Below are 57,269 nucleotides of genomic sequence, written 5' to 3' on the forward strand. Positions count from 1 at the left end.
GGCCTCGTCTGGGCCGCGCTGATGGCCCTCCTGCCGGTGGGGTTCGCCGTCAACCGGCGCTTCGAGGCCAAGTACGCCGCCCTCCTGCGGGCCGCCGGGTTCACCCCGGTGACCGAACCGGAGGGCCGGCTGCGGTACCTGCCGCCGGGCGGCCGGCTTCCCGGGCACGCCAATCCCTTCGCCGGCTGAGCCACCGGCCCGGGCCGTTCAGCGGGAACCGGCCTCCTCCGTCTCGTACAGCTCGAACCAGATGCTCTTGCCCTCGCCGCGGGGGTCGACGCCCCAGGAGTGGGCGAGGAGTTCGAGCATGAGCAGGCCGCGCCCCGAGGACGCCAGCTCGCCCGGTCTGCGCAGGTGCGGCAGATCGTCGCCCGCGTCGGTGACCTCGATGCGCATCCGGCGCCCGTCCCCGCCGTCGGTGACCTCGGCGAGCAGCAGGGCGTCGGTGTCGGTGTGCACCAGGACGTTGGTGAGCATCTCGGACAGCAGCAGCACCGCCGAGTCCACCTGGTCCGTCGAGGACCAGTCGTGCAGCAGTTCGCGCAGCTGCTGCCGGGCCACCGCGATCCGCTCGGGCTCGGTTTGCGCCACCGTGAGCATCGTGCGGCGCACCGGCGGCCGTACCGTGTCCGTGTCCGCGCCGCAGCCGCATCCCTCGCCCTGCCGGCTCAGCAGCATCACGGCGATGTCGTCCTCGCGGCGGTCGGCCAGCGGGCCGGTGGTGTGGTGCGAGGAGGGGCCGTGCACCCCCTGCACCAGGGCGTCGGCCAGTTCCTCCTGGTTGCCCTTGTGCTCCTCGAGGATGCCGCGCAGGCGCTGCCAGCCGGTCTCCAGGTCGTGGCCGCCGGTCTCGATCAGCCCGTCCGTGCAGATCAGCAGGGTCTCACCGGGCTCCAGAAGGAGCCGGGTGGTGGGGTAGTCGGCGTCCGGGTCTATGCCCAGCGGCAGTCCGCCCGCCGTCGGACGGGTCAGCACCGTGGCGTCGGCCATCCGGATGACCGGATCCGGGTGCCCGGCGCGGGCTATCTCCAGCATCCCGCTCACCGGGTCGACCTCGACGTAGAGGCAGGTGGCGAAGCGCATCTCGGCGGGGTCCGCCTCGCTGATCCCGTGCAGGAAGCGGGAGGCGCGGGAGAGCACGGCGTCGGGGCGGTGGCCCTCGGAGGCGTACGCCCGCAACGCTATCCGCAGCTGGCCCATCAGCCCGGCGGCCCGCACGTCATGGCCCTGGACGTCCCCGATGACCAGCGCGAACCGGCCGCTCGGCAGCGGGATCACGTCGTACCAGTCGCCGCCGACCTGGAGGCCGCCGCCGGTGGGCACGTAGCGGGCGGCGACGCTCATACCCGGGATGCGCGGCCCGAGCTTCGGCATCATGGAGCGCTGCAGACCATCGGTCAGCGCCCGCTCGCTCTCGGCCGTGCCCGCGCGGGAGAGCGCCTGGGCCAGCATCCGGGCCACCGTGGTCAGCACGGAACGCTCGTCGGGGGTGAAGGCGACCGGGTAGGCGAAGGCCGCCAGCCAGGCGCCCATCGTGCGGCCGGACGCGGTCAGCGGCAGAAAGGCCCAGGACTGGCGCCCGAAGCGCTGGGCGAGCGGCCAGGTGAGGGGGTAACGGGCTCTGTACTGCTCCGGGGAGGAGAGGTAGACCGCGCGCCCCGTGCGCACCACCTCGGCGGCCGGGTAGTCCGTGTCCAGCGGCATGTAGGTGAAGGGGTTGTCCGCGCCGGGCTCGTGCCCGTGGTGGCCGATGATCGTCAGCCGGTCGCCCTCCACACCGAAGACGGCCAGTCCGTCCGGTGAGAAACCGGGCATCGACAGATTGGCCGCGACCCGCAGCACCTCCTGTGTCGACCGTGCCTCCGCCAGCGCCCGGCCCGCGTCCAGCAGGAACGCCTCCCGGGAGCGCCGCCAGTCGCCCGTGACCGCGCTGCGTCCGGCGGGCGTGCCCGGTGTCGGCTCGGTCACCTCCTGGATGCTGCCGGTCAGGACGTACGCCTTGCGTGCGCGGTCGAACGAGGGCTTCGAGCGGCTGCGCACCACCCGGACGACCCGGTTCTGGTCGTCCATGATCCGCATCCGCACTTCGGCGAGAGTGCCCTCGGCGACGGCGAGCTGGATCACTCCGGTGATCTCGTTCCAGTCGACGGGGTGCAGACGGGATCGGATCTGGGCCTCGGTGAGGGTGACCTGTGCGGCGGGCAGCCCGAGCAGCCGTGCCGCCACGGCATCGACCGTGACCAGCCCGGCGGCGGTGTCCCAGTGCCACAGCCCGGTGTCGAGGGCGGCGAGGACGTCCTCCAGGGCAGGCAGGAGCTCACCAGTGCGCATTGCACCACTTTATGAAGATGGTGTCGAAAAGTGCCACCGAGGCCGCGCGCGTGCTCGATGAGTAATGGCGGAGAAGCGATCTTGGGGTGGCCGGTAGGCTTGGGGGAGTTTCACGTGAAACAAAGACCCCGATCCACGAAGGCTGGATGAACGACGATGCATCGGTACAGGTCCCACACCTGCGGCGAGCTCCGCGCCTCTGACGTCGGCACCGACGTCCGGCTGAGCGGCTGGCTGCACAATCGGCGCGACCTGGGCGGCATCCTCTTCATCGATCTGCGCGATCACTACGGCATCACGCAGCTCGTGGCCCGTCCCGGCACGGAGGCCTACGAGGCGCTGGACAAGCTCTCCAAGGAGACGGTGGTCCGCGTCGACGGCAAGGTCGTCTCCCGCGGCGCCGAGAACGTCAACGCCGAACTGCCCACCGGCGAGGTCGAGGTCGAGGTCGGCGCGGTCGAGGTGCTGGGCGCCGCCGCCCCGCTCCCCTTCACGATCAACGCCGAGGACGGGGTCAACGAGGAGCGGCGCCTGGAGTACCGCTTCCTGGACCTGCGCCGCGAGCGCATGCACCGCAACATCCTGCTGCGTACGTCGGTCATCTCGGCGATCCGCCAGAAGATGACGGCGCTGGGCTTCAACGAGATGGCGACGCCGATCCTGAGCGCCACCTCCCCGGAGGGCGCCCGTGACTTCGTCGTCCCCTCGCGCCTGAACCCGGGCAAGTTCTACGCGCTGCCGCAGGCGCCGCAGCAGTTCAAGCAGCTGCTGATGATCTCCGGCTTCGACCGCTACTTCCAGATCGCGCCCTGCTTCCGTGACGAGGACGCCCGCGCGGACCGCTCGCCCGGCGAGTTCTACCAGCTCGACGTGGAGATGAGCTTCGTCGAGCAGGAGGACGTCTTCCAGCCGATCGAGAAGCTGATGACCGAGCTGTTCGAGGAGTTCGGCAACGGCCGCCATGTGACGTCCCCGTTCCCGCGGATCCCGTTCCGCGAGGCGATGCTGAAGTACGGCTCCGACAAGCCGGATCTGCGCGCCCAGCTGGAGCTCGTCGACATCACCGATGTCTTCGAGGGCTCGGAGTTCAAGGCGTTCGCCGGCAAGCACGTGCGTGCGCTGCCGGTGCCGGACGTCTCCGGTCAGCCCCGCAAGTTCTTCGACCAGCTCGGCGACTACGCGGTGACGCAGGGCGCGAAGGGCCTCGCGTGGGTGCGGGTGGCCGAGGACGGCTCCCTCTCCGGCCCGATCGCGAAGTTCCTCACCGAGAAGAACGTCACGGAGCTGACCAAGCGCCTCTCCCTGGCCCCCGGCCACGCGGTGTTCTTCGGCGCGGGCGAGTTCGACGAGGTATCGAAGATCATGGGCGCGGTGCGGGTCGAGGCCGCGAAGCGGTCCGGCCACTTCGAGGAGAACGTCTTCCGCTTCTGCTGGATCGTCGACTTCCCGATGTACGAGAAGGACGAGGAGACCGGCGCGATCGACTTCTCGCACAACCCCTTCTCGATGCCGCAGGGCGGCCTGGAGGCCCTGGAGACCCAGGACCCGCTGTCCATCCTGGGCTGGCAGTACGACATCGTCTGCAACGGCGTCGAGCTGTCCTCCGGCGCGATCCGGAACCACGAGCCGGAGATCATGCTCAAGGCGTTCGAGATCGCGGGCTACGACCGCGAGACGGTCGAGGAGAAGTTCGCCGGCATGCTCCGCGCGTTCCGCTTCGGCGCCCCGCCGCACGGCGGCATCGCCCCGGGCGTCGACCGCATCGTCATGCTCCTCGCCGACGAGCCCAACATCCGCGAGACCATCGCCTTCCCGCTCAACGGCAACGCCCAGGACCTGATGATGGGCGCCCCGACCGAGCTGGACGAGTCCCGCCTGAAGGAGCTCCACCTGACGGTGCGCAAGCCGCAGCCGAAGTAACCCCGGCACCCTGGCAGCAGCGAAGGGGCCCGGAACCGACATCGCGATGTCGGTTCCGGGCCCCTTCGGCGTGTGCGGGTCTAGGAAGCCGGGCCCTCTTCGGCGAAGAGGTCCTCGGCGCGCTGCACGGTGCCGGAGCGGTCGAGCCAGTCGTTGAGGCGGTCGAGGTCGGTGCAGGTGGTGATGCGCTGACGGACGTCGTCGGAGAGGGGGAGGCCGCGTACCTCCAGCACGCGCAGAATTCCCTTGGCTTCGCCCTTGGCTTCGCCTTCGGCCTTGCCCTCCAGGTACTTCTGCTCGAAGTACGTCTTGTGCCCCGGGAAGTGGGTGACGACGTTGTTCATCTGCTGTCTCCAGTTCTCCCTGTGCGGAGTGTTCATCAAGCCGACTTCCACCACCTCGAACCAGTACCCCGTGACTGGCGGCGCGAAGGCCACGAGTCCGCGGGCGACCGTTTCCAGTATGGCGGCCGCCCTCGGGCTTTCGCTGTGAACGATGGCCGAGAGTGCCGCCAGGGCCGGCTGCTGGACCACGACCGTCTCGTCGGTGACTTCCGGGACGGTCTGCGGGCCCAGGACGAACGGGCGGGTGACCTGGGTCGTCCAGGGGCCCACGGTGCACTCGAAGGGGCCCGTCGCCCAGGCCGCCGTGGAGCGGTCGCGGCAGACCACGACCAGGAGGACCGGCAGGTCGTACTTCGCGCGCAGGTACGCGACGTAGTACGACCAACTGTTCGCCTTGTCCGGGTCCTTCTTCGTCTGGGCCTCCACGGCCAGGACGAAGTGCTCCCCCATGTCGGGCTCGAACATCAGGACCGTGTCCGCGCGGCGTTCCATCGGACGGATTTCGGTGACGTCCGGGGAGAGCTCGTGGAAGTCCGTCTTCACGGGCGGCGGCAGACCCAGTGCTTCGAAGACGGGCGCGAGGGCTTCCGGGTGCTCCTGGAAGAGCCGGTGGGAGGCCTCGTGTGTTGCTGTGACCATGAACGCAAACTAGGCGTGGTCATGGGTGGTGCTCCCGGCATATGCGGGAGCATTCACCCGATCGAAGGTGGAAGAAACGTTCAGGCCGTTTCGGGGGTGACGGGTCAGCGGGCGACGAACTGGGTGAGGATGGCCTGGACCTCGTAGATGTCGACGCCCTTGGTGAAGGTCTTCTCGATGGGGGTCGGGGTGCCGGAGATCCAGATCTTCAGCTCGGCGTCGAGGTCGAAGGTGCCGGCGGTCTCCACCGCGAAGTGGGTGATGCTGCGGTAGGGGACGGAGTGGTACTCCACCTTCTTGCCGGTGATGCCCTGCTTGTCGACCAGGATCAGGCGGCGGTCGGTGAACAGGATGGTGTCGCGGATCAGCAGGTACGCGGCGTGCACCTGCTCGCCGTGGCCCAGCAGACGGGCGTAGTCCTGCTGTGCCTGCGCCGGGTCGACGGTGTGCGCGTTGCCGAAGAGTGCCATGGAAGGTCCCCCCACGTGAATGGCGGCGGCCGGACGGCCGCCTTCACGTGATCTTCGCAAAGCGAGGGGCCCAGGAGAAGGCTTCACCGTCTCCTGGGCCCCTGCTGTGGCGAGTGCGTTACGCGGTCGGCTTCTCCTCGAGACGCGGGAAGAGGACCGCGCCCTTGGTGACCGTCGAGCCGGCGGGCAGGATGCCCCAGGTGCCGGCCTCCTGGACCTTCTGGTCGGCGAGTGCGCCGAGGGAGGCCTCCGCGCCGAGGGAGTCCCAGAGCTTCTGGGAGGTCTCCGGCATGACCGGGTTGAGCAGGACCGCCACGGCGCGCAGGGACTCCGCCGCCGTGTAGAGGATCGTCGCCAGGCGGGCCTTGCCCTCCGGGGAATCGTCCTTGGCGACCTTCCAGGGCTCCTGCTCGGTGATGTAGCCGTTGACCTGCTTGACGAAGTCGAACACGGCCAGGATGCCGCCCTGGAAGTCCAGCTCGTCGCCGATCTTCCGGTCGGCCTCCGCGACCGCCTTCGCCAGGCCGTCGTGGATCGCCTTCTCCGCGTCACCGTCGGCCGTCGACGCCGGCAGCTCGCCGCCGAAGTACTTGCCGACCATCGCCGCCACGCGGGACGCGAGGTTGCCGTAGTCGTTCGCCAGCTCGCTGGTGTAGCGGGCCGAGAAGTCCTCCCACGAGAAGCTGCCGTCCTGGCCGAACGCGATCGCCCGCAGGAAGTACCAGCGGTAGGCGTCCACACCGAAGTGCGAGGTCAGGTCCTGCGGCTTAATGCCGGTCAGGTTCGACTTGCTCATCTTCTCGCCGCCGACCATCAGCCAGCCGTTGGCGGCGACCTTCCCGGGAAGGGGGAGACCCTGCGCCATCAGCATGGCCGGCCAGATGATCGCGTGGAAGCGGAGGATGTCCTTGCCGACCAGGTGGACGTCGGCGGGGAACGTCGACTCGAACTTCTCCGGGTTCTCGTTGTAGCCGACCGCCGTCGCGTAGTTCAGCAGCGCGTCGACCCACACGTAGATCACGTGCTTCTCGTCCCACGGGACCGGCACGCCCCAGTCGAACGTCGAGCGGGAGATGGACAGGTCCTGAAGGCCCTGGCGGACGAAGTTCACGACCTCGTTGCGCGCGGACTCGGGCTGGATGAAGCCCGGGTTGGCCTCGTAGTGGGCGAGCAGCTTCTCGCCGTACTCGCTCAGCTTGAAGAAGTAGTTCTCCTCGCTGAGGATCTCCACCGGCTTCTTGTGGATCGGGCACAGCTTCTGCCCCGCGTACTCGCCCTCGCCGTCGAGCAGCTCGCCGGGGAGCTTGTACTCCTCGCAGCCCACGCAGTACGGGCCCTCGTAGCCGCCCTTGTAGATCTCGCCCTTGTCGTAGAGATCCTGGACGAACTCCTGGACGCGGTCGGTGTGCCGCTTCTGCGTGGTGCGGATGAAGTCGTCGTTCGCGATGTCGAGGTGCTCCCACAGGGGCTTCCAGGCCTCGGTGACGAGCTTGTCGGCCCAGGCCTGGGGGGTGACCCCGTTCGCCTCGGCCGTGCGCATGATCTTCTGACCGTGCTCGTCCGTGCCGGTGAGGTACCACACCTTCTCGCCGCGCTGACGGTGCCAGCGCGTGAGCACGTCCCCTGCGACGGTCGTGTAGGCGTGGCCCAGGTGAGGAGCGTCGTTGACGTAGTAAATGGGGGTCGAGACGTAGTACGCCTTCGCCCCCTGCTTCTCGGATCCAGTGGCCGCCATGGGCGAAATCCTACTGGCCCCGTGGAGATCGACTCACATGCGTTTCGGGGCGGGCGGGTGCGGTGCCGTACGGGTGTCGTGCCGTACGCGGCCGCCCGCCCCGGTGTCGTTACGGGCGCCAGGTCGCCAGTACGCCCTCGTACAGCTCCTTGTCCGTGAGCTCGCGGGGGGTGGGGCCCGCGTGGAAGAACGACGTGTTGCCGGTCTTCAGCTTGCGGAGGTAGTCGAAGGCCTTGTTGTCGTGCTCGCCGAAGGCCACGAAGGAGAAGAAGACGGCGGGGTGGCTCTTCGCCGCGCCGGTGAGGGACTGGGTGGCGGGGGTCTTGGCGTCGGGGGCGCCGTCCGTCTGGAAGACCACCAGGGCGGGGGTGCCGGCGGCTTCCTTGTCGTGCTGGGCGAGGACGGCCTCGACGGCCGCGTGGTAGCTGGTACGGCCCATGCGGCCGAGGCCGGCGTGCAGCTCGTCGATTCTGTTCTCGTGGTCGGTGAGGGTCAGCTCGCCGGTGCCGTCCAGTTCGGTGGAGAAGAACACGACGTGGACGGTCGCGTCGGTGTCGAGGTGGGCGGCGAGGGCGAGGGTTTGCTCGCCGAGGGCCTGGGCGGAGCCGTCCTTGTAGTACGGGCGCATGGAGGCGGAGCGGTCGAGTACGAGGTAGACCTTGGCGCGGGTGCCGGTGAGGTTGTGCTGCGCGAGGGCGGTGGCGGCGGCGTTGTAGGCGGTGGTGAGGGTGGTGGGCAGGGTGGGTTCGGCGGCGGCCTCGGCTTCGCCTTCGGCCGGGGTTTCGTTCCCACCCGCACCACCCGTGCGGCTCTCGTCGTCGGGTGCGGGTGGCCCCTGAGGGGCGTTCTCGCCGTCGGCGACCTCGGGTTCGGGCTCGGTCGCAGTTCCGGCCTCGGGTTCGGCCTCGGCCGCAGTTCCGGCCTCAGCGGCTGCCTCGGGCTTCTTCTCGGGCTCGGGCGTGAGCTCGGGCGCGGCCTCGGGCGTGGGCTGGACCTCGGCCTCGGCCGCTGTTTCGGCGCCAGCGGCTGCCTCGGGCTTCTTCTCGGCTTCGGGCTCGATCTCGTGCGTGGGCTCGACCTCGGGCTCGGGCTTCTCTTCGGCCTTCGGGGCCGCCTCCGGTTCGGGAACGGGCTCGGGGTCCGGAGTGGCCTCGGGCTCAGAAGTCGCCTCGGCCTCGGGAGTGGCCTTGGCCTCCGGGGCTACCTCGGCCTCCGCACCGGCCGCGGCTTCCGGTGCCGGAGCGGGCTCCGTCACCGTCACCGTCTCCACCTCGGGCGTCACCGTCTCCACCTCGGGCGTCACCGTCTCCGCCTCATCAGGCGTCGACTCCGCTTCCGTGGCCGGTTCCGTGCTGGTGGCCGGGGTTTTCTCGGCGGGGGCCTTCTCGGAGGTCGGCTCGGTGGTGGTCGGCGCGGGCTCTTCGGCGGCGGAAGCCTTCGAAGTCGGCTCCGGGGTGGTGGCCGGGGTTTCCTCGGCCGCCGTCTCCTGGGCCGGTTCCGTCGTGGTGGCCGGAGTGTTCTCCGCCGGGGCCGTCGGGGTCGGCTCCGGGGTGGTGGCCGGGGTTTCCTCGACCGCCGTCTCCTGGGCCGGTTCCGTCGTGGTGGCCGGGGTGTTCTCCGCCGGGGCCGTCGGGGTCGGCTCGGGGGTGGTGGCCGGGGTTTTATCGGCCGCCGTCTCCTCGGTCGGGTCCGTGGTGGTGGCCGGTGCCTCCGGGGTCGGGGCCGGGGTGGTGGTCTGGGTTTCCTCGGCCGCCGTCTCCTGGGCCGGTTCCGTCGTGGTGGCCGGGGTGTTCTCCGCCGGGGCCGTCGGGGTCGGCTCGGGGGTGGTGGCCGGGGTTTTATCGGCCGCCGTCTCCGAGATCGTCTCCGAGGTCGTCTCCCCCGTGGTGGCAGGGGTTTCCCCGGTGGGGGTTTTCGGGGTGAGGGGGTCGTCCGAGCGGGTGGGGCCGGGGACCGAGATGTTGTCGAAGGCCGCGGCGACGAGGTCGTGTTCCTCGCGGGGCTCCGGGACGGAGGCCGTGCGGGACGGCGGGGTGGGCTCGGGGGACGGGGACGGAACCTTCGGGGCCGCGGGGGTTTCCGCGGCGGGCTCCGGGGCCGGCGGCTCGGGCGACGGCGAGGTGGCCGGGGCGGGCGACGCCGGGGACGTACCCGTCGTCTCGGCGGCCGGCGCCGCACCCTCCGCTTCGGCGGACTTCGCTTTGCGTGACCGTCCGAACGCGTTCCGCAGGAGAGTGAGAATGCCCATGTGCGCAACCCTTCGCGTGAGTTGATGCCCGTCAATCCCTGGCCAGGACGGACACGTAAGGTTAACGGCCCGCAAGGGCGATCTTGGGCAGGGTTGGGTTTGCCGGATCGTACATGTCAAGAGGGCGATCCGGCCCGCGGGCGCCGGTCCCCGGTGACCGAGCGCAACTTCCTTCATGCTGCCGCAGGTTCACTCTCCGTTCACCCGGGCGCCCGGCTACCGCACAAATGTGCACCTACGGTCACGCTGACACCACGGGCACCCAAGGAGAGAAAACGTGCGAAAGCTGTTGCCGTTGATCGGAACGCCGTCCGGTTCCCACCCCGGCGGCCGGTCCGCCATGACCTGTCGTTTCCGGTGTGGTGACGCCTGCTTCCACGAGGTGCCCAACACCAGCTCCAACGAGTACGTCGGTGACGTCATCGCCGGCGCCCTCAGCCGCCGTTCCATGATGCGCGCCGCCGCGGTCGTGACCGTCGCCGCGGCCGGCGCCGGAGCGGTCGGCGTCGCGTCCGCGCCCGAGGCGCAGGCCGCCGCGGCCACCAAGGGCGGCCACCACGACAAGCCCAAGGGCGCCCGCGGCCTGCGGTTCACGCCCGTCGCGCCCAACACCGCCGACGCCGTCACCGTGCCGGAGGGCTACCGGCAGAACGTCGTCATCCGCTGGGGCGAGCCCATCCTGCGCGGCGCACCCGCCTTCGACCCGGAGAAGCAGAGCGCCAAGGCGCAGGCCGGGCAGTTCGGGTACAACTGCGACTTCCTCTCCCTGCTGCCGCTGCGCGGCGAGCGCGGCCGGCAGCTGCTCGTCGCCAACCACGAGTACACCGACGAGATCCTCATGTTCCGGGACTACGACCCCGCGAACCCCACGCGTGAGCAGGTGGAGATCGCCTGGGCCGCGCACGGCCTCGCGGTCGTCGCGGTGGAGGAGGACGGCAGGAGCGGCAAGCTGACGCCCGTCACACGGCACCGGCTCAACCGGCGCCTGACCGCCACCTCCGAGTTCCGGCTCACCGGGCCCGTCGCCGGGTCCGACCTGGTGAAGACCTCCGCCGACCCGAGCGGCACCACGGTCCTCGGCACCCTCAACAACTGCTCCGGCGGCACCACCCCGTGGGGCACCACGCTGCACGGCGAGGAGAACTTCAACCAGTACTTCGCCAACGGCTCCAGCGCCACCGACAAGCGGTACGGGATCGGCACCGGCGCCACCGAGCGCAAGTGGGAGCGTTTCGACAAGCGGTTCGACCTCGCCCAGGAGCCCAACGAGGCGCACCGCTTCGGGTACGTCGTCGAGCTCGACCCGTACGACCCCGACTCCGTGCCGCGCAAGCACACCGCGCTCGGCCGGTTCAAGCACGAGGCCGCGACCGTGCGGCTGACGCGGGACGGGCGCCCGGTGGTGTACTCCGGTGACGACGAGCGCTTCGACTACTTCTACAAGTTCGTCGGCAGCAAGCGGATGCGGCACGGCAACAGCCGCTCGGCGCGCGAGCACAACCTGTCGCTGCTCGACGAGGGCACGCTGTACGTCGCCAAGCTCACCGGTGACTCCCCGGCCATCGAGATCGACGGCACCGGCAAGCTGCCGAAGGACGGCGAGTTCGACGGCGGCGGCCAGTGGATCCCGCTGGCCACCGCCACCGCCGACGGTGCCGTCTCGCACGTCGAGGGCATGACCGCCGAGGAGGTCTTCGTCTTCACGCGTCTCGCCGGCGACAAGGTGGGCGCCACGAAGATGGACCGGCCCGAGGACATCGAGCCCAACCCGGTCACCGGCAAGGTCTACGTCGCCCTCACCAACAACTCCAACCGCGGCAAGGCGGGTTACGCCGCCGCCGACGAGGCCAACCCGCGCAACGCCAACAAGCACGGTCACGTGCTGGAGCTGACCGAGCGCTGGAACCGGCCGGAGAGCACCACGTTCGCCTGGTCGCTGTTCCTGGTCGCGGGCGACCCGGAGGACCCGGCGACCTACTTCGCCGGGTTCCCGAAGGACTCCGTCAGCCCGATCTCCTGCCCGGACAACGTCGCCTTCGACGACCACGGCAACCTGTGGATCTCCACCGACGGCAGCGCCCTCGGCTCCCACGACGGCCTCTTCGGTGTCGCCACGCGCGGGGACCGGCGCGGCGAGCTGAAGCAGTTCCTGACCGTGCCGAACGGTGCGGAGACCTGCGGTCCGGTCATCCAGGACCGGCGGGTGCTGGTCGCCGTGCAGCACCCGGGCGAGGTGGACGGGGCGTCGGTGGACCGCCCGGCCAGCACCTGGCCCGACGGGCCGGGCACGTACGTCCGTCCGGCCGTCGTCGCGGTGTGGCGCGCGGACGGCCGGGACATCGGCGTCTGAGCCGTCCCCGGCGGCCGTGTCACGGGAGGGCTGGGACGGGTGATCCCGATCCGCCGCGTTCCAGCCACTCCCGGTAGGCCGGTGCCTGACGTGCCACCTCCTGGTACGCCTCGGCCAGGTCGGGAAAGACGCCCGCCAGCTCGGTGTCCGTCCGGGCCGCCAGCAGCAGCCGTACGCCGAGCGGGTCGCCGTGCAGCCGGCGGACCGCCGTCTCGGGGCGGGAGGGCGAGGTCGGCTGGCAGACGGTGACGACCTCGCCGATGGCGACCAGGGACGCGGCGGTGTGGTAATCGCCGTGCAGGACACGCGGGTTGATACCGGCGGCGCGCAGCACCCGGCGTACGGCGTCCCACTCGCCGTCGACCGCCGGGTCGATCATCCAGCGGTCACCGGCCAGGTCGGACAGGTGGACGACCGGGTGCGCGGCGGCCGGATGGTCGGCCGGCAGGGAGACGAACTGCGGCTCGCGCTCGACGAGGACCCGGGTGCGCAGGCCCTCGGGGACGCGCAGGGGGAAGCCCTCGACCTCGTGCACGAAGGCGACGTCGAGCTGGCCGTCGGCGACCATGCGGAGCAGGGCGTTGGCGGAGACGTCCATGTGCAGGGTGGGCTCCTGCCAGTGCCGGCGCAGCCGGCGCAGCCAGCCCGCCAGGGCCCGGCTGGCGGTGGAGCCGATGCGCAGGTGCCGGTCGCCGACCGCGGCGGCGCGGGCCTCGGTGACCAGGGAGCGCAGTTCGGCCACCAGCGGGCGGGCACGGCTGAGCACCAGCCGGCCCAGCGGGGTGGGACGGCAGCCGGTGCGCGCACGGACGAACAGCGCGCCGCCCAGCTCCTCCTCGATGCGCCGCAGCTGCGTGCTCAACGAGGGCTGGGCCACGCCGAGGTGACGTGCGGCCCGGTGCAGGCTGCCGGTGTCGGCGATCGCGCACAGCGCCCTGAGGTGCCTGACCTCAAGCTCCATGCCCTGGGAGCGTAAAGCGGATGTTCGGGTTTCACCAGACACACAAATCCCGCCCGTTCAGGCGGAGTCGGGTGGTTGGGGACGGGCCGGTCGAGGGCGGGTGGTGGGGGACGGGGGTGGGGACGGTGGCCGGAGCCGGGGATAGGCCGGTCCTATCACCGGTTGCCATCATCACAGCGGCCTCGTGGGCGCGGACACTCACCGATGACATGACTCACCCCCACCCCTAGGAGTCATCGATGCGTATGCGCATGCCTCTGTCCGTTCTCACCGCCGCCGGTCTGGGCCTCACGGCGCTCGGCCTCGGCACGGTCCCCGCCTCGGCGGCGTCCGCCGTCAACGCCCCCGCCTCGTACGCCGCGTACAACGGTTCGTCGGAGGAGGCAGCGGCCAACCGCGCCTTCTTCGAGGCGGTACTGAAGTCGGCGGCCGAGAAGCGGGCCGCCAACCCGACGAGCGCGGCGGCCGTCACCGTCGTCTACGACGCCTCCAGGGCGCCCACGTTCGCCACGCAGATAGCCCGCAGCACCCAGATATGGAACAGCTCGGTGTCGAACGTGAGACTCCAGGCGGGCACCTCGGGAGCCGACTTCGCGTACTACGAGGGCAACGACTCGCGCGGCTCGTACGCCTCCACCGACGGTCACGGCGGCGGCTACATCTTCCTGGACTACCGGCAGAACCAGACCTACAACTCCACGCGCGTGACCGCGCACGAGACCGGCCATGTGCTCGGTCTGCCGGACCACTACACGGGTCCGTGCAGTGAGCTGATGTCCGGTGGCGGTCCCGGCCCGTCCTGCACCAACGCCTACCCCAACTCCACGGAGCGGTCGCGGGTGAACCAGCTGTGGGCGAACGGCTTCGCCGCCGCGCTGGACAAGGCGGAGAAGGCGCTGCAGAAGTCCGCGCGATAGCGGCCGAGCACGCCGGCGGGCCGTCCCGTTCCGGGGCGGCCCGCACGTGTGTCACCCGGCCGTCGTGCGGCGTGGGGTCACCCGGCCCGTCGTGCGGCGTCGGGTCACCGGCCGGCGTGCAGCGTGAGGTCGACGACCAGCGCGCGGTGGTCGGAGTCGGCGAGGTCGAGGAAGCGGGCCCGGCGCGCGGCGAACTCCTCGGACACCAGGACGTGGTCGATCTGCACGCCGAACGCCGGAGTGGTCCGCGCCGGCCAGGTCGGCGTCCGGACCGCACCGTCCAGGCGGGCCGCGTCGCGCAGACCGGTGTCGAGGACGCGCCGGAAGGCGGCGTGGTCCTGGGAGGCGTTGAAGTCCCCGGCGAGCACGGTCGGGGTGTCCCGGGCGGCGGCGGCCGCGTCGCGCAGCCTGCCGAGCTCCCGCTGCCAGAGGCCCACCTGGTCGGGGAGCGGCGGCATGGGGTGGGCGAGCTGGAGCCGTACGGCGTGTCCGTCGACGTCGGCGACGGCGCCGGGCATGCCCATGGTGCCGGGCACGCCGTCCCGGGCGTCGAGCGGGAAGCGGCTGAGGATGACGGAACCCTCGGATCCGCCGCCCTCGACGGCCTGCCGGTGCGGATAGGTGCCCGACAGCTCCCGCTTCAGCGCGGTGTCGCAGGTGTACTCGCACTCCTGGACGAACACGACGTCCGGTTTCTCGCGGCGCACGGCCTCGATCAGCGCGCCGGTGGCCTGTCCGAACTCCACGTTGGAGGTCAGCACCCGCAGCTCGGCGACGGGCGGCCCCGTGGGCTCACCCGTCTTGCCGTACGGCTCGATGAACCAGGCCAGCAGACCGAGCAGGGCCACGCCCCATACGGCGCCGGTCCACCACCGGGCGAGCAGGGTGAACAGCAGTCCGGCGGCGGTGGGCACCAGCAGCCAGGGCAGGAAGGCGAGGAGCTGGGGCACGGGGGTGACGCCGTCGGTGTCGGCGACCCGGCAGCCGACGACCGCGCTCACCCCGGCGAACAGCAGCGCCGCGCACCAGGCACCGAACCGCCGCATTCCCCCGGGCCGCGCGGCCCCGTCCCCGGTGACCGTCGGATCGGCAGTGGCAGTGTCCAACGTTGCGGCCCTCCGCTCGCGGGTTGCGATGCCCGAATCCTCCCTCGACAACGTTCCCGAAGACGAGCGAGGACGCCGGCGGGTTGCGGTGACGGCCGCCGGGCGGTGTGTCAGGTGCGGGCCCGGGGCGGGGACGGCGTGGGGGCACGGACGGCTGTGGGGGCGGCGGCCGGTGCGCGGCGGGGGCGGAGGGTGGTCAGCCAGGAGGCCAGGGCCACGGTCAGGCCCAGCGCGAGAAGCAGCCAGGACGCCGTGCGCAGCGTGGCGGTGAGGGCGTCGTAGACCGCGCCCGCCGCCGGGCGGTGGAGGCGGTCGGGCAGGTCGGCCAGGGTGAGGCGGCGGCCGATGGTGATCGCGAGGGCGAGCAGCGCGCCGCCCAGGGCGGTGCCCAGACCGGTGGCGGTGAGCGCACGGCGGCGGCACGCGGCGACGGCGATCCCGGTGACGGCGAGGACGACGGCCGCGAGCGGCAGCCAGAAGGCGGCGGCGTCCAGCACGTGATACCCCTTCCGGAGTCCGGCCACCTCCCCGGCCGGCACGACCGCGACCTCGGTGTGCTCGACGGGGATGCGGTGGGCGAAGGGCATGTGGTCGGCGGCGAGCCGCTGTCTCACCCGCGCGGTGACCGGGGCGAGGTCGACGGTGACCGGGCCCCGGGTGGCGGCGTCGTCGCGCAGGGCGTGCAGGACCGCGTCGTGGACGGCCCTGTTGCCCGCCTCCCACGCCACGCGGAACGCCTCGGTACGGGTGAACGAGCGCACCGCGTCCCGTACGAACGGTCCGACCGCGCTGTCCGCCGCGCTGTCCGCCGCGCCCGCGTCCAGTTCCCGTACGACTTCGTCCCCGACGGCGTCGGCGACCGCGTCGCGTACGTCCGGGTCGGCGGCCAGCGGCGCCATGGTGCCGACGTACCGGCCGGTGTCGGCGAGTCCGAACGCCGCCCAGGCCGCGAGCGTGCCGCAGGGGGCGAGCAGGCAGGCGAGGGCGACCAGCGTCGCCGACAGGGCGTTGCGCAGGCGCGTGCGGTGGGGGTCGATCCGGTGGAGGGGCACCTCTCCAGGCAAGGCGCCGGGGGCGGGGTGCGCGAGCGCTGGGCGCGCGTACGGGTGCAGTGGGGGGCCGAACGGGCGGTTGGGTGGAGGGCCGTGCCGGTGCGGGGCGGGGGTGGGTCGCGCGGCCCGGCGCCGACGGGGCGCCGCCGCGCCCACCCGTGCCGTCCCGGCGGCGCGACTGCCCGCGGTGGGTGGGGGCGGTTGCCGTGGCTGTGCGTGCTGCCCCGGCTGCGTCCGTCGGTAGGGGGTGGGAGCGGGCCCTGCCTGCCCGCGGTGGGCGGGGGCGCCGCCGCGCCCGCCCGTGCCGCCCCGGCGGCATGACTGCCCGCGGTGGGCGGGGCGGTTGCCGGCGCCGGACGTGCTGTCCTGAGCGGGGCCGCGCGTCAACCGGTGGGGTGGCCCGTCGCGTCCTCGTGTGTGTAGAAGCGGTAGAACATCACTCCGAACACGCCCGCCGCGACCGCCAGCCCCAGTGCCGTGGACCGCAGCACGCTTCCGGCGGCCTGGTTGAACAGGAAGCCGACCGCGATGCCGCTGAAGGCGGCCCAGAGCACCGCGTGCATCTCGCGCCGCAGTTTCGGGGCCAGGGCGAGGAGCGCCATGAAGGCCAGGGCGAACGCGAGGGCGGTGAGGAAGCCGAACAGGAGGTTGGAGCCGGTGACGGGCCCCGCGTCGCGCCGGTTGGCCGCCGCCCAGTAGCCGTACACGAGTCCGGTGAGGACGGGGACCGCCACCTTCGCCGCCCGGTGGGCCCGCCCGCTGAGGAGGTCGGTCGTGCCGGCCCGCCCGACCGGTCCCCGGGACCGGGGTGCCGCATGCGCCATGAGAGTGCTCCTCTCTCCCGCCCCCGCCTACCAGGGCACACCCCCCGCGAGCCGGTGGCAAGTCGGCTGCGCGAAGACCGCCGACGGGGACCGGATGCGGGCCGCACGGGCCCGTGTTTCGCTGGGGCCGTGAGTCCGGGCAGCGGGGGACACGGCTGGCACGACCGGTCCCCGTCGGCCGGCCGGCGGGACGTCGCGCACCCGCACGACCGGTATCCGTCGGCCGGCCGGCGGGATGTCGCGCACCGGCACGAGATGCTCCTGGTAGGGGGCCGCAGCGTCGCCTGGGTGCCGCCGTTCCTGCTGCTCACCGCCATCGCGGTGGCCGACTACAACACCACCGGCGAGTTCCGGATCATCTCCTGGATCGTGCTGGTGCCGGGCATCGCCGCAGCGATCTGCGGGGTGTGGGGCACGGCCGTGTTCGCCGTGCTCGCGATCGCCGCCTACGTCACCGTGGACAACGCCTGGCCGCACCAGTTCCAGACGGGGCTGCCCGACTTCATCCTCGTCAGCACCGGCGGCATCCTCGCCACCCTGGCCTGCGTGGTGCGGGTGCGCGGGGAGCGCCGCGCCCTGCACCTGCGGGACGTCGCCGACACCGTGCGGCGCACCGTGCTGCGCCCCCTGCCGCCGGGCTGGGGCGGCCTGGACCACGCCGGTGTCTATCTCACCGCGGACGCCCAGGCCCGGGTCGGCGGTGACTTCTACGACATCCAGCCGGGCCCGCACGGCACCCGCGTCCTCGTCGGCGACGTCCAGGGCAAGGGACTGGGCGCGGTGGAGACGGCGTCGGTGCTGCTCGGCACCTTCCGCGAGGCCGGCTACCACGAGGCGGAGCTGACGGTCGTCGCGGAGCGGCTGGAGGCCCGGATGACGCGGCACCGCGAGTACACCAGGGCGCTCGGCCGGGACGACGGCGACCGGTTCGCCACCGCCGTGCTGCTCGGCTTCCCCGCGGGCCGGACCGGCGTGGTGGACGCCGTCGTCTTCGGGCACGAACCGCCGCTGGCCGTCGGCCGCGACGGGGTACGGATGCTGCCGGTCGGCGGGGGGCTCCCGCTCGGCTACCGCGACCTGGCCCCCGGCCCGCCGCGGGTGCGCCGGGTGCCGCTGGCCGCCGACGAGACGCTGCTGCTGGTCACCGACGGGGTGACCGAGGCCCGGGACGGCGACGGACGCTTCTACCGGCTCGCCGACGAGGTGACCCGCGCGGTGTCGGCGGACCCGCGGGTCGTCGCACCGGCCCTGCTGGTCGCCGTCGTACGGGACGGGACGCTGCGGCACAGCGCGGGGCGTCTGGCCGACGACACCACCGCCTTCGCGGTGCGGCGGTCCCGCGCGGCGGGAGGCGAAGGCCCCGAAGGGGGACATTCACCCTCCTGACGCCCCCCGTCGCAGCCGCAGCGGTTACCGTGCTGACGTAGATGATCGACAGGGGAGGGGACCATGCCCGGAACCGTGCTGCTGCTGGCGGCCTCGCCGTTGGGCCGCGGGCGGCTGGTGGACGCGGCGTCCGTACTCCCGGTCCTCGCGGCGGTCCCGCCCGCCGTGCTGTCCGGCACCGACACCGCGAACGTCGTCGAACTCGCCGACCCGCTGGAGCCGCAGGCCGTGCTGACCCGGCTGCGCGCGGCGGCCGCCGCGCCGGGACCGCTGACCGTGTACGTCACCGGCCAGCTCCAGCTCGACCGCCGCCAGCGCCTGCCGCATCTGGCGCTGGCCCGCACCACCGCGTCCACCGTGCGGTACACCGCGCTGCCCTGGCACTGGTTCCGTGAGGAGCTGCGGCTGCGGCCGGCGGGCGCCACGACGCTGATCCTCGATCTGCACGCCGACGCGGAGACCTGGCAGGCGCTGAGCGCGCCGCGGCCGCCGGGCCCGTCCCCGCTCGACTGCGGCCGGGACAACGCCGTCTACGGTCGCGTCGCGCCCCCGCCGTCCCGTCGCGGCGTCGCGGCACCGTCGTACATGAAGGCGGTCGCGACGATCCTGCGCAGCGGGTGGCGTCCGCCGGAGGAGGACCTGCACCAGCAGGCGCTGGCGCGGATCGCCCCGGAGAGCGGGGGCACCGACCTGGTGCTGGCCCAGCACGGGCCCGTCCCGGGCGACCCGCACGCGGCCGTGACCGCCGCCGTGCGTTCCGGCCGGCACGCGGACGCCGACGCGCTCGCCGCGCGGCTGGAGCAGGCGGCCGGTCTCGCGCACGGGCCCGCGTCGGAGGAGGCGCTGCACTGGACCGAGGTCCGGGCGGATCTGGCGATGCTGGCCGGGGACGCGGCCCGCAGCTGCGGGGCGTGGATGGCGGTGGCCGGCGCGCGGCTGGCGGCCGGTCAGGCACCGGACGCGCCCGCCGTCGAGGCGGCCGTGGACCGGGCGCACCACCAGTGGGGGCGGATCGGCGACCCGGCCCGGGCCCGTGAACTGGGCGCGGCGCTCGCGGAGTTGCGCGGCCGGGTACCGGGCCGGCGCGAGGGCGCGCTGGACCATGTGCGGCAGCAGCTGAGGCAGTTGCAGACACAGAGCTGAGTGGCGACGGACCCTCCCCAGCGCGCTGCGGCGGTGCCATGATGGTGAGTTATGGCTGAGGGGGATGGTGTGGCCAACCAGGTCATTCGGGTACGGCTGGACGGGACCGCGACCGAGAGCGACATCGGAGCGCTGCTCAACTGGCTGGAGCGGGAGAAACCGCTCGAGGAATGGGTGCGCGCGGAAGAGTTGCGGATCCGCCGGCGGCCCAGGACGGACGAGACGGGCGCCCCGATGGGCGTCGGTATGGACATCGTCGTCGTCATCATCGGCGCGGGTGCGGGCGCGGTCTTCACGGAGCTGCTGGACCAGGTCAGGCGGGCCGTCTCGGCCTGGCGGGCGAACCGGCGCGACGTCGAGGACGGCGAACCGCCGGAGGACAGAGTCGAACCGGTGAACCTCGACGACAGGTAGGCCGGTGATTTCTCTCGATCCGCGCGGGCTGGTGAACCGGGCGCTGCTGGTCGGCGTGTCCGAGTACGATTTCACGGAGCCGCCGCACGGTGTGCCCGGCGACCTTCCGTCGGTCAAACGCAACCTGAACCGGATGCGCGAGGCGCTGGCGGGCGGGCAGGTGTTCGGCGAGCGGGACGTCAAGGTGCTGCCCTCGCCGTCCCTGGCCGAATTCGGGCAGGCGCTGCAGCGGTCGGCCAGGGAGGCCGAGGGGCTGCTGCTGGTCTACTTCGCGGGGCACGGTGCCATCCCCAGCGGGGGCGACGAACTGTTCCTGCAGATGCGCGACGCCAAGGTGATCGCCGGCAGGCACACGGTGTTCCACGGCGCGGAGAAGTTCAGCGACCTGCTGGCGACGATGCTGGCCACCAGCCCGGCGCAGCGGATCGTGGTCGTCCTCGACTGCTGTTTCGCGGGGAACGCGGCGCCGGTCTGGGAGCACTTCGACGACAAGCGGCGCGTGCTGCTGCTGATGAGCGTGCAGGCCAACCACCGTATCGACGCGGGCGACGCGAGGACGCCGACGCCGTTCACCGCCGCACTCGCGGCACTCCTCGACGAGGACCGGGACACGACGCTGTCGGACCTCGCCGACCGGTTGCGGGGACGGATGACCGCGCTCGGCCTCCGTACCCTGCGCGACGACCCGTGGGAGCCGCAGCTGCGCACGGACCTCGGCGTGGACGTGCTGCTGAGGTCGAAGGCGACGGAGGACGGCGGCGGGAACCCGGTTCTGCCGGTCCCGGTTCCCGTCCCCCCGCCTCCGGGGCCCGGCCCGGTTCTGCGGTCCTTCCGCGCCCTGCTGTCCGCACCGCTCGCCCCCTTGCGCGGCGTGTGCGCCACTCTGATCGGCCGCTTCCGCACGATCGTCGTGCCGCACCCGCCCCGGCGGGCCGTGGTCCGGGTCGTCCTGCCGGCCGTCCTCGCCGCGGGTCTCCTCGGCCTGGGCGTCTACGGCCTGCTCAGGCATGCCGGCTATGTCGGCGACGCCCCGGCCTGCGACCCGCCGCTGGAGCTGAGGGTGCTGACCGACCCGGACCTGGAGCCGACGATCCGGGCCGCCGCCGACGCCTATCTCACCTCGGACGAGAACACCACGGGCGACGGCTGCCGGCGCACCGGCGCCACCGTCTACAGCGCGGGCTCCTCCGACGTGGTCGGCGCGCTGCGCGGGCAGACCGGTGCCTGGCAGGAGCCCCCGGACGAGGACGTCAACCCGCAGCGGGACATCGGCCCGCAGCCGGACATCTGGATCCCCGCCTCCCGCGCCGAGGTCGACCGGGTCGAGGACGGACAGGACACCGACGCCGTCGCCGGCCTGGAGGCGGACGAGGAGCCCCTCGCCTACTCCCCCGTCGTGCTCGCCGTCCCGCAGAACATCGCCTCCGAGGCCCTGGAGGACCGTACCGGCCTCTCCCTGGGCGAGATGGTCGGCGACCTGACCGCGCGGGACGAGAACGCGGCGGTGCGCCGCCCCGACCCGGAGTTCACGGACATGGGACTGCTCGCCACGGTCGGCCTGTACGGCGAGGACGGGCGGGCCGTCGCCCGCGGGGAACGCCTGGTCGCCCAGCCGGGGTCACCCTCCCCCACGGCCGCCGAACTGCTGTGCACGCTGCCCGACGACGACGCCGTCGACAACTCCACCGCCGCCCTGGTCCCGGAGTTCCTGCTGCGCAGCGGCGTCGGCTGCGACCTCACCACGCGCAGTCCGCGCCTCGCCCAGTACCCCGATGACGTCCCCGGTGTGGAGCCCACGTTCGTGCGCGTCATGTGGCGGGGCGGTCACCGTGACGCGCCGGCCCGGGACGCGTCCGCCGAACGGTTCCGCGACTGGCTGGCCGGGGAGCGGGGAGGCGGCCAGGTGTTCGCCCGGTACGGCTTCCGCTCCGCCGACGACCAGAAACTGCTGGACGAGGAGCACGTCGCCGAGGGCGTGCTGCGCGAGCCCACTCCGCTCGACGAGTCGGCCGGCCGGGACGCGATGGCGCGGACGCTGGACGCGTACCAGGAGGCGGGCGGTCCGGGACGGGTGCTGTTCCTGCTGGACAGCTCCGGTTCGATGACCCGGCTGTGGAAGGGGCCGAGCGGCGGCCCCGGTCTGCTGCGGCAGTCGCTCGGGGGCCTGGGCGGACAGGACGAGTACGGCGTGTGGGCGGTGGCCGGCACCGGCGACGACCCGGCGTACGGAGCGCTCCTGCCGCTCGGCCCGCACACCCGGGCCGAGGCCGAGCGGGCCGTCGACACCGGCGCCCGGGTCCGGGACGCCGAGGCCGATCCGCACGCGGCCCTGCTCGCCGCGCTCGACGAGATGAGGGACCGCGGGGACGACCGGCGGCCCCAGCTGATCGTGCACCTCACCGACGGTGAGGACAACAACCGGCTGACCGGTGACCGTCTGGACGACGTGCTGACCGCGGCGCGGACGTCCGGCGTCCCGGTGACCGTGGTGTCCCTGCAGAGCGGCGGCTGCGACCGGGACCGGCCGGACCGCCGGATCGCCGACGCGAGCGACGGGCGCTGCCTGGACGCAGACGACGACCTCGGCGCGGCCCTGCATGACGAGGTCGCCCGCACCGGAACGGGGGAGGGCTGATGGTCCGACGGCTCGCCGTGCTGCTGGCGCTGCTGCTGCTCGCCGCCTGCACGGGCGGCGGGGACGGCGACGGCACACCGGCCGCGTCCGCCACGCAGGACGTGTCCGGTGTCATCGTCGTCGCCAGCGGCCGGGACGTCACCGGCAAGAACGGGGTCCGCCAGCAGCTCATCGACGCCTGGAACCTGCGCGAGCAGCGGGCCGGTTCCCAGTTCCGCGCCCGGCTGGTGGAGCTCCCGGGCAGCGCCGACGAGCAGCGCAGCCAGCTGCTCGGTGCCCTGCAGTCCCGCAGCGCCCGGTACGACGTGGTCAACCTGGACGTCACCTGGGTGCCGGAGTTCGCCTCGGCCGGGCTGATCGGCGAGCTGCCCGGGGACCTGGTCGACGGTGACGTCATCCCGTCCGTGGCCGAGACGGCCCGGTGGGACGGGAAGGTGTACGCGGCGCCGTTCAACAGCGATGTCGGCCTGCTGTACTACCGGCGCGACTATCTGGAGCGGGCGGACGTCGAGCGTCCCGATCTGCGCCCCGGCCTCACCTGGGACGGGTTGCGGGACCTCGTCGAGACCGTCGAGGCCCGTCCCGCCCAGGGCTCCTACAGCAAGGGCTGGACCACCCAGCTCGCCGCGTACGAGGGCCGTACGGTCAACGCGGTGGAGGCGTTCGCGTCGGTGGTGGAGGACTTCGCGCTGGTCGACGGGGACGGCCACTACACGGGGACGGTCGAGGAGCTGACCGACGGGATCGCGGAGCTGCGCCGGCGCACCGAGACGGCGTACACCCTCCAGAACGCCGTCCATTCCGACGAGGCCGCCTCGCTGAGCGACTTCGCCGAGGGCCGTACGGCCTTCCTGCGGCACTGGCCGTACGTCTACCCCACGCTGTACCGGACCTTCACCCAGGAACAGCTCGGGGTGGTCCCGATGCCCGGGCGGGCGGTGCTCGGCGGGCAGAACCTCGCGGTGAGCCGGGAGTCGACGCGGCCCGGGAAGGCGGCGGAGCTGATCCGGTTCCTGACCGGCCGGCAGAGCGAGCGCTGTCTGCTGGACGCGGGTTTCGCGGCCACCAGGGTCTCGGCGTACGGGGACGGTGTGCGCTGCCCCACGGCCGCCGACGCGCCGTCCCCCTCTCCCACCGGTGAGGGCGCCGACCGGGTCCCGCGGGACGAGGGCGGCCGGCCGGCCTACGCCCGCACCATCCTGCTGCCGGCCCTGCGCAACGCGGTGCACCGGCCGAGGACCCCGCTGTACGGGGCGTTCACCCAGACGTTCACCGCGCAGCTCGGTCCGCTCCTCGGTGACGATCCGCCCGGGAACGAGGCGCTGGCCGCACGGCTGGACGAGGCGCTGCGCAAGGCACTGCCCGACTGAGGCATGCGTTGCGCGGCGTCGAGCCACCGACCGGCGCGCAGCCTGTCCGACGGGGTCGCGTCACACGTCACCCGGTAGGCCCGCGGCGCGCAGGCCCGGCGCCACCCCTACCGCACCGCCGTCCTACCGCACCGCCGCTTCCACCGGTGCCGTGGGCTGCCGGTCGGGCTCGGGGTGGGCGGCTCTGGCCGGGCCCGCGTTGGCAGCCAGGACCAGTGCCGCGACCGCGGCGACGGCCGCGGCGAAGCCTCGGGCGTAACGCTCGGTGGAGCGTGGGCGTTCCAGCACGGCGACCTCGCAACAGCGATGGGTTAAGCACGTTTAATCCACGGTTTAACCTAGGGGCTGTCGGTCGCGAACGGCAAGGGGCACTGGGGGAGTTGGCATGGGGGAGCGGGACGAGCCGGGAACCATCGGACGCCGGGTGCAGCAGTTGCGCGTGGAGCGCGGGCTGACCCAGAAACAGCTGGCCGAGCCGGTGTACACGCCCGCGTACGTCTCCACCCTGGAGGCCGGCCGGGTGCGCCCCTCCGACGAGGCGCTACGGCATCTCGCCGACCGTCTCGGAGTCGCGTTCGACGAACTGGCCACCGGACGCTCCGCCCGGCTCGTGACCGAGCTGCACCTGCGGCTGACCGAGGCGCAGCGCACGCTCGCCGTCGGCGAGGCGGAGGCGGCGGTGGAGCAGTACGCCGGGCTGCTGGCCGAGGCGGAGGCGCACGGCCTGGCCGAGGAGCAGGCCGCCGCGCTGCTCGGGCTCGGTGAGTGCGCGCTGGAGACCGGCGAGCTGGTCGAGGGCCGCCAGTACTTCGAGCGGGCCGAGGCCCGGCTCGCCGAGGCCCCGCTGCCCGCCCGGGTTCCGGCGCTGCGCGGCCGGGCGGTCGCGCACTACCTCGCCGGGGAGCTGCGGTACGCGGTCTATCTGCTGGAGTCCGCGATCGACGAGCTGAACCGGGGCGGTCTGCACGACCCGGACGCGCTGCTGCTGCTCTACGCCAGCGCGATCGGGCCGTACATGGACATGGGCGCGCACGCGCGTGCCGCGCAGGCGGCGGAGTTCGCGCTGGCGCTCGCGCCGCAGTCGGGCGATCCGGCGCTGGTGGCGCGCATGCACCGGTCGGTGGCCCGCACCCTGCTCGCCGAGGGCCGCCTCGCCGAGGCGGACGCCTCGCTGGCCAAGGCCGCGGAGCTGTACCGCGGGCTGCACCTGCGCACCGAACTGGCCAACTGCCACTGGATGCGCGGCTACGTGTACGCGCAGAACGGCGAACTCGCAAGGGCCGAGCAGGAGTTGCGCGAGGCGCTGGAGATGCTGTCGGCCAAGCGGGCGTCCCTCTACAGCAGCCAGGTCACCGTCGAGCTGGCCGACGTACTGCACCGGCGCGGCAGCTCCCAGGAGGCGGCGGCACTGCTGGAGGACGTGCTCGGCGGACTCTCCCCCGAGCGGGGCGCGGTGCACGCCGCCGCCGCGCACCGGCTGCTCGGCATCATCGCCGAGGACGCCCGCCGCGCCGAGCAGGCCGAGGAGCACTACGTCCGCGCGATGAGCCTGCTGGAACGCGCGGGCGCCGCCGGAGACCTGGCCGACCTGTGCCGCCTCCTCGGCGACCTGCTGCGCCGCACCGGCCGTGTCGAGGCGGCCCTGGACGCCTACCGCACGGGCCTGGGCCACCGCACGGCCCCGGGTACGACGACCCTGGGCCCCGCGCCCGCACAGCCCCCGGTATGACGCACCGCACGGCCGCGGCGGGCACCCCGCCTGCCCTTCGCTGCCCTTGGCGCCCATGGACACAGCCGTGCTCTTCCTCACCTGCGTGGTGATCCTCGGTATCGCGGTTCTCCGGACCCGCCGCTCCCGGGCCGAGGGCCGCGCCGCCCGCGCCGAGCGCGGACTCGACCTGGTGCTGGGGCACCTGGGCCTGCGCGACGAGGTGCCGCGGCTGGACGAGATCGTCACCCTCGTGCGCCGGGGCGAGAAGATCCAGGCGATCAAGGTCTACCGGGAGGCCACCGGCGCGGACCTGGTCGAGGCCGAGGAGGCCGTGGACCGTCTGGTCCGACGGTGACGCCCACCGCGCCGGCCGTTCGTCAGATCCGGACCCGCCCCTGACGCGCGACCTCCGCCAGGCGGTCCGCGCCGAGCTGGGACATTGCCTGGGTGACCTCGGGCAGGACCGCGCCGAAGCCGCCGTTGGTGAGGGTGATCGTTTCCTCGCCGACGCGGACCGCCGCCACGTCCACGGTGAGATACGTCGGCATCCCGTCGGACGCCTCCCCGGTCATGGTCAGCCGCAGGGCCGCCCGCGCGTCGCCGGCCTCCGGCAGCGGCAGTTCCGTCACCTCGACCAGTTGTGCGCCGGCCCGGGTGGTCGTGGCCCTGAACCCCGCGCACTTCTCCGGCAGCGTGCTCAGCCAGGCCAGCACGCGGTCCACGCCGGCGGGCGGGTACGCGGCGACCTGGTAGCGCAGCTGGGTGTCGTTGTAGGCGTCGTCGAGCGTGGCCGTGGCGCGGGGGCCGGTCGGTGCGCCGAACAGTTCCTCGGTGTAGAGGGCGTCGAGCAGTCTGCGGCAGTCGGCGTCCTGGGTGTTCGCCTTGAGCATCCCGTCCCGCCAGGTCGCCGAGCCCCGGCTCGCCATCCACGGCTCGCCGAGGTCCGTCTCCGTGATCAGTGCCGCCTTCATCTGCGCCTCGTTCAGCGCGGGCGGGGCCGGTGAGGGCTGCCCGGTGGCGGAGGCGGCGGAGGACGCGGTGGCGGAGGCGGCGGAGGACGGGGGCGGGGACACGGGGACGGGGACCGCGCGGGGTGCCTCCCGCCCGCCGACGGAACAGGCCGCCGTGGTCAGCAGGGCGGTCATCGACAGCGCGGCGGCGAGGAGGGCGCGCGCGGCGGCCGGGGCATGGGTCATCGGGGTGCCTCCTGGGGTACCGGGCCGTCCACGGGCGGACGTGCTCCTACGGCACCACCGGGCCGACCGCCCCACCAGCGCGGCGAGCCGTCCGGGTGAGCCACCCGCCCGGAAAACCGGCTCGCGCGCCTGCCCGCCCCCTGGTACGGTCCCGGACATGCAGCGTGCCGACCTGTCGCTCACGACGACGCCGGAGAGTGTCCCGGCGCGCTGACAGCTGACCACTGACGAAGCCCCGGGGCGAGTGCCCCGGGGCTTCGTCGCGCGTGGTGCTCGCCTCACGACCACGAGGAGACCACCGTGCACGACCACCGACGTCTCGGCCGCGAGCTCGGCCTGTTCGACACCGATCCGCTGATGGGCGCGGGACTGCCGTACTGGCTCCCGGACGGCGCCCTCGTACGGCACACCCTGGAGGAGTACATCCGCGAGGCGGAGCGCGCGGCTGGCTACCGGCACGTGTACTCGCCCGTGCTCGGCAAACGCGAGCTGTACGAGATCTCCGGGCACTGGGCCCACTACAGCGACGACATGTTCCCGCCCATGGAGCTCGGCGCGGAGCAGGTCCTGCTGCGGCCCAGCCTCTGCCCCCACCACGCCCTCATCTACCGCTCCCGCTCCCACAGCTACCGGGAACTGCCGTACAGAATGGCCGAGCTGGGCGGCATGTACCGCTCCGAGCCGTCCGGTGTCCTCGGCGGACTGACCCGCGTACGCGCCATCCACCTCAACGACGCGCACATCTTCTGCACCCTGGAGCAGGCCGCCGAGGAGGCCCGCGCCGCCCTCGGACTCATCTCCCGCGCCTACGCCGACCTGGGCATCCGCGCCGCCCGTCACCGGCTGTCCCTGCCGGGCGCCGGCGGCAAGTACGTCGCCGACCCGGCCCTGTGGGAACGGGCCACCGCCCTGCTGCGCGAGGTCCTGGACTCCTCCGGCCTCGCGTACGACGCCGTCGAGGGCGAGGCCGCCTTCTACGGCCCGAAGATCGACGTGCAGATCGCCGACCCCGCGGGCCGTGAGTCCACCCTGTCCACCGTGCAGATCGACTTCCACCAGCCGGAACGCTTCGACCTGCACTACATCGGCCCCGACGGCGCCAGGCACCGCCCCGTCATGGTGCACCGCAGCATCATCGGCAGCGTCGAACGGGCGGTCGCGCACCTCCTGGAGGAACACGGAGGCGCCCTCCCGGTGTGGCTGGCGCCGGTGCAGCTGGTGGTGCTGCCGGTGGGCGAGGCACAGGAGGAACGGGCGTACGACGTCGTACGGCGGGCCGCCGCGCTCGGTCTGCGGGCGGAGGTGAGCGGGCCCGGGGAGGGCGGTCTGGGGGCCCGGATCCGCCGGGCCCGCCTGGTGCCGTACCAGGCGGTGCTCGGGGCGCGGGAGGCCGCGGACGGGCTGCTCGCCGTACGGCTCAGGGACGGACGGCGGCCCGGCGCGCTGCCCGCCCGGGAGGTGCTGCGGCGGGTCGCGGAGCGGTCGGCCGGGCGGGGCACCGCGCTCTGGGACGCCGCGTAGGGTCGACGGGCAGGCACCCCGCTCGGAAGGAACCCCCGCCGTGACGAACGGTCAGCCCATCCCGGTGATCATCGACTGCGACACCGGTGTCGACGACGCCCTGGCCCTGCTGTTCGCCGTACGCCACCCGGGGATCGACCTCCGCGCGGTGACCTGCGTGGCCGGGAACACGGATGTGGACGGCGTCGTCCGCAACACGCTGACCGTGCTGGAGCGGGCGGGCGCGCCGGACGTCCCGGTCGCGCGGGGTGCCGAGCGCCCGCTGATCGAGGCGCCGCGCTCCGCGCGTCACGTGCACGGCCACGACGGCATGGGCGACCTCGGCCTGCCCGCCCCGGGCCGCGCGCCGGTGGACGTGGACGCGGTGACCCTGCTGCGGCGCGAGATCCTCGCCTCCCCGCGCCCGGTCACGCTCGTGCCCACCGCCCCGCTCACCAACATCGCCCTGCTGCTGCGGACCCATCCCGAGGTCACCCGCAACATCGAGCGGATCGTGTTCATGGGCGGCGCGGCGGGCGCCGGGAACGCCACGCCGGTCGCCGAGTTCAACGTCTGGCACGATCCGGAGGCCGCCGCGATCCTGCTCACGGCCGGGGTGCCGATCACGATGTACGGCCTGGACGTGTTCACCCGGGTCGTCGTCCCGGGCGCGGACGTCCGCCGGCTGCGCGCGAGCACCGAACCGGGCACCCGGCTGGCCGGTGAGCTGCTCGCCCACCGCCCGGCCACCCCGGGCAGCCGTCCCGACGACCCCGCCGAGGACGCCGGCGGCCTCGGCGACGCGGGCGCGCTGTGCGCGGTCGCCGACCCGGACGGCCTGACGACCCACCGGCTCCCCGTCGAGGTCTCCCTGGCCCCGGGCCCGACCCGCGGCCAGACCGTGGTCGACCGCCGTCCCCGCGCCGGCGAGTCCGAGATCCACGAGGGCACGCGCGAGCAGCCCCTGGTGGACGTCGGCCTGGCCGTGGACGTGGAGCGCTACGTGAAGCTGTACCTGGCGACGGTCGAGAGGCCCGGGAGGTAGGCGGTCACAGGCCCCCTCACGGCGAAACGGGACGAAACGTGCGATGCGCCACACCCGTGGGAATGGCGCCGACTGCCCGGGTGTTCGCTTTTACGGTGTTGTGGACAGATTTACTTCTGTCGCCCGCACGCACCCAGAGGAGACCGCGTGACCGCTCGCACCACCACGCCCGACACCCGGCTGCCGCACCCCGCCCCCGACGCCACGCCCGACCTCTCCTCCAAGAACCCCGACTGGTGGCGCCAGGCCGTCGTCTACCAGGTCTACCCCCGCAGCTTCGCCGACGCCGACGGTGACGGACTCGGTGACCTGCGCGGCATCACCCGGCGTCTCACCCACCTCGCCGCCCTGGGGGTCGACGCCCTGTGGCTGAGCCCCTTCTACCCCTCCGAGCTCGCCGACGGCGGCTACGACGTCGCCGACCCGCGCGACGTCGACCCGCGCCTCGGCACCCTCGACGACTTCGACGCCCTGGTCCGCGAGGCCCACCGGCTCGGCCTCAAGGTGATCGTCGACATCGTCCCCAACCACACCTCCCACCAGCACGTCTGGTTTCAGGAGGCGCTGCGGGCCGGCCCCGGTTCCCCGGCCAGGGACCGCTATGTCTTCCGCGACGGCCGGGGTCCGGGCGGTGAGCTGCCGCCCACCGACTGGCAGTCCGTGTTCGGCGGCAGCGCCTGGCAGCGGGTGCCGGACGGGCAGTGGTACCTGCATCTGTTCGCCGCCGAGCAGCCCGACCTCAACTGGGGCCACCAGGACGTCCGCGACGACTTCCGCACCACCCTGCGGTTCTGGTCCGACCGCGGCGTGGACGGCTTCCGCGTCGATGTCGCGCACGCCCTCACCAAGGACCTCACCGAGCCCCTGCGCGACCTCGGCGCCCCGGAGCTGAGCGGCGAGGCCGCCCTCGCCGAGTTCGCGCCCGGCACCCACCCCTTGTACGACCGCGACGAGGTGCACGAGATCTACCGCGACTGGCGCAAGATCCTCGACGCCTACTCCCCGCCCCGGATGGCCGTCGCCGAGGCCTGGGTCCCCGGCGACCGGCGTGCCCTGTACGCCCGCCCGGACGAGTTGGGGCAGGCGTTCAACTTCGAGTATCTGCAGACCCCGTGGGACGCGGGGGAGCTGCGCCAGGTGATCACCGACTCGCTGGCGACCGCGCGCGCCGCCGGCGCCTCGGCGACCTGGGTGCTCTCCAACCACGACGTCGTCCGGCACGCCTCCCGCCTGATGCTGCCGCCGGGTACCGAGGAGAACGCCTGGCTGCTGTCCGGCGGTCACGCCCCCGCCGTCGACCCGGACGCCGGACTGCGCCGGGCGCGCGCCGCGACCCTGCTGATGCTGGCGCTCCCCGGTTCGGCGTACGTCTACCAGGGCGAGGAGCTCGGCCTGCCCGAGGTCGCCGACCTGCCCACCGAGGTCCTCCAGGACCCGATCTGGGAACAGACGGGACATGTCCGCAAGGGCCGCGACGGATGCCGGGTGCCGCTGCCGTGGACGACCACCGGGCCGTCATACGGCTTCGGGGCGGCCGGGGCCTGGCTGCCGCAGCCGCCCGGTTTCGCCGCGTACGCCGTCGAGGCGCAGGACGGTGTCGAGGGCTCGACCCTGGAGCTCTACCGCACGGCCCTGCGGCTGCGCCGCAAGCTGCTGGCCGGCGAGACGCTGACCTGGGCGGAGGAGACCCCGGCCGGGATCCTCCAGTTCGACCGCGGGGACGGCTGGCGCTGTGTGACCAACCTGTCCTCCGACCCGGTCTCCCTCCCGGCGGGCGAGGTCCTGCTGACCAGCGCACCCCTGGAGGACGGCCGGCTCGGCCCCGACACGACGGCGTGGCTCGGCCGCTGACCCGCACACCCCGCGCGTCCGCCCGCGTCCGCCCGGGGCCGGCCGGTCCGCCCGCGTCCGGCCGGTCCGCTGGGGCCGGCCGGGACAGGCGGCCGGCTCGGGACGGGCCCGTGGACCGCTGCCGGTCGGCCGAGGGCGGCGAGCGGTTTTGTGCGGGGGCCACCCGTACGGCCGCTCCGCGGGGGCGACCCGTGCGGACACCCCGCCAGAATCGGTGCCAGGTGTGTCCGTGACGGACGTGCGAGGAGCCGGCCGACGATGAACAGATCCAGCAGAACAGCGGCTGCCGCGGCACTGACCGCGGCCGGGGTGCTCGCGGGTGCGTGGCTGCCGGCCGCGGCGCCCGCAGCCGCCGTGGGCCCCCGCCCGGCGGCCCATGGCCGCATCCTGTGGGGCGCGGTGACGATCCCGCCCGGCCGGGACGGCATCGTCAGGGCCGCGGGCTTCACGGGGCCGGCCCTCGGCACCGGTTCGACGCTGACCCTGACCGCCCCCGCCGGGGCCAGGGTGACCGGCGTCCCCCTCGGCACTCCCGGTTACCGGGGCGAGGTGAACGCCGACGGCCGTACCGCCGTGTACACGGCGACCTCGGCGGAGCAGCCGTGGCGGGAAGCGGCCTTCCCCTTCGTACTGTCGGTGCCCGCCGACGCGGTGCCCGGGACCCGGCTGAGCGGCTGCGCCCTGCGGCTCGCCGACGCGCACGGCGTGGAGCGGGCGGCCGGCGGCTGTCAGGTGACCGTGGGACTGGCCGGGCCGACCCTGACCCGCCCGGAATCCGGGGTGCCGCTGGGCGCACGGCCGACGATCGCCGGTACGGCCCATCCGGGCGCGCGGATCACCGTCGTGGACAAGGACGGCGGCGAGGTGTGCACCGCCACCGCCGGGCCCGACGGCCACTGGACCTGCACCCCCGGCCCGGCCCTCCCCGACGGCCTGAACCGGCTCCAGGCCACCGCCACCCTGAACGGGGTGAGCGCCGCGAGCGAGCAGATCCAGATCACGGTGGGGGACGCCGCCCCGGGTCGGTGACACCCCGCCCGTGCCACTTCCGGGCGGGGCGTGGGCCGGACATGTCGCACGCGCGGTGTCCGTCCGTGCCGTGGTGTCACACGTGCCCCGGGCCTCCGCTGCCGAAGGCGCCGCTGGAGCCGGGCAGCCAGCGTTTGCGGTTCTGGTCCTTGCCCGTCCTGGTCGCGGCGTGATGGAGCTCGTAGGGCATGAGCCGGGAGCCGCTCTTCGACATGTCCGGCATCTCGTCCGGCTCCCGGATCTCCCGCATCTCGCGGACCGCGCCGCCGTCCGGCAGTCTCGGCTGCTCCTCGGACCTGGGGCGGGGTTCCTCCTGGTCCATGTACCGCATGCCGACACGTACGGCCCAGATCAGCGCGCCGGCCACGACCAGCCCGCCGATGAAGGCCGCGGTCACGTTCCATATGTGCTGACTTGCCGCCAGCAGTACATACGTCGCCGTGTTCATGCTTCTGATTATGGCTGACAAAGGGGGATAAAGCGCCTGGAATGTCCCTCCTCGTTCGGCCCGTCCCGGCGGGCGCCCGGGCTTCCGGCATGGCAGATTGCGGCCAGAGGAAGGCCGGGACGGGCCGTCGCGTCCCCACGTGTGCAGCTCGGGGCCCGGCCCCGGCCTTCCCGCCTCCGCCCGCCTTCCCGCCTCCGCCCGCCTTCCCGTCTCCGCCCGCCTTCCCGTCTCCGCCCGTGACCGCCACGCCACCGGCATCGGCCTCGACCGGCGCGGGCAGCGCCACGGCGGAAACGGCGGATGGGCGCGGGGCCGGACGGCGCACGGGACCGGACGGCGCACGGGACCGAACGGCGCGCGCGCCCTGCGGGCGGGGGACACCTCGGGTACGGCTCGGGGCCGCGGTGGTCAGCCGAGGTGTACCGGCAGTGCGGTGAGGCCCCGCAGCAGGGTGCTCGTCCGCCAGGTGAGGGACGCCGGGTCGGTGGCGAGGGTGAGGGTGGGGTGGCGCTCCAGGAGGAGGCGGAGGGCGACGGTGGCCTCCGCGCGGGCCAGCGGGGCGCCGAGGCAGTGGTGGGCGCCGTGTCCGAAGGCCAGATGGCCCTGGGGGCGGCGGGTGATGTCGAAGCGGTCCGGGTCCGGGAAGGCGAGCGGGTCACGGGAGGCCGCGGCCAGGGAGACGAGGACCGCGTCACCGGCGTCCACCCGGGTGCCGGCCAACTCCAGCGGCTCGGCCGCGAAGCGGAACGCGCCCGCGTGGACGGGGGAGTTGAAGCGCAGGGACTCCTCGATCGCGCCGCCGGTCAGGGTGGGGTCGGCGCGCAGCAGGGCGAGCTGGTCCGGGTGGGTCAGCAGGCTGTGGGCGGTCGCGGAGATCAGGTCGACCGTCGTCTCGTGTCCTGCCACGAGGAGCAGGAAGGCCATGCCGAGGAGCTCCTCCGGGGTGAGGCCGTCCCCGGCGCCCGGGGGGCCGGCGGCCGTGGTCAGGTCCGCGAGCAGGGAGCCGTCCGGCGTGCGCGCCTTCTCGGCGATCAGTTCGGTGAGGTAGTCGGTCAACGCGGCGGCCGAAGCGGCGGCGGCCTCCGCGCCGGTGGGCATGACCAGCTCGTTCGACCAGGTGTGGAAGGCCGCGCGGTCCGCCTCGGGCACGCCGAGGAGATCGCAGATCACCGTGACCGGAAGCGGCAGCGCGTAACCGCTCACCAGGTCGGCGGTGCCCGGCCGGGGCAGCCGCGCCAGCAGCTCGCGTGCCACCCGCTCGATGCCCGGCCGCAGCCCGGCGATCCGGCCCGGTGTGAAGTGGCCCGCGACCAGTCGCCGCAGGCGGGTGTGGTGCGGCGGGTCGCTCTGCAGCATGTTGCGGCCGACGGCGTGGCCGCCGTCGGTCTCCCAGGTCGCGGAGTGCCGGATGTCGTTGCGCAGCCGGGGGTCGGTCAGCGCGGCCCGCACCGCCTCACGGGTGACTACCAGCCAGGCGTCCCCGCTCCCCGGGACGTGGACGCGGTGCACCGGCCCTCCGGCCCGCAGCGCCGCGTGCACGGAGTGCGGATCGGCCGCCAGGTCGTGGCCCTCGGGGGCCAGCTCCTCCAGGGTGGGCGCGCGCACGACACCGTCCTCTCCGGTCCCCGGAAAAGTGGGGAGGACTCCCCACTTCATCGGCCGACGATAGCATCCCAGCGGGGAGCGCTCCCCAATTCGTACGGAGGAGGACGATGACCGTCGGTGAAGAGCCCGCCGCCCCTGCCCCCGCGCCCCGGCAGCGGCGTGACGCCCGGCGCAACCGGGACCGGCTGGTGGAGGCGGCCCACGCGGTCTTCACCGAGCAGGGCCTCGAAGCGCCCCTGGACGTGATCGCACGCCGGGCCGGTGTCGGCAACGCGACGCTCTACCGGCACTTCCCCACCCGCGCCGCCCTCGTCGACGCGGTCTTCCACGACCAGCTGACGGGCACCATGACGGCCGGCGAGCGCGCCCGGACCGCCCCGGACGCCTGGACGGGGCTGACCGACTACCTCCGCACCGTCTTCACCACCCTGGCCGCCGACCGCGGCACCAACGACCTCATGACCACCCGCCTGCCGGACGTCGAGGTCCTCCAGACCGTGCACGCCCACAACCGCAGGACGGTGGAGCTGCTGCTGGAGCGGGCCCGCGCGGAGGGCGCCGTGCGCCCGGACGTCACCACCGAGGACCTGCTGTTCGCCCTCGCCGCCCTCGGTCGTGCCGTCCCGCCCCTCACCACGGCCACCACCCCCGACGCCTGGCACCGGCCCCTCGCCCTCTTCCTCGACGGCCTTCGCGCCACCCCGGCCACTCCGCCGCGCCCCCTCCCCGGCAGTGCTCTCACCGAGGCCGAACTCGGGTCCGTACTCGGCGAGATGGGCCCGCATCGCGCACGGCCGGCCGAGGACGCGAGAGCGAAGGGCGGGGAGCGGTCGCCGTAGGGGTGTCCCGGGTGCTCCCGCGACACGCCGTCCTTACGTCGTCCGTGGGGCGCGGGGGGTGGCATGCCGCGGGGTGCGGCGGACGACATGGCCCGCCGTGTGCGGCCGACGTCCGGGCAGGACATCTTCCTCGGCCACGGCAGTTTTTCCGTCGAGGCGGCCGGAGTTTTCTGCGGGGAGCCGGTCCTCGCGGCGGACCGTGCCCGTGGTCCGCGGGAAGGTGCGTGCCGGGTCGGGCCGAACGGGCCGACGAGGAGCCGCGCCGACGGAGCGCCGGCCAGGTCCACGGGCGCCGATGAAAATCTGTCCTCGCCGGAACAGAAATTCCGCCCCCGTTGCGAAAATCTCTTTCCTTAAACACGCCGTCGGTGTTTTGCCCAGTGATTTTCCTCGCTTGCCGTGGAATCCATTCGTGCTAGGCTGACGTCAGTTGCAGTTGTGGTTGCCAGTTTGCTACCGGTTCTCCGGGCAGGTGATCATCGCGACGATGAAGGGATTCGTAAAGTGCGAGTCCCAGCACTGTCTCAGGAGATTTGATATGGCCACCGGTACCGTGAAGTGGTTCAACGCGGAAAAGGGCTTCGGCTTCATCGAGCAGGACGGCGGCGGCGCCGACGTGTTCGCTCACTACTCGAACATTGCCACCTCGGGCTTCCGCGAGCTCCAGGAAGGCCAGAAGGTGACCTTCGACGTCACCCAGGGCCAGAAGGGCCCGCAGGCGGAGAACATCGTCCCCGCCTGACCTGTACGCAGGGTTTGAGAGCAGGGGCCCGCACTTCGGTGCGGGCCCCTGCTCTTTGTTTTCCGGTACTTATCGGCTTGCTTTTCGCCTCGGATCAACGCGACCGCGACCCTTCCGCCCGCAGCGCGTCCACCGCGATCCGCGCCACCGTGCCGATCACCGCTTCGGCCGCCGGAAGGGTAGGCCGCCCTGCGGGCGACGACGCGAATGGTCAGACAGGCCCTGGTACGACGGCTCGGTGCCGGTCCCGCGAGTCCTGACCGAACAGTCCCCAAGGGAGCCCCCGTGCCCGCACACCCCGCACGCCGCGCACTGCTGCTCGCCGCGGCCCTCGCCCCCGTCGCCGGCTGCGCCACCGACACCCCGGCGCGCGAACGCGGCCCGGCCCCGACGGCACCGCCGCCCTCGCCCCCGGCTTCGCCGAGCCGCCGCGCCCCCGCCCCGGTGGACCCCCGCGACCTCGCCGACCTCGAACGCGAGTACGGCGCTCGCCTCGGGGTGTACGCCCTCGCGACCGGGACCGGCGCCACCGTCATCCACCGCGCCGACGAGCGCTTCGCGTTCTGCTCCACGTTCAAGACGCTCGCCGCGGCCGCCGTCCTGGACCGCGACCCGCTCGCCCGCCTCGACGAGCGCGTCACCTACACCCGGGCCGACCTCGCCGCCTACTCACCGGTGGCCGAGAAGCACGTCGACACGGGCATGACGGTCCGTGAACTCTGCGACGCCGCCGTCCGGCACAGCGACAACACGGCCGCCAACCTGCTGCTGCGCCGCCTCGGCGGCCCGCGCGCGCTCACCACCCGCCTGCGCGCACTCGGCGACCGCGTGAGCCGTCTGGACCACTACGAACCCGAGCTGAACCGGAACCCGCCGGGAGACCCGCGCGACACCACGACCCCCCGGGCCCTCGCCGCCGACTACCGCGCGCTCGTCCTCGGCGACGCCCTTCCCGCCGACCGGCGGGACCTGCTGACGGACTGGCTGGTCCGCAGCGCGACCGGCGGCCGGCGCATCCGGGCCGGTGTCCCCCGGGACTGGAAGGTGGGCGACAAGACCGGCACCGGCGACTGGGGCCGGGCCAACGACGTCGCCGTGCTGTGGCCCGACCGGGGCGCCCCGCTGGTGATGGCGGTCATGAGCGACCGCCCCGGCCGCGGGGCCGAGCCCAGCGATCCCCTGATCGCCGAGGCCGCCCGCCGTACGCTCGCCGCCCTCGGCTGAGGAGCGGCTCACGAGGGGCGTGCGTGCCGGTGGGGAGCTCCGTCACCTGCCGCCGAGGCAGATCACCAGCAGGCAGAGCTGCTGCGACGGGGCGTCCGGGGAGGACGTCGGCGGGGTGGAGGGGGCGGGCTGGGTACCGCCCTGGTCCGCGCCGCTGTCCGTGCCGCTGTCCGTGCCGGTCCCGTCGTTGTCGTCGGCGGCCGGGGGCGCCGGCCGGGTGACCGTGCCCGACCCGTCGGTGCCGGAACCGGTTGCCGAGCCGGTGTCCGTGCCCGCCGTGGGGTCGGAGCGCGTGCCGGAGCCGGTGTCCGGGGCCGCCGTCCGGGGCGGGGACGCCACCGCCGGCTGCGAGGCGACGGCGCCGTCGGTGCGGGTGCGGGACGGGGCGTTGGGTGCCGGAGCGTCCTCGGCCGGGCGGTGACGCCCGTCGTCGTCGGCCGAGGGCGACTGCGACGTGGGGTCCGCGGCAGGCGTCGCGGTATCCGGGTCGCCGTACCCGTCCGCGGGTCCCTTCGCGCCGCCCATGCCCTTGAGGTCCGGTGCCGCGGTGGCCTGGGTGCGGTCTCCGGTGCCCCGGTCCGTCGAGACGAGGGTCAGACCGCCGCCGACGAGGGCCACGGCCGTCGCGACCAGGGCACGCCGCTGGGTCTTCTTCCAGCGCACCCGCTGCCGCCGCCGCGCCGCCCGGCCCGTGCCCGAGGGCGCGGACATCGCGTGCGCCACCTCGTCGGACGGAACCGTGTCCGTACCGGCCGCCGCCATCGCCGTACCGTCACCGGGACGGACATCGGCGGCACCGGACGCGGTGTGACCGCCGGTGAAGACGGGCGCGATGTCGGGAGCGTAGGCACCGCACCCGGGGCAGACGAGGGCACCGTTCAGATGCCGGCGACACGTGGAGCAGTAGTCCATCCGCTGTCTTCCTGAGTTGACGTACCGACGCCCGCCGGGGCAACTGGTCCGGTACAGGGCACAGCAACGCTAACGAGGCCCACGACCCACTGTGTGCAGCCCGTGTGCCGCTCCTGCGCACATTTTCCGACCGCCACGCGTGGAGCTCGTGATCACGACGGCCGCACCACCGCACAATGGACACACTGCTCACGACAACGTTCGGGCCCGAGACGGAAGTTGGCCTTGACGCCGCACGAAGTGCCGCGTCGGCCGTCCGGTCACTTGGCCGCCCACGCTGCACGATCCCCCGGAAGGCACCTCACGTGATCTCCCGTACCACCCCCCACCCCCACCCCGTACGTCGCGCCGCCCTGCTCCTGACCGCCACCCTGTCGGCCCTCTCGCTCACCGCGTGCGGCGTCATCGGCGGGGACGGCGACGGCGGTGACGCGACGTCGAGCCGCAGGAGTTACGACATCACCGTGGGCCTGCTGCTGCCCGACAAGGACACGGCGCGCTTCGAGAAGTTCGACTATCCCCTCATCAAGGAGCGGATCTCCTCCCTCACCAACAAACAGGGCAAGGTCGTCTACGCCAACGCCGAGGGCAGCCAGGCCAAGCAGTCCGAGCAGTTCGGCAAGCTGGTCGCCGACGGCGTCGACGTGATCCTGGTCAACGCGGTGGACGCCAAGGCCATCGCACCGGACGTGGAGAAGGCGAAGGACGCGGACATACCCGTCATCGCCTACGACCGTCTCGCCGAGGGCCCGATCGACGCGTACGTCTCGCACGACAACGAACACGTCGGTCAGGTGCAGGGCCGCGCCCTGGTGAACGCGCTCGGCGGGGACGCCGAGACCAGCAAGGTCGTCATGATGAACGGCGAGCCCGCCGACCCGAACACGGCACTGTTCAAGAAGGGCGCGCTGAGCGAACTGAACGGCCAGGTGGACATCGCCAAGTCGTACGACACCAAGAAGTGGCTGCCCGAGGTCGCCGCGGAGAACATGCGCACGGCGATCAAGGAGGTCGGCCTTGGCAACGTCGCCGCCGTCTACTCGGCGAACGACGGCATGGCGGGCGCCGTCATCGAGGCGCTGGAGGACGCGGGTGTCACCGACCTTCCGCCGGTGACCGGGCAGGACGCGGAGCTGACGGCGGTGCAGCGGATCATCGCGGGCAAGCAGTACATGTCGGTGTACAAGTCCTTCCTGCTGGAGGCGACCGGCGCCGCGGACATGGCGGTGGCCAAGGTGCAGGACCGCTCGATCCAGTTCGACGCGCTGGCCCGGGAGCGGGTGGACAGCCCCACGCAGAAGGACATCCCGACGATGCTGGTCCCCGTGGTCGCGGTCACGAAGGAGAACATCGAGGACACGGTGGTCCAGGACGGCGTCTACACCGTCGAGGAGATCTGCACCCAGGCCTACGCGACGGACTGCGCGCGGATCGGCCTGACGTAGCGACACGGCACGTGGCGAGGGCCGGCCCACCCGGGGAAACCGGGTGGGCCGGCCGGCCGTGCAGCGGCTCACGGCCTGGTGGTGTTACGGCGTCACCGCGTTGCCGCCGAAGGTGACGACCAGGCGGCCGTCCGAGGCGAAGGACCAGTCCAGGGCGCCGGAGTAGGAGGCGCACCGGGAGCCGTTGGAGCCGGTCCAGAACTGGTTGGAGCTGTCGGCGTTGCCCACGGTCTTGTCGTTCGACCCGTCGTCGGCGCGGCACGAGGTGTTGTTCCGGAACACCGAGGTCCCGGCGTCGAAGGAGAAGTTGCGCTCGGCGTTGTCGATGCTGACGTTGTCCGAGACGGTCATGGTGCCCGGGTTCCGGTTGTAGGTGAACCCGTGCTTGCCGTTGTCGTAGGCGATGCTGCGCCGGATGACGTGGTCGACCTTGATGTCCTCGCCGCCGAGCTTGTAGCCGTTGCGGTCACCGTTGCCGGCCTGGCCGCCGTTGCTGAGGGTGCCGTTCTCGTAGGCGAGGGAGTCCTCGATGGTCACCGCGCCGATCGCGCCCGTGTCCGACTTGGTGTAGAGGTCCCAGCCGTCGTCGATGTTGTTGTGGGCGACGGCGTGGCGGAAGACGTTGCCGGGGCCGGAGGTGAGCTTGGCGGCGAAGCCGTCGGCGTCCTCACCGTCGGAGTCGGCGTTGTCGTGCGACTCCGCGCTCAGGATCAGGTTGTTGGACGGCCACTGGTCGCGGGGCGTGTCGGAGGTCATCCGCGAGAGCTGCAGCCCGGTGTCGCGGTTGTGGCGGGTGACCGTGCGCTCGAAGACGTTGTTGCTGCCGCCGACGAAGATGCCGTTGTCCCCGGCGCGTTCGACGACGATCCCCTTGACGTGCCAGTACGACCCGTTCACGGCGAGTCCGCGGTTCGCCGAATTCTCGCTCTGTGCCGAGAAGTTCAGTACGGGCGTCTCGCCCGGGTAGGCGGTGAGCTCCGTACGGTCGCCCGAGGTGCCGTTGTTGCCCGCGGGGATGGTGACCGTCTGGGCGTGGTGGTACGTGCCGCCGCGCAGGTAGATCGTGCCGCCGGGGGTGATGCGGTCGATCGCGGAGGTGAGCGTCGTCGGGTCGGACTGCGTGCCGGACGCGCCGTCGCTGCCGCCCGGTGCCACGTAGAGCGTGGAGGCGGTGGGCGGCGGGGTGGTGGTGTCGCCGCTCGTCTCCACGTCGACGTAGTCGATGTTGGGCAGTCCGGCGGAGGACGTCGGGTTGAGCCGGACGGTGTTGTTGCCCGAGCGCACCGGCACGGTGAACGTCCTGGTCGTCCAGGTGTCCCAGGCGCCGGTGGACTCGAAGGAGGCGGACGCGGTGGTGCTGCCGTTCACCACGAGGTTCGCGGCCCGCGCGGCGCCGCTGCCGTTGGCGAAGCGCACCTGGACCGTCGCGGTGCCGGCGGCGGAGGCGGTCACGGTGAACTGGGCGTAGCCGCCGGTCCCGTTGGTGCCGTTGCAGAAGCCGCTGCCGGAGAACCCGGACCACTCGGATTCGATGGCTCCGGAACAGACCGCCGAGGGTCCCTCGGCCTCGTACCGCACGGACGCGGCCTGCGCGGTGGTGCCGGACATCGCGACGAGCGCACCGGCCAGCAGGCCGGCACAGGCGAGGGCGGGTCTCAAGTGCATCGTTCGTCTCCAGGTTCGGTCGGCTGGTCGGACGAGGTCATCGGTGCGTTCGAGTGCGTGAACAGGCGGTACGGTCGGTCATCCCGGAATGACGGGGGGAAAGCGCTTTCTCGGACCGTAGGGGCGTTGCCGTGGACGCGTCAAGGGCTTTGACGCTGAATCAGATTCACACTGATGAACATGCCGGAGCCCTCGTCGGACGAGCGGTACGGAGGCCGGCCGGTCGAGTGGCCTGCGGCACGCGGACACCGGCGAACAGGTGTCGGCGCAGGGGATGCGGATGGCCGTACCGGCGTCGCAGGGGCTGATCAACCGCGCGACGGGCCGGCGTCTGTTCGTCTCCCCTGCTGGCGGCCCCGCGCGCCCACGTCCGGTGAGGTGCCGCCGGCCCCCGCACCGGCCGGGCGGTCCTGCCCGCACGGGGGGCGAACGCCCGCGGCCGCCGGTGTCGTGGCAGGTGTCACTCGCAGAACACCCGCACCTTTCCGTCGGGGTCGTCGACGTCGACGGTGACCTCGTCGAGCTGCTCGAGGAGCTCCTCGAGGTGCTGCGGCTTGAGCTCGGTGAGGTCGATCGGCACCCCTGACTTGTGCATCTCCGCGTTGATCCTGGTGAGTGCCTGCGGAGGGACGAGGCTCGTGAGCCGGACCCCCGCGCGCAGCAGCTGCAGCGGGATCTGGATGTCGACCCGGCTCGGCCCGTCTCCGCCGGCGTCGTCCGTCGAGTGCACCACCACGCGCAGGTACTTGGGACGGGGTTTCGGGCGGGGCGTGGCTCCTCGCGGCGACTCGGGCCGTTCTCGTTCGAGGGCGTCGATCAGCCGCTCGGCTTCGTCCGCGGTGATCCTGCCCTCGGCCAGCATGTGCAGGATCCGGCGTCGCTGCTCGTTCATGGTTGTTGTTCCCCTCCGACTCATCTGACGCTTACCAGCACGGCCGTTTTGCCCTGCTCGATCTCGAACCGGGTGCCGGGCAGCGCCCACAGCAGTCGCCCGGTGCCGCGCAGCGCGCCCACCGGACTCACCCGGGTGGCCAGACATGCGATCAGTCCGGCCAGTACGGCGAGCAGCAGCAGCGGTGACAGCACGAGCAGGACCGGCAGGACGGGGATGTACAGCCGCCGCCGACGGCCGTCGGGACGGCGGTGGCGTACCGTCACCAGCTGCGGGATCACCGGGTCCGCTCCAGCTCGGCCAGCGCCTCCTGGGCGCTGATCTCCCCCCGCTGTAGGCGGTCGATGACGTCGGCGCCGGTGGGTGTCGGGTCGGTGTCGACGAAGTCGAGGTGCTCGGCGATCCGCTTCAGCCGGGACTTGATCGTCGGGTAGCTCACCCCGAAGATCCGCTCCATCTCCTTGATCGAACCGTGCGACCGGACGAACGCGGCGACGAACACCTGGTCGTCGACGCCGAGTTGTGCCAGCTGGGGCGGCTCGAACCGGCCCTCGACCGCGACACCGCTGCCGACCAGCCGGACCCGCTCGACCACGAACGGCTGCCCCTGTGTCAGGTCCGTCAGTTCCTGCCAGTCCACCCTCGGCTCCCCTGCGCTCGGCGACATGCTCGCTGTTCATTTGTATCTTGAGATTCTTAAGATGGCAACGCGTAAAACTTAATTTTCCTGATGCCGCCTTCAATGGCTCGGGCGGTTGCGGGCCCGGCGGAGGAAGGGTGCCTCGACGAGGTAGTACGACAGCAGGGCCATCAGCAGGGTCAGGACGACGGTGGCCGGCAGCCGTCCCTCCTCCATGCCGAGGGAGGCCAGCAGCCGTACGACGGGGTAGTGCCACAGGTAGATGCCGTAGCTCAGGTTGCGGCCGGCCCAGGCCAGCGGCGTCAGCGACAGGAGCCGTGACATCCAGCCGTCGGGCCGCAGTTCGAGACCCGCGACAACGGTGGCGGAGAGCACCGCCACCCCCAGGAACCCGGCGGTGTACCAGGCGGCCGTCCAGCTCCCGGAGTCGGCGGTCACCGGCATCCGCCAGGCGACGAGCGCCAGCAGTCCGAGCGAGGGCCAGGCCAGCCGGCCCGCCCAGGTGCGCAACGGCACCAGCCGGGGATCGTCCGCGCGCAGCCGGGCCAGGACCACGGCGACGAGGGCGCCGGCCAGCAGTTGGTCGGCGCGGGTGTCGGTGCCGTTGTAGATGCGGTGGGCCGCGTCCGGGGCCCACAGGGCACAGCGCCACAGCACGGGCAGCGCGCACAGGGCCGCCGTGCACAGCAGCACCGTGCGGGCCCGGGTGTGTCGCAGCAGGGCGAGCAGCACGAGCGGCCAGAGCAGGTAGAACTGCTCCTCCACACCCAGCGACCAGGTGTGCGCGAGCGGTCCGGTGACGTCGGAGTAGGGACCGGACTCCGCGGCGCGTACGACGTTGACCAGGAACAGCGCCGACACGCCCGCCGCCCGCCAGGAGTCGGCGAAGCCCCACAGCGAGGTGGTCACCGACAGCGCCGCGCAGACCGCGCACAGGGCCAGCAGCGCGGGGACGAGCCGGAGCCAGCGCCGCCGGTAGAAGGGGAACAGGGCGATGCCCCCGGTGCGGACGTACTCGGCGAGCAGCAGCCGGGTGATGACGAAGCCGCTGAGGGTGACGAAGAGGTCCACGGCCACCGAGCCGCCCGGCACCAGGTCCGGTGCCACGTGGTAGACGAGCACCAGCGCGACCGCGCAGGTGCGCAGTCCGTCCAGACCGTTCACCCGTCCGCTGCGCGCGAGCGCGGACGGAAAACCCCGGCCTGCCGCCGGGGTGGTGGGTCTGCGGACGCCGGCTCCCGCCGTCTCCTTTCCCGGATCGATGTCCGGACCGACGTCCGGATCGATGTCTTCTGCGGCCGTCGAGTCCGGTGCCTGGGCCATGAACGAGATCGCTCCCCACCTGCCGGCTGCGTCGGAGTGACTCGGTGCACCTGTCCAGAAAGTACGCCCGCATGCCCTCCCGGCACTCACCGGTCCGCATCGCCGGACGGGACCGCCCCGCGCCCGGGCCGTCGCGCGCCGCGCGGGCTAGGATCCGGTCATGGCCCTGACCATGAACGACGTGGACCGGTTCATGGCCTCCAGGCCCCGTCTGGAGGCCATCGCCTACCGCCTTCTCGGCTCCGCGAGCGAGGCCGAGGACGCCGTGCAGGAGACGTTCCTGCGCTGGCAGGACGCCGACGTCGACGGCATCAGGGTCCCCGAGGCCTGGCTGACGAAGGTCCTCACCAACCTGTGCCTCAACCAGCTCACCTCCGCCCGTGCCCGGCGCGAGACCTACGTCGGCGCCTGGCTCCCCGAGCCGCTGATCGCCGGGGACCCGATGCTGGGCCCCGCCGACACCGCCGAACAGCGCGAGTCGGTCTCGTACGCGGTCCTCGTCCTGCTGGAGCGGCTCTCCCCGAACGAGCGGGCGGTGTACGTCCTGCGGGAGGCCTTCGACTACCCGCACCGGGAGATCGCCGAGGTCCTCGACCTCACCGAGGCCGCGAGCCAGCAGATCTTCCACCGCGCCAAGAAGCACGTCGCGGACGGCAAGGCCCGGACCGAGATCGACGAGGCCGCCGCCCGGCGGATCGTCGACGAGTTCCTGACGGCCGCGACCAGCGGCCGGACCGAGCCGCTCGTGCGGCTGCTCACCCAGGACGCCGTCGCGGTCGGCGACGGCGGCGGGAAGGTCCCGGCCCGTGCCAAGGCGTTCGAAGGCGCCCTCGCGGTCGCGACGTTCATGCGCGGCCTGTTCAAGCCCGGCAAGGCCAAGCGCGACCTGGTCGGCGGCTCACCCGGGATCTACGCCACGACCGCCAACGGCGACCCCGCCCTCGTCGCGGTGCTCGACGGGCGGGTCGTCGGCATCATGTGCCTGGAGGTCACCGCCGGGCGGATCGCCGCCATCCGCAGTCAGGCCAACCCGGACAAGCTCGAACGCGCGACCCGGGCCTGGGCGGCGACGGACCACGGCGAACCCCTGCTCATCGCCTTCTGACATCATGTGACCGGCATCACATCGCACTCCTGTCAGGAAACGGCGGGCCGCCCGGTTCAAGGGGCGAACCCGCCGATGACAGGAGCCCGCCATGCAGCACCGCATCATCGTCCTCGGAGCCGGATACACCGGAGCCATCGCCGCCGGACGCCTCGCCAGGCGGCTGCACCGCGAAGACGTCGCCATCACCCTCGTCAACGCCGAGCCCGACTTCGTCGAGCGCGTCCGGATGCATCAGCTCGCGGTCGGCCAGGACCTCGTACCGCGCCCCCTCGGCGACATGCTCGCGGGCACCGGCGTGGAGCTGAGGATCGCGAGGGTCACCGGCGTCGACGTCGACCACGGGACCGTCGCCGTCCGCGACGCGAACGGCGGCGGGGAGTCGGAGCTGGCGTACGACACCCTCGTGTACGCCCTCGGCAGCGGCTGGAACGACCAGGGCGTCCCCGGCACCGCCGAGCACGCGTACGAGATCGCCAGCCGCCCGGGAGCGCGCCGCCTGGGCGAGCGGCTGAAGGGCCTGGAGGCCGGACAGCCCGTCCTCGTGGTGGGCGGCGGCCTGACCGGTCTGGAGGCCGCGACCGAGATCGCCGAGGCCCGACCGGACCTCGACGTCTCCCTCGCCGCCCGCGACGGCCTCGGCGACTGGCTCTCGCCGAAGGGCCGCCGGCACCTGCGGAAGGTCTTCGACGGACTCGGCATCACCGTGCACGAGCACACCCCCGTCACCGGCGTCGAGGCCGACCGCGTCACCACCGCCGACGGCACCTCCGTCCCGGCCGCGGTCACCGTGTGGACCACCGGCTTCGCCGTCCACCCGATCGCGCGGGCCACCGCTCTGGAGGTCACCGACACGGGTCGGATCGTGGTCGACGGGACCATGCGCTCGGTCTCGCACCCGGATGTGTACGCCATCGGCGACGCGGCCATGGCGATGGGCCCCGGCGACAAGCCGCTGCGGATGTCGTGCGCCTCGGGGACCCCCACCGCATGGCAGGCCGCCGACTCCATCGCGGCACGCCTGACCGGCGGGAAGCTCCCGAACGCGCCGCTGCGCTACTACAACCAGTGCATTTCGCTGGGCCGCAAGGAAGGGCTGATCCAGTACGTCACCGCCGACGACCGCGCCGTCCGGGCGGCCCTCACAGGACGGCTCGCCGCCGTCTACAAGGAGCTGGTCTGCAAGGGCGCGGCCTGGAGCGTCGCCAACCCGACGCTCGGGCTGCCGACCCGGCGCCGCCGCGTCCTGCGGGACCAGCTTCCGGCGCGCGCGCAGGCCGCGCAGGGAGCGGTCGGCTCGGCGGGATCGGCAGGTGCGGCGGTCGAGGCGTCGGCCTGATGCGCACCGGCCCGGGCGCCCTCGATCCGCAGGCGCGCCCGGGCCGATGACGTCGCGGGCCGACGATTTCGCGGAGGACGGGGAGGACGGGGAGGACGGGGAGGACGCGGAGAACGCGGACGACGCGGAGTCGTAGGAGGTGAGGACCGCGTGAACCGGACACCGGGAGCCGAGACGGGCAGGGCGGTCATGGGTGCGGTGGTCTCGCCGGACGGCTTCATGGCCGACGAGGACGACGGCGCCGGACCCCTCTTCGACCGGTGCGGCACCGGAGACGTCGGCTGGACCTTCCCCGGCGGTGACGACGCGTTCCGGACCACGCAGGCGTCGGCCGGCTTCGTGCCGCGCCACTGCCGCTAGCCTCGAGCCACCCACCCGCGGAGGATGTGCTCATGCCCGGTTACGACAGTTCGAGGTCCCGTCTGCGTCTGGCCGATCGCCATGTCCGGGTGCTGACCCGCCTTGCCGAGGGGGAGACCCCGAGTCCGGAGCTCTTTGCGTCCCTCGGTGAACTGCAGGAACTGGGCCTGGTCGGCGAGGAAGGGCAACTCTCCCCGCTGCTGCGTGAGTTGGTCGAGGCGCTGCGGGATCCCGTCCTCGTCATCAGTGTCGAGATCACCGGCGAGCCCGGCCCCGTGCACCACGGCGTCATCGTCGGCCGGGACACCGTGATCGCCCACGAGGGCTGGCCGGGCGAGGAGGAGTCGGAGTACATCCCGGTCGAACCGAGCACCCTCGTCTTCGAGCTCGCCCGCATGGTCCATCTGCGTCGGCGCGGTGCCGAAGAGCAGCCGCTGACGCCCCGCGTCGAATCGACGATGAAGGCACTGGACGCCGCCTTCGCCGTGCTGTCCGCCCCCACCGGAGAACCCGAGGAGGACCGGACCGCGGTGCGCGAGGGGCTCGCCGGTGCCGGCACCACCGGGGAGACGGCTGACACGCTGGCGGAGCTGGTCCTCGCCCTGAACGCGTACTGGCGGGTCACCGTCGCCTGGGACGGACAGCACGACGGTGGGCACGCGCCGATGCTCCGCAGCCTGGCGGTCTGGGACTGCGGCGCCCAGGGCTACTGGATCCGCGAGCAGCCGGAGGAGCCGATCCTCCCCGGCCAGGTCACCCCGGACAGCCCCCTGCACCTGGTGCGCTCGGGGGCCGGGGAGATATGGCGCAAGCTCACCGACCTGCTGCCGGAGAAGGAGGAGCTGAGCCCGCGCTGAACGACGCCGGGCACGGTCCGCCACTCCGCCCGGTCGCTATTCCGCCCGGTCCGAGAAGTGCTGCATCAGGGCGAACGGGGACGACAGCGCGGCGCCGCCCAGGGTGAGCACATCGGTGTCCACCTCCACCAGCACGATGGCGATCGCCAGGTCCACGGCGTCGGCCGGGCCGGTGGCCGTGCCCGTACTGGCGGTCCCGGCCGACGGGACGTACGGACCGGGCTCGATCGCCACCCGGACGCCCTCCCGCTCCAGGACCCCGGCCTTGCCCAGGCCCTCCACGGAGTAGACGTACTCCCGGCCCGCGTAGGCGATGCGCAGCGCCCGGTCCTCCTTGCGCAGCGCCCGGGCGTTGAACCGCAGCTCCGCGGGCCGGCCGTCGAGGGTGAGCTCGGCCTTGAACAGCGAGGCCCGCCCCGACCGGCGCTTCCCGCGGAAGGTCGTCTCCGGGAAGGCGGGACCGCTCAGCCGAACGGTGTCCAAGCCCTTGTCGAGCGGCCGGTGGAGCGGGCATCGCTCCACGGTGACGGATCCGAAGTGCCCCACCTCCCCCCGCACCCCGGACGTGGGCAGCTCTTTCTTCGCGCTGACGCTGTACGGCGTCAGTTCGAACCTCAGGGACTCACCGCTCGTATCCATGGCGACAACTGCTCATTTCTCGCGTAGGTTCTTCCGGATCTCTGCGTCTCGCCGCACCGCGGCCCGGCGGTGCCGCCAGGGCCTGTCTGACAATTCCCGCCTGCGGGCGGCGACGCGAATCGTCAGTACTGGCCCTAGTCAAACGGATTGAGCGCGCCGCCCAGTTTCTTGGCGCCGTCGGCGATGTCGTCCCCGATGTCGCTCGCCTTGTCCCCCACCCAGTCGGCTGCCTTGCCGGCGCCTTCCGTGATGTCGTCCCAGTGCTCGACGACCTTCAGGCCCCCGTAGACGATGCCGGTCCCCACGGCGAGACCGATCGTGACCGGATTGGGTGCGACCATCGCCGCGGTCAAGGAGGCGTTGAACCCGACCTCCGCGTAATTGGCCAGGTAGCCGGCCTTGCTCTTCTCCCACTCCTTCGCGTGGTCCATGGTGGCGATGTTGGCTACGGAGAACGCCGTCGCGCCCGCCGACCCGACGATGCCCGCCCCCCGCCACAGCCCCGCGGTCTTCGCGGCCGCGCCGAACCCACCGGCCTTCCCGACCGTCCAGAGGCTGGCCTGCCCCGCGCGGGTGACCGCCTGCCCGGAGTGGGTCAGCCCGCCGTACACGCGGGCCATGTCGTCCGACCCGGCGAAGAAGTTGATGGCCTGGTTGGGGGTGAAGCCGAGCAGTTTGGCATTCATGAAGCCGCGACGGCGCAGCGCGTCGAACCCGCCGCCCCAACGGTCGCCGAGGAAGCCGGAGCTGAGGGGCACATTGGCGACCCGTTGGTACGTCCGGCTCCGGGAGGCCATGGTGCCGAGCTGTCCGGGAAGCCAGCTGCCGGGGGCGGTCAACGAGCGGATGGGCGGGTTGTAGTTGCCGAGCTTCGTGCCCGCCCAGCGCAGGATGGGATTGCTGCCGGCCGCGGTCCACCGCGCCGCGAGGGCGTCCTTCATGGGCCCGAGCTTGCCGGTCTTCACCGCGTTGCCCAGCAGCACCTTGGTGCCCGCGAAACCGCTCGCCGCCACCACCTGGGTCGCGGCCGCGACGTTGAACACGTCGGCGCCGAACTTGATCATCTCGGTGAGGGTCTCTTCGTGCGGCTCCAGGCCGGGGATCCTCGAGATCGCGTGCGCCTCGAGGCGGGCGATCCAGTCGCCGAGCTTCTCCCCCGGCTGCCGCGCCAGCTCCTTGGCGTTCGGATCGCCGCTCGCCGCCACCGAGTTGGCCAGCAGCAGCGTCTCCGGCTTGATCCCCTCGCCCTTGTACGTCTCCAGGTCCTTCGGCGTGAACCCCGCCCACAGCAGCCCGGCCGTCGGGTCGCCGTTCTCCAGGCGCAGGATGACGGCCCGTCGGCGAAGGTCCTTGGCTTCGCTGCCGGCCCAGGACCTCATCGGCTTCAGGGCCGACAGCTGTCCGCTCACCCCCAGTCGGGCGGCGCGGGTGAAGGCCTCGTCCAGACGGTCCTCCACCCCACCGCGCCCGTCCAGGAGTTGGGCCAGCTGCTCCAGATCCTCGGGATTTGCTCCCCGAAACGACATTCCTGCCCCCGTCCCTCAAGAGCCGGTCCGGCCTTCGCCGTCAGCGGCTCAGAACATGTTGCCAGGGCGAAGCGCGGCTGTCGTGGGAAGTTCCCCGACGTGAAGTAGAGCATATGATGACAAAAGCGGTCATCGGTCATGGGTGGTGACGCGTCGCAACCCGGTGAAGGAGCGGTCATGTCCATGCGCGGAGAGCACCAGGCGCCACTGGATCCCGCAGAGCAGGAGGCCTTCGCCGCCGAGGTGGCCGACGTCCTCAACAAGGCGGCGCTGGCTCTGCTCACCGGCGTCGGCCACCAGTGCGGCCTCTTCGACACCCTCGCCGGCCTGCCGCCGTCCTCCAGCACGGACATCGCCGAGGCGGCCGGCCTCGACGAGCGGTACGTCCGCGAGTGGCTGGGCGGCATGGTCGTCGGCGGTTTCCTCGCGTACGACCCGGAGGGGGGCACCTACACCCTGCCACCGGAGCACGCGGCGTCGCTGACCACGGCGGCCGGGCCGGACAACCTGGCGGGCACGATGCCGTACATCGGACTCATGGGCGAGGTCGAGCAGCAGGTCGTGCGCTGCTTCCGGGAGGGGGGAGGCGTGCCGTACTCCGCCTATCCGCGGTTCCAGGCCCTGCAGGCCGAGGAGACCGCCCGGGTCTACGACCTGGCGCTCGTGGACACGATCATGCCGCTCGTGCCGGGGCTGCCCGAGCGCCTGCGCGACGGCATCGACGTCCTCGACGTGGGCACCGGGCAGGGCCACGCGCCCCTCGTGCTGGCGAAGGCCTTCCCGGCCGGCCGCTTCCACGGCCTGGACCAGTCGGAGTCCGGCATCGGGGCCGCGCGCGCCGAGGCGGCCCGCGCCGGTGTGGACAACGTCCGCTACACCCTCGCCGATGCGACGCGGATCGACGGCGAGTACGACCTCATCACCGCCTTCGACGTGGTCCACGACCTGGCGCGGCCGGCCGAGACGCTCACGGCGATCGCCCGGGCGCTGCGGGACGACGGCACGTTCCTCATGGGCGACATCGCCGCCTCCAGCAGGCTGGAGGAGAACATCGGGCATCCCTTCGGGCCCGCGCTCTACGGATTCTCCGTCTTCTACTGCATGACGACCTCCCTGAGCACGGGCGGAGCCGGGCTGGGCACGGTCTGGGGCCGGCAGACGGCCGTGCGCATGCTCGAGGAGGCCGGGTTCGCGACCGTCGACATCAAGTCCGTGGAAGGCGACCCGATCAACGTCTACTACGTCGCGACCAAGCACTGACCGCTCCGTCCCGCGGGCGGGCGGTCCTGTGCGCGGTCGCGGCGCACCGGGATGCGTGCTGTCCTGGAACCAGCCACAGGAGTACACGCCGATGCGCCGCAGCCGGACCTCCCCCCTCGCGTCCGCCCGGTCTCCCACGCAGGCCGGATCGGGGGGAGGCCTGTTGCCGGCCCGGGATCTCGCCGTCTCCTGGTTCCTGATCGTCCTGATCGCGGTGCCCGCCTGGGTGCTGACGCTTGGGCAGGCCCGGGACATGGGGGTCGAGCCCGGCACGATGGGGATGGCGCTGCCGCTGTTCCTGCTGCTGTGGGTGACGATGATGGCGGCCATGATGCTGCCGTCCATGGCGCCGGTGGCCCTCACATGGGTGCGCGGGATCGGCCGGCAGTCGTCCGGCGGGAGGCGGACCGTGCGCACCGTCGAGTTCGTGGGCGGGTATCTGCTGGTGTGGACCGCCTTCGGCCTGCTCGCCTACGGGGCCCTGGCCGTCACCGGCGGCCTGGTGGACGGCCGTCCGGCCGCCGGACGCTGGATCGGCGCGGCGGCCTTCCTGCTCGCCGGCCTGTACCAGCTCGGTCCTCTCAAGAACGTCTGTCTGCGGCACTGCCGTGACCCCATGAGCCAGCTGGTGCGTTACGCCGGGTTCCGGCCGTGGGCCCGCGACCTTCGGGTGGGCGTCCATCACGGCGGCTACTGCGTCGGCTGCTGCGCGGGACTCATGGTCGTCCTGGTCCCGCTCGGCGTGATGAACGTGGCGGCGATGGCCGGGCTGGCCCTGGTGATCTTCCTGGAGAAGCTGTGGTCCCGGGGGCCGCTGCTCTCCCGGGCCGTGGGGCTGGTGTTCCTCCTGCTGGCCGTGCTCGCGCCGTTCCACGACTGGCTGCTGCCGGGGCTGCGGGCGTCGATGCCGGCGATGGGCGGTATCCGTCCGCTCTTCTAGTCCGGTCAGGTCCGGTCGGGTGCGGTCAGGTCCGGTCGGGTCCGCTCCAGTCGAACGGGAAGTACTTGCTCGACTTCCCCGAACGTTCCCAGGAGAAGCCGAACGCGTCGGCGCGGTCGGCAGTGGCCCGTCCCCAGGTGGCGACCTGGCCCGGCCCGACCTCGGCGCCCGGGGCGTTGTGGACCTGGACGCGTGCGCCGTCCGGCGTCGTCGGGCCGGTGAGTGCCTCGGCGGTGGCCGTCACCCTGCCGGGAACCTCGGCCCGCCAGGTGGCGAGGTCCTCGTCGATCTCGACGTGGACGGGAGCGAAGTCCATGCCGCGCATCTCAGGGTGGAACATCTCCCCGAACTGGGCAGGCCAGCCGCCCGCCTCACCGCCGAAGATCGCCCCGAGCGCGCCGCGCTGCCGCTCGTCGGCTCGTTCGTCGAAGAAGACCGCGGCGTACGGGTCGGTGTGCGTGCCGGCCCAGGGGTTGCCGGTGAAGGAGCCGAGCATCAGGACGTTGAGATCGTCGAGCCGCACGTCACCGAAGCTGCCTTCACGGATGTGCCAGACCAGCACGCCTTCGCAGTCGCCGTAGGTCGGGGGCTGGGCGAACGTACAGGGGCACGGTATGGCGCAGTTGCACACATCGAACCAGTCACCGGTCAGGTGCCAGCGGGTACCGGTGGTGACGTGATCTGTCATCTCGCTTGCCTCCTGCCGAGCCGGAGGGCTCACTCGCAGTGGCGGGACCGCGTGTCCCGAGCTCGCGCCCGGGGTGGTCGAGGCGGCCTCCCCTCCAGCTTGCACCCCGCGTTCCCGGAGGGGAACCCAGCCGTCGAGGAGTGCGCGGGCGCCGCCCGAGAAGGTGACGGGCCTTTTGCTGCCGCCCGCCGGCCGTCTTCGGGCCGTGCGAAACCCCCAGGTCGCTGACCTGGGGGTTCCTGCGAGTGGGCCGCGGGCAGGGTCACTCGGAGGCGTTGAGCACCAGTTCGGCGTGGGCGTTGTGCGGCTTCGGGTCGTGGGGTGCCTGCCGCTCGGAGGCGTGGAGCGTGACGGCACCGGTGGCGTCCGGGACCACCCGGTCGACACGCAGTGTGAAGGGGAACTGGATCCGGTCCGTGGGGGTGGACCAGTGCCGGAGTTCGCACCGGTACGTGGCGGCTCCCTCCGCCCGGCAGTTCTCGGGTGCCGAGACGACCGAGGCGCCCTCGGGCACCGCCAGGGTGACCGTGCCCACCGCGTCACCGGAGCCGACGTTGGCGAACCAGGCGGGACCCCGGTTGCGGAACCCGATCGTGGCCGTGACCGTCTCCCCGGCCGCGCCGGTGACCTCGTCGCCCTGGACGGCGAAGTCGGCCGTGTTCACCGCGGTGACCGACGTGCTGGTGAAGTTGTCCTCGGGGTTCCGGTCCCGCGTGCCCTCGAGCGGCTGGACGCTGACATCGAGCCGCTCGAACAGGGCGTGGGACGCCACGGTGAGCCGCAGTGGCTCCGGCAGGGTGACGGTGGCGCCGGGCTCCACGACGGTGTCGAAGGCGCAGTCCAGCAGGCCGCCCGGCATGTCCTCGGTGTCCAGGACGGGCGGGGTCCAGGCGCAGCCCGGGTAGGTGGTGGGGAACTCCAGGCCGTAGGTGTTCCACACCCGGAGACGGAAGCCCTTCGCGACCGCGTCGCCGTGGTTGGTGACCGTGACGGGGACGGTGAGGGAGGCCCCGGGGGCGACCGGTCCCACCGGCGCCGGCTCGGTCAGGCTCAGGTCCGGCGTGGGTACGGACTCGACCGTGACCGATGTGCTGCCCCAGTGGGTGGAGAGCACACCGTCCGGGCCGTCGGTCTCGGCCTGCCCGCGGTGGCCGATGCTCAGCTCCGCACCGGCCGGGGCGCCCTCCAGGGTCCGGAGTCCGAGGGTGACCTGGGGCCCGTCGTAGGTGCCGCCGATGTCGCCGACCTCCCAGATGTCGCACACCGCGGTGGTGCCGGACCCGGCCAGGAAGCAGGTGTCCGGCACCGAGACCTCGGCCACGCCGGCCAGCTCCGACAGGTCGAGGCTGAGCACGCCGTTGGCGACGTGGTAGTCGCCGTTGTCGTGGTACAGGCCGAACGACAGCTCCTGGTACGAGCCCGGAGTGGCGGACAGCGTCACCCCCTCCGGGGACTGGACCCACAGCGCGTCGCTCGCGGCGGAGGCCGGCGCGGTGCCGAGCACGGTGGCGCTCAGTGCCGCGGCTGCGACGAGCGCGTACGCGCCGAGCCGTCTTCTGCGGCCGGTGGCGGTCTTCATGGCAACTCCCGGGTTGTACGGGGATCCATCCCGTGGTGACGGTCCTGGGGAGGTCCGCACGGAGTGATCGTTTCCGCTGTTGGACGGCCACGACCTGCCAAAGGTTGTGCCGGGCAGGGGCGTTGCCGCGGGCGCCGGCGCGGGCGCTGATGGGGGCCGACGGCGCCGGCCTCGACGCGCGACCGCGCACGGTGCGCGGGAGGCCACCGCCAAGCCCGATGACCAGCGTATTGACCTGCGCAGACGGGCTGTGTTTCGCTCGGCGTGAGGGCCTGGGGGCACCGCTGTCGACGGTGGTTGTCCGCTCTGACGGGCACACCAAGGGCACGAGCGGCGTGCAGGGGCGGGATCGAGGGGGGCATGAGGTGTCTCGGGGCCCGGGGAGCCACAGCGGGGGCACGGACGAAGCGACCGCATCGCATGCGCCTTTACCCTGACCGGCCGACATCACCGCTGCCGCCCCGCGGGTTCCCGCGGGCGTCGCCCGCGACGATGTCCGCCTCGCCCCGCTCGGGATCCCGTACCCGGAACCCGTACCCGGATCCCGTACCCGGATCCCGTACCCGGATCCCGTACCCGGAACCCGGACCCTGATCTTTCCGTCTTGCTTCGACGGGCTGCTCTTCGTAAGAGGAAAAGCGTTCCGGCCGGAAGGTGACGAGCGAAACCGCCCTGACCTAGCCAACAACTAGCAAAGCAGCCAGGAATTGAAACACATACCACCGCAGGACCTTTCCCGAATAAACCGAAGAACCGCGCTCTCTGTTTGGCGTCGACCACGGGCGAGAATCTGGGCCGTGGCGGGTGTCGTGGCCCTCGGATTCCTCATCGCATTGGAGTTCGCCGCGCGTCGCTACGGCCTCCCGGGGCCGATCACCAACCAGGTGCGAGAAGTGATATTCGCCCCCAAGTCGGGCGGTCTGCTGTACGCCGCCATGGCCTTGATGATGGTGGTCCTCACCTGGCGGCAACGGTTCATCGCGACAGGTGCGGCGATCGGTATCGATATCGCCTTCCTGGTGATCCGGTGGGCGTTCGACGTCCGGACGACCGGCGGCCACCCCTTCGGCAACGGCGCGCTGTGGGTGATCCTGGGCTGCGCGGTCCTCGCCGTCACGCGCCGCACCGGCCGGGAACGGGTCCTGCTGTTGAAGGGCGTGGGGCTCGCCCTGCTCCTCATGGCCGGCCGCAAGACCGGCGACACCTGGCTGCTCATCACCTCGAAGACCCGCCCGGTGGTGCTCGACCAGTACGTGGCGACCGCCGATCACGCGCTGGGCAACCCGTCGTGGCTGGTGGGCCGGCTGGTCACGGCGACCGGCCCCATCGGCTTCAACGCCCTCGACTTCGTCTACGGTCAACTCGCGGTGGCCGCGGTCGTCGTCGCGCTGTACCAACTGCGTGGTGTGGCGGTCGAGCGCCGCTTCCCGGGCCATCACCTGGTGCGCACCTTCCTGGTGATCGGTCTCCTCGGGCCCGCCTTCTACATGATCTACCCGGTGGTCGGCCCGCTCTTCGCCTACGGCACCGGCACCGAGCACTGGGCGGGGGTCAGCCTGTGGGCGGAGGACATGCCGCCCAGCGTGCAGTGGGCGGCGGCCGACCTGTGGCCGCACACGCCACCGCCGATCACGACCCCGCACCCCATGCCGTTCGACGAGATCACCCCACGGAACTGCATGCCCAGCCTGCACACGGCGTGGGCCACCGCGATCTTCGTCCATTCCCGGAAGGGCCCGCGCGTCCTGCGCTGCGCGGGAACCGTCTGGCTGATCGCCACGCTCGCCGCGACGCTGGGGTTCGGCTACCACTACGGCGCGGATCTCCTGGCCGGCGTGGTGTTCGCGCTCACGATCGAGGCAGCTCTGCGCGCGTTCGACCGCGGCTGGGACCGGTCGGGGGTCCAGCTGGCCGCTTACGGCGCGACGGTCTTCGCCGCCCTCCTGCTGTCCTACCGCTTCCTGCCGGTGGAGATGGCCCGGCACCCGTGGGTGTCCGGACCGCTGCTCCTGCTGGCGACGGCCTCGGTGGTCTACGGCTACGTCCGGACCACCGCACTGTGGGAACCGAGGGCCGCACCGGCGCGGCAGCCGACACCGCAACCCGAGCTGATCTGAACGTGCGCGTGCTCTGCTTCGCCGCCGCACTCGGCGTCCTTGAGGAGGGCGGGGCATCGACCGCCCCGCCCTCCTCGGCCCGCACCCGTGTCCTGCCGGGCCGGCCGTCACTGCCGAAGCCGCCTGACGCGTCCGGGCCGGGGGACCTCGAACGCCGGGACCCGCCAGGTCCAAAGGCTCAGCGCACCGGGAAGCCGAAGGAGTAGCCCTGCTCCTTGAGCCAGGGCAGGATGCGGCGCAGGGCTTCGACGGTCTGGGAGCGGTCCCCTCCCGCGTCGTGGAAGAGGAGCGTCGGCCCGTTGGGGAGCTCCCGTTCGACGGTGGCGACGATGGCGTCGGTGCCCGGCCGCTCGAAGTCCTTGGTGTCCACGTTCCAGCCCAGGGGGCGCATGCCCCGGGAGGCGGCCAGCTCGCGGCTGTAGGGGGTGAAGGCCCCGCCGGGCGCCCGGTAGTACAGCGGCCGTACGCCCCCGGACGCCTCGGTGATCATGCGTTCGGCGTCGAGTATCTGCTGCGACTGGTAGGCCTCGGACTTCTGGTCCATGGCGGTGTCGTGCGACACCGTGTGGTCGCACAGCCGGTGCCCGGCCGCGACCACCTTCTTCACGAGGTCCGGGTGGGCCTCGGCCTGCGTCCCCGTCACGCAGAACGTGGCCTTCACCCCGTACTCGCGCAGCAGGTCGAGCACTTGAGGGGTCCACACGGGGTCGGGGCCGTCGTCGATGGTGATGTTGACGCCGCGCGGCCCCTCGTCCGAGGCGTGCGCGATGGTCACCGCGACCGGCTCGAGGTCACCGCCCGGCGTGGCCGACGCGGTCGCCTTCGGCGACGAGCCGTCCACGGCGTCGGCCTGCGCGGTCCACACCGAGGCACCGAGGGCGAGCGCCGTCACCCCGAGTGCCGCCCCGAGCACCTTGCCGTACCAGCCCCGCCCGCCGCCGTGCCGT

General features: G+C 72.7%; 49 protein-coding genes and 1 pseudogene (2 of these 50 running past the window's edge). 26 read left to right on the forward strand and 24 right to left on the reverse strand.

Translation table 11 applies throughout. The annotated features are described in order from the left end of the window. A protein-coding gene (locus tag IE178_RS12945; protein WP_193512348.1) for a hypothetical protein crosses the window boundary here: on the forward strand, positions 1–189 show its 3' portion. Its footprint begins 267 nt before the window's first position; only the last 189 of its 456 coding nucleotides appear in the window; the start codon falls outside the window, past its left edge; it ends in the stop codon at positions 187–189. 18 nt (positions 190–207) lie between these two features. On the opposite strand, the gene IE178_RS12950 is transcribed toward IE178_RS12945, so the two are convergent. Then, positions 208–2,331, reverse strand: a complete 2,124-nt coding sequence (locus IE178_RS12950; protein WP_193512349.1) for an ATP-binding SpoIIE family protein phosphatase — start codon at positions 2,329–2,331, stop codon at positions 208–210. Positions 2,332–2,487: 156 nt separating this feature from the next. Here IE178_RS12950 and aspS point away from each other — a divergent pair, with 156 nt between their 5' ends. Further along, a complete protein-coding gene (gene aspS, locus IE178_RS12955; protein ID WP_193512350.1) occupies positions 2,488–4,251 on the forward strand; it encodes an aspartate--tRNA ligase in 1,764 nt (587 codons plus the stop codon). 80 nt (positions 4,252–4,331) lie between these two features. Here the strand turns inward: aspS and IE178_RS12960 are convergent, their stop codons facing one another. The 4 genes from IE178_RS12960 to IE178_RS12975 form a co-directional block, all read right to left on the reverse strand. After that, on the reverse strand, positions 4,332–5,234 hold the full coding sequence (locus IE178_RS12960) for a hypothetical protein (protein WP_184764254.1): 903 nt from the start codon (positions 5,232–5,234) through the stop codon (positions 4,332–4,334). Between the two features lie 104 nt (positions 5,235–5,338). After that, positions 5,339–5,704, reverse strand: a complete 366-nt coding sequence (locus tag IE178_RS12965; protein ID WP_184764253.1) for a PH domain-containing protein — start codon at positions 5,702–5,704, stop codon at positions 5,339–5,341. Positions 5,705–5,822: 118 nt separating this feature from the next. Beyond that, positions 5,823–7,439: a methionine--tRNA ligase gene (metG, locus tag IE178_RS12970; protein WP_193512351.1), complete on the reverse strand. Its 1,617-nt coding sequence runs from the start codon at positions 7,437–7,439 to the stop codon at positions 5,823–5,825. Between the two features lie 109 nt (positions 7,440–7,548). Then, positions 7,549–9,687: a VWA domain-containing protein gene (locus tag IE178_RS12975; RefSeq protein WP_193512352.1), complete on the reverse strand. Its 2,139-nt coding sequence runs from the start codon at positions 9,685–9,687 to the stop codon at positions 7,549–7,551. Positions 9,688–9,964: 277 nt separating this feature from the next. Here IE178_RS12975 and IE178_RS12980 point away from each other — a divergent pair, with 277 nt between their 5' ends. After that, a complete protein-coding gene (locus IE178_RS12980) occupies positions 9,965–12,037 on the forward strand; it encodes a PhoX family protein (RefSeq protein ID WP_193512353.1) in 2,073 nt (690 codons plus the stop codon). 19 nt (positions 12,038–12,056) lie between these two features. On the opposite strand, the gene IE178_RS12985 is transcribed toward IE178_RS12980, so the two are convergent. After that, a complete protein-coding gene (locus tag IE178_RS12985) occupies positions 12,057–12,998 on the reverse strand; it encodes a LysR family transcriptional regulator (protein WP_193512354.1) in 942 nt (313 codons plus the stop codon). 239 nt (positions 12,999–13,237) lie between these two features. Between IE178_RS12985 and snpA the strand changes: the two genes are divergently transcribed. Continuing rightward, a complete protein-coding gene (gene snpA, locus IE178_RS12990) occupies positions 13,238–13,915 on the forward strand; it encodes a snapalysin (protein ID WP_193512355.1) in 678 nt (225 codons plus the stop codon). A 104-nt stretch (positions 13,916–14,019) separates the two neighbouring features. Here the strand turns inward: snpA and IE178_RS12995 are convergent, their stop codons facing one another. From IE178_RS12995 to IE178_RS13005, 3 genes are all read right to left on the reverse strand, one after another. Then, positions 14,020–15,021, reverse strand: a complete 1,002-nt coding sequence (locus IE178_RS12995; protein ID WP_318280013.1) for an endonuclease/exonuclease/phosphatase family protein — start codon at positions 15,019–15,021, stop codon at positions 14,020–14,022. A gap of 110 nt (positions 15,022–15,131) precedes the next feature. Continuing rightward, positions 15,132–16,073, reverse strand: coding sequence for a hypothetical protein (locus IE178_RS13000; protein WP_318280014.1), 942 nt, complete (start codon positions 16,071–16,073; stop codon positions 15,132–15,134). A gap of 383 nt (positions 16,074–16,456) precedes the next feature. Then, positions 16,457–16,897: a hypothetical protein gene (locus IE178_RS13005; RefSeq protein WP_193512356.1), complete on the reverse strand. Its 441-nt coding sequence runs from the start codon at positions 16,895–16,897 to the stop codon at positions 16,457–16,459. Positions 16,898–17,026: 129 nt separating this feature from the next. Here IE178_RS13005 and IE178_RS13010 point away from each other — a divergent pair, with 129 nt between their 5' ends. From IE178_RS13010 to IE178_RS13030, 5 genes are all read left to right on the forward strand, one after another. Further along, a complete protein-coding gene (locus tag IE178_RS13010) occupies positions 17,027–18,283 on the forward strand; it encodes a PP2C family protein-serine/threonine phosphatase (RefSeq protein WP_438874368.1) in 1,257 nt (418 codons plus the stop codon). A gap of 63 nt (positions 18,284–18,346) precedes the next feature. Continuing rightward, a complete protein-coding gene (locus tag IE178_RS13015) occupies positions 18,347–19,426 on the forward strand; it encodes a hypothetical protein (RefSeq protein ID WP_184766255.1) in 1,080 nt (359 codons plus the stop codon). A gap of 51 nt (positions 19,427–19,477) precedes the next feature. Beyond that, entirely contained in the window at positions 19,478–19,840 is a 363-nt protein-coding gene (locus IE178_RS13020; protein ID WP_193512357.1) for a hypothetical protein, read from the forward strand. A gap of 4 nt (positions 19,841–19,844) precedes the next feature. Beyond that, on the forward strand, positions 19,845–22,475 hold the full coding sequence (locus IE178_RS13025; RefSeq protein WP_193512358.1) for a vWA domain-containing protein: 2,631 nt from the start codon (positions 19,845–19,847) through the stop codon (positions 22,473–22,475). Then, complete coding sequence (locus IE178_RS13030) at positions 22,475–23,845, forward strand: extracellular solute-binding protein (RefSeq protein WP_193512359.1); 1,371 nt, start codon at positions 22,475–22,477, stop codon at positions 23,843–23,845. Before IE178_RS13025 ends, IE178_RS13030 begins: the two co-directional genes overlap by 1 nt. 123 nt (positions 23,846–23,968) lie before the next feature. On the opposite strand, the gene IE178_RS13035 is transcribed toward IE178_RS13030, so the two are convergent. Then, positions 23,969–24,133, reverse strand: coding sequence for a hypothetical protein (locus tag IE178_RS13035; protein ID WP_184766252.1), 165 nt, complete (start codon positions 24,131–24,133; stop codon positions 23,969–23,971). Between the two features lie 97 nt (positions 24,134–24,230). On the opposite strand from IE178_RS13035, the gene IE178_RS13040 reads away from it, so the two are divergent. Beyond that, positions 24,231–25,574, forward strand: a complete 1,344-nt coding sequence (locus IE178_RS13040) for a helix-turn-helix domain-containing protein (protein ID WP_193512360.1) — start codon at positions 24,231–24,233, stop codon at positions 25,572–25,574. Between the two features lie 55 nt (positions 25,575–25,629). Beyond that, positions 25,630–25,911 (forward strand): hypothetical protein, encoded by a 282-nt coding sequence (locus IE178_RS13045; protein ID WP_193512361.1) that lies wholly within the window; start codon positions 25,630–25,632, stop codon positions 25,909–25,911. Positions 25,912–25,933: 22 nt separating this feature from the next. Here the strand turns inward: IE178_RS13045 and IE178_RS13050 are convergent, their stop codons facing one another. Further along, complete coding sequence (locus IE178_RS13050) at positions 25,934–26,752, reverse strand: hypothetical protein (protein ID WP_193512362.1); 819 nt, start codon at positions 26,750–26,752, stop codon at positions 25,934–25,936. A gap of 297 nt (positions 26,753–27,049) precedes the next feature. On the opposite strand from IE178_RS13050, the pseudogene thrS reads away from it, so the two are divergent. From thrS to IE178_RS13070, 4 genes and pseudogenes are all read left to right on the forward strand, one after another. Next, positions 27,050–28,273 (forward strand): annotated as a pseudogene (gene thrS / locus IE178_RS13055) (threonine--tRNA ligase); the annotation flags it as partial. Between the two features lie 40 nt (positions 28,274–28,313). Beyond that, positions 28,314–29,297, forward strand: coding sequence for a nucleoside hydrolase (locus IE178_RS13060; RefSeq protein WP_193512364.1), 984 nt, complete (start codon positions 28,314–28,316; stop codon positions 29,295–29,297). 147 nt (positions 29,298–29,444) lie between these two features. Then, on the forward strand, positions 29,445–31,148 hold the full coding sequence (locus IE178_RS13065; RefSeq protein WP_193512365.1) for a glycoside hydrolase family 13 protein: 1,704 nt from the start codon (positions 29,445–29,447) through the stop codon (positions 31,146–31,148). Positions 31,149–31,406: 258 nt separating this feature from the next. Further along, the gene (locus IE178_RS13070) at positions 31,407–32,177 is read left to right on the forward strand and encodes an Ig-like domain-containing protein (protein ID WP_193512366.1); all 771 of its coding nucleotides are present in this window, start codon (positions 31,407–31,409) and stop codon (positions 32,175–32,177) included. A gap of 76 nt (positions 32,178–32,253) precedes the next feature. Here the strand turns inward: IE178_RS13070 and IE178_RS13075 are convergent, their stop codons facing one another. Then, positions 32,254–32,625, reverse strand: a complete 372-nt coding sequence (locus IE178_RS13075; RefSeq protein ID WP_184766244.1) for a DUF6479 family protein — start codon at positions 32,623–32,625, stop codon at positions 32,254–32,256. 408 nt (positions 32,626–33,033) lie between these two features. Next, positions 33,034–34,281: a cytochrome P450 family protein gene (locus IE178_RS13080; RefSeq protein WP_193512367.1), complete on the reverse strand. Its 1,248-nt coding sequence runs from the start codon at positions 34,279–34,281 to the stop codon at positions 33,034–33,036. A gap of 56 nt (positions 34,282–34,337) precedes the next feature. Here IE178_RS13080 and IE178_RS13085 point away from each other — a divergent pair, with 56 nt between their 5' ends. The 3 genes from IE178_RS13085 (at position 34,338) to bla (ending at position 37,035) form a co-directional block, all read left to right on the forward strand. Further along, entirely contained in the window at positions 34,338–35,069 is a 732-nt protein-coding gene (locus tag IE178_RS13085; protein ID WP_193512368.1) for a TetR/AcrR family transcriptional regulator, read from the forward strand. Positions 35,070–35,607: 538 nt separating this feature from the next. Then, a complete protein-coding gene (locus IE178_RS13090) occupies positions 35,608–35,811 on the forward strand; it encodes a cold-shock protein (protein WP_020871138.1) in 204 nt (67 codons plus the stop codon). A gap of 285 nt (positions 35,812–36,096) precedes the next feature. Further along, a complete protein-coding gene (gene bla, locus IE178_RS13095; protein WP_318280015.1) occupies positions 36,097–37,035 on the forward strand; it encodes a class A beta-lactamase in 939 nt (312 codons plus the stop codon). 42 nt (positions 37,036–37,077) lie between these two features. On the opposite strand, the gene IE178_RS13100 is transcribed toward bla, so the two are convergent. Then, the gene (locus IE178_RS13100; RefSeq protein ID WP_193512370.1) at positions 37,078–37,947 is read right to left on the reverse strand and encodes an SCO2400 family protein; all 870 of its coding nucleotides are present in this window, start codon (positions 37,945–37,947) and stop codon (positions 37,078–37,080) included. 305 nt (positions 37,948–38,252) lie between these two features. Between IE178_RS13100 and IE178_RS13105 the strand changes: the two genes are divergently transcribed. Next, positions 38,253–39,392, forward strand: a complete 1,140-nt coding sequence (locus tag IE178_RS13105) for a sugar ABC transporter substrate-binding protein (RefSeq protein ID WP_438874369.1) — start codon at positions 38,253–38,255, stop codon at positions 39,390–39,392. A gap of 84 nt (positions 39,393–39,476) precedes the next feature. On the opposite strand, the gene IE178_RS13110 is transcribed toward IE178_RS13105, so the two are convergent. From IE178_RS13110 to IE178_RS13130, 5 genes are all read right to left on the reverse strand, one after another. Further along, on the reverse strand, positions 39,477–41,057 hold the full coding sequence (locus tag IE178_RS13110) for a right-handed parallel beta-helix repeat-containing protein (RefSeq protein ID WP_193512372.1): 1,581 nt from the start codon (positions 41,055–41,057) through the stop codon (positions 39,477–39,479). Between the two features lie 460 nt (positions 41,058–41,517). Then, a complete protein-coding gene (locus tag IE178_RS13115) occupies positions 41,518–41,949 on the reverse strand; it encodes an SHOCT-like domain-containing protein (protein ID WP_193512373.1) in 432 nt (143 codons plus the stop codon). A gap of 20 nt (positions 41,950–41,969) precedes the next feature. Then, complete coding sequence (locus IE178_RS13120) at positions 41,970–42,230, reverse strand: hypothetical protein (protein ID WP_193512374.1); 261 nt, start codon at positions 42,228–42,230, stop codon at positions 41,970–41,972. Continuing rightward, positions 42,227–42,616 carry a DUF2089 domain-containing protein gene (locus IE178_RS13125; protein WP_318280017.1) on the reverse strand — a complete coding sequence of 130 codons (390 nt, stop codon included), beginning with the start codon at positions 42,614–42,616 and terminating at the stop codon, positions 42,227–42,229. Before IE178_RS13125 ends, IE178_RS13120 begins: the two co-directional genes overlap by 4 nt. A gap of 72 nt (positions 42,617–42,688) precedes the next feature. Next, complete coding sequence (locus tag IE178_RS13130; RefSeq protein ID WP_193512375.1) at positions 42,689–43,912, reverse strand: acyltransferase family protein; 1,224 nt, start codon at positions 43,910–43,912, stop codon at positions 42,689–42,691. A 160-nt stretch (positions 43,913–44,072) separates the two neighbouring features. On the opposite strand from IE178_RS13130, the gene IE178_RS13135 reads away from it, so the two are divergent. From IE178_RS13135 to IE178_RS13150, 4 genes are all read left to right on the forward strand, one after another. Continuing rightward, complete coding sequence (locus IE178_RS13135) at positions 44,073–45,017, forward strand: RNA polymerase sigma-70 factor (protein ID WP_184766236.1); 945 nt, start codon at positions 44,073–44,075, stop codon at positions 45,015–45,017. A 91-nt stretch (positions 45,018–45,108) separates the two neighbouring features. Continuing rightward, positions 45,109–46,356: an NAD(P)/FAD-dependent oxidoreductase gene (locus IE178_RS13140; RefSeq protein WP_193512376.1), complete on the forward strand. Its 1,248-nt coding sequence runs from the start codon at positions 45,109–45,111 to the stop codon at positions 46,354–46,356. Between the two features lie 150 nt (positions 46,357–46,506). Next, entirely contained in the window at positions 46,507–46,716 is a 210-nt protein-coding gene (locus IE178_RS13145) for a hypothetical protein (protein WP_193512377.1), read from the forward strand. Between the two features lie 32 nt (positions 46,717–46,748). Continuing rightward, the gene (locus IE178_RS13150) at positions 46,749–47,573 is read left to right on the forward strand and encodes a hypothetical protein (RefSeq protein ID WP_193512378.1); all 825 of its coding nucleotides are present in this window, start codon (positions 46,749–46,751) and stop codon (positions 47,571–47,573) included. 36 nt (positions 47,574–47,609) lie between these two features. On the opposite strand, the gene IE178_RS13155 is transcribed toward IE178_RS13150, so the two are convergent. Together IE178_RS13155 and IE178_RS13160 are read right to left on the reverse strand one after the other, a co-directional pair. Then, positions 47,610–48,212 carry a hypothetical protein gene (locus tag IE178_RS13155; RefSeq protein WP_184766232.1) on the reverse strand — a complete coding sequence of 201 codons (603 nt, stop codon included), beginning with the start codon at positions 48,210–48,212 and terminating at the stop codon, positions 47,610–47,612. Between the two features lie 134 nt (positions 48,213–48,346). Next, positions 48,347–49,738, reverse strand: a complete 1,392-nt coding sequence (locus tag IE178_RS13160) for a PE-PGRS family protein (RefSeq protein ID WP_193512379.1) — start codon at positions 49,736–49,738, stop codon at positions 48,347–48,349. Positions 49,739–49,921: 183 nt separating this feature from the next. Between IE178_RS13160 and IE178_RS13165 the strand changes: the two genes are divergently transcribed. Both IE178_RS13165 and IE178_RS13170 read left to right on the forward strand, forming a co-directional pair. Beyond that, complete coding sequence (locus IE178_RS13165; RefSeq protein WP_438874377.1) at positions 49,922–50,998, forward strand: class I SAM-dependent methyltransferase; 1,077 nt, start codon at positions 49,922–49,924, stop codon at positions 50,996–50,998. A 91-nt stretch (positions 50,999–51,089) separates the two neighbouring features. Next, complete coding sequence (locus IE178_RS13170) at positions 51,090–51,938, forward strand: DUF2182 domain-containing protein (RefSeq protein WP_193512381.1); 849 nt, start codon at positions 51,090–51,092, stop codon at positions 51,936–51,938. A gap of 25 nt (positions 51,939–51,963) precedes the next feature. Here the strand turns inward: IE178_RS13170 and IE178_RS13175 are convergent, their stop codons facing one another. Continuing rightward, positions 51,964–52,626: a DUF1326 domain-containing protein gene (locus IE178_RS13175; RefSeq protein ID WP_193512382.1), complete on the reverse strand. Its 663-nt coding sequence runs from the start codon at positions 52,624–52,626 to the stop codon at positions 51,964–51,966. Positions 52,627–52,888: 262 nt separating this feature from the next. Then, entirely contained in the window at positions 52,889–54,205 is a 1,317-nt protein-coding gene (locus IE178_RS13180; protein WP_193512383.1) for a COG1361 family protein, read from the reverse strand. A gap of 797 nt (positions 54,206–55,002) precedes the next feature. Between IE178_RS13180 and IE178_RS13185 the strand changes: the two genes are divergently transcribed. Beyond that, the gene (locus IE178_RS13185; RefSeq protein WP_229876074.1) at positions 55,003–56,322 is read left to right on the forward strand and encodes a DUF5933 domain-containing protein; all 1,320 of its coding nucleotides are present in this window, start codon (positions 55,003–55,005) and stop codon (positions 56,320–56,322) included. Between the two features lie 178 nt (positions 56,323–56,500). On the opposite strand, the gene IE178_RS13190 is transcribed toward IE178_RS13185, so the two are convergent. After that, positions 56,501–57,269: the 3' portion of a polysaccharide deacetylase family protein gene (locus IE178_RS13190; protein WP_193512385.1), read on the reverse strand. 5 nt of this gene lie beyond the right edge of the window; 769 of the gene's 774 nt are visible here — the last part of the coding sequence; the start codon falls outside the window, past its right edge — the gene reads right to left on this strand; its stop codon occupies positions 56,501–56,503.

It is taken from the genome of Streptomyces griseoloalbus (assembly GCA_014650015.1).
GTDB lineage: Bacteria > Actinomycetota > Actinomycetes > Streptomycetales > Streptomycetaceae > Streptomyces > Streptomyces griseoloalbus.

Coding starts and splice junctions, on each gene's coding strand:
- IE178_RS12950 (WP_193512349.1), bottom strand. CDS start 2,331: ATGCGCACTGGTGAGCTCCTGCCTGCCCTGGAGGACGTCCTCGCCGCC.
- aspS (WP_193512350.1), top strand. CDS start 2,488: ATGCATCGGTACAGGTCCCACACCTGCGGCGAGCTCCGCGCCTCTGAC.
- IE178_RS12960 (WP_184764254.1), bottom strand. CDS start 5,234: ATGGTCACAGCAACACACGAGGCCTCCCACCGGCTCTTCCAGGAGCAC.
- IE178_RS12965 (WP_184764253.1), bottom strand. CDS start 5,704: ATGGCACTCTTCGGCAACGCGCACACCGTCGACCCGGCGCAGGCACAG.
- metG (WP_193512351.1), bottom strand. CDS start 7,439: ATGGCGGCCACTGGATCCGAGAAGCAGGGGGCGAAGGCGTACTACGTC.
- IE178_RS12975 (WP_193512352.1), bottom strand. CDS start 9,687: ATGGGCATTCTCACTCTCCTGCGGAACGCGTTCGGACGGTCACGCAAA.
- IE178_RS12985 (WP_193512354.1), bottom strand. CDS start 12,998: ATGGAGCTTGAGGTCAGGCACCTCAGGGCGCTGTGCGCGATCGCCGAC.
- snpA (WP_193512355.1), top strand. CDS start 13,238: ATGCGTATGCGCATGCCTCTGTCCGTTCTCACCGCCGCCGGTCTGGGC.
- IE178_RS13005 (WP_193512356.1), bottom strand. CDS start 16,897: ATGGCGCATGCGGCACCCCGGTCCCGGGGACCGGTCGGGCGGGCCGGC.
- IE178_RS13015 (WP_184766255.1), top strand. CDS start 18,347: ATGCCCGGAACCGTGCTGCTGCTGGCGGCCTCGCCGTTGGGCCGCGGG.
- IE178_RS13020 (WP_193512357.1), top strand. CDS start 19,478: ATGGCTGAGGGGGATGGTGTGGCCAACCAGGTCATTCGGGTACGGCTG.
- IE178_RS13030 (WP_193512359.1), top strand. CDS start 22,475: ATGGTCCGACGGCTCGCCGTGCTGCTGGCGCTGCTGCTGCTCGCCGCC.
- IE178_RS13040 (WP_193512360.1), top strand. CDS start 24,231: ATGGGGGAGCGGGACGAGCCGGGAACCATCGGACGCCGGGTGCAGCAG.
- IE178_RS13045 (WP_193512361.1), top strand. CDS start 25,630: ATGGACACAGCCGTGCTCTTCCTCACCTGCGTGGTGATCCTCGGTATC.
- IE178_RS13050 (WP_193512362.1), bottom strand. CDS start 26,752: ATGACCCATGCCCCGGCCGCCGCGCGCGCCCTCCTCGCCGCCGCGCTG.
- IE178_RS13070 (WP_193512366.1), top strand. CDS start 31,407: ATGAACAGATCCAGCAGAACAGCGGCTGCCGCGGCACTGACCGCGGCC.
- IE178_RS13075 (WP_184766244.1), bottom strand. CDS start 32,625: ATGAACACGGCGACGTATGTACTGCTGGCGGCAAGTCAGCACATATGG.
- IE178_RS13080 (WP_193512367.1), bottom strand. CDS start 34,281: ATGAAGTGGGGAGTCCTCCCCACTTTTCCGGGGACCGGAGAGGACGGT.
- IE178_RS13085 (WP_193512368.1), top strand. CDS start 34,338: ATGACCGTCGGTGAAGAGCCCGCCGCCCCTGCCCCCGCGCCCCGGCAG.
- IE178_RS13090 (WP_020871138.1), top strand. CDS start 35,608: ATGGCCACCGGTACCGTGAAGTGGTTCAACGCGGAAAAGGGCTTCGGC.
- IE178_RS13100 (WP_193512370.1), bottom strand. CDS start 37,947: ATGGACTACTGCTCCACGTGTCGCCGGCATCTGAACGGTGCCCTCGTC.
- IE178_RS13110 (WP_193512372.1), bottom strand. CDS start 41,057: ATGCACTTGAGACCCGCCCTCGCCTGTGCCGGCCTGCTGGCCGGTGCG.
- IE178_RS13115 (WP_193512373.1), bottom strand. CDS start 41,949: ATGAACGAGCAGCGACGCCGGATCCTGCACATGCTGGCCGAGGGCAGG.
- IE178_RS13125 (WP_318280017.1), bottom strand. CDS start 42,616: ATGTCGCCGAGCGCAGGGGAGCCGAGGGTGGACTGGCAGGAACTGACG.
- IE178_RS13130 (WP_193512375.1), bottom strand. CDS start 43,912: ATGGCCCAGGCACCGGACTCGACGGCCGCAGAAGACATCGATCCGGAC.
- IE178_RS13135 (WP_184766236.1), top strand. CDS start 44,073: ATGGCCCTGACCATGAACGACGTGGACCGGTTCATGGCCTCCAGGCCC.
- IE178_RS13140 (WP_193512376.1), top strand. CDS start 45,109: ATGCAGCACCGCATCATCGTCCTCGGAGCCGGATACACCGGAGCCATC.
- IE178_RS13150 (WP_193512378.1), top strand. CDS start 46,749: ATGCCCGGTTACGACAGTTCGAGGTCCCGTCTGCGTCTGGCCGATCGC.
- IE178_RS13155 (WP_184766232.1), bottom strand. CDS start 48,212: ATGGATACGAGCGGTGAGTCCCTGAGGTTCGAACTGACGCCGTACAGC.
- IE178_RS13160 (WP_193512379.1), bottom strand. CDS start 49,738: ATGTCGTTTCGGGGAGCAAATCCCGAGGATCTGGAGCAGCTGGCCCAA.
- IE178_RS13165 (WP_438874377.1), top strand. CDS start 49,922: ATGCGCGGAGAGCACCAGGCGCCACTGGATCCCGCAGAGCAGGAGGCC.
- IE178_RS13170 (WP_193512381.1), top strand. CDS start 51,090: ATGCGCCGCAGCCGGACCTCCCCCCTCGCGTCCGCCCGGTCTCCCACG.
- IE178_RS13175 (WP_193512382.1), bottom strand. CDS start 52,626: ATGACAGATCACGTCACCACCGGTACCCGCTGGCACCTGACCGGTGAC.
- IE178_RS13180 (WP_193512383.1), bottom strand. CDS start 54,205: ATGAAGACCGCCACCGGCCGCAGAAGACGGCTCGGCGCGTACGCGCTC.